This window comes from Aestuariibacter salexigens DSM 15300, assembly GCF_000429145.1.
Taxonomy (GTDB): Bacteria; Pseudomonadota; Gammaproteobacteria; order Enterobacterales; family Alteromonadaceae; genus Aestuariibacter; species Aestuariibacter salexigens.
Genome location: NZ_AUBH01000002.1, coordinates 1 through 57,671 on the forward strand (window position 1 = coordinate 1; position 57,671 = coordinate 57,671).

The 57,671-nt window shown below is 49.0% G+C and carries 55 protein-coding genes, 2 rRNA genes and 1 other annotated feature (1 of these 58 running past the window's edge); of the genes, 29 read left to right on the top strand and 28 right to left on the bottom strand.

Annotation, left to right across the window (positions count from 1 at the left end; genetic code table 11):
- Together G441_RS0104140 and rrf are read left to right on the top strand one after the other, a co-directional pair.
- Positions 1–329: ribosomal RNA gene (locus G441_RS0104140) — 23S ribosomal RNA — on the top strand; the annotation flags it as partial.
- Between the two features lie 119 nt (positions 330–448).
- Positions 449–564: ribosomal RNA gene (gene rrf / locus G441_RS0104145) — 5S ribosomal RNA — on the top strand.
- 442 nt (positions 565–1,006) lie between these two features.
- Here the strand turns inward: rrf and G441_RS17840 are convergent.
- On the bottom strand, positions 1,007–1,462 hold the full coding sequence (locus G441_RS17840) for a hypothetical protein (RefSeq protein ID WP_051275325.1): 456 nt from the start codon (positions 1,460–1,462) through the stop codon (positions 1,007–1,009).
- A gap of 208 nt (positions 1,463–1,670) precedes the next feature.
- On the opposite strand from G441_RS17840, the gene G441_RS0104160 reads away from it, so the two are divergent.
- The 11 genes from G441_RS0104160 to G441_RS0104210 all read left to right on the top strand — a co-directional run bounded on the left by G441_RS0104160 (position 1,671) and on the right by G441_RS0104210 (position 11,325).
- On the top strand, positions 1,671–2,291 hold the full coding sequence (locus tag G441_RS0104160) for an HvfA family oxazolone/thioamide-modified RiPP metallophore (RefSeq protein WP_026375185.1): 621 nt from the start codon (positions 1,671–1,673) through the stop codon (positions 2,289–2,291).
- An 83-nt stretch (positions 2,292–2,374) separates the two neighbouring features.
- Positions 2,375–3,223, top strand: coding sequence for an HvfB family MNIO-type RiPP peptide maturase (locus tag G441_RS0104165; RefSeq protein WP_034474436.1), 849 nt, complete (start codon positions 2,375–2,377; stop codon positions 3,221–3,223).
- Positions 3,220–3,957, top strand: a complete 738-nt coding sequence (locus G441_RS0104170; RefSeq protein ID WP_026375187.1) for an HvfC family RiPP maturation protein — start codon at positions 3,220–3,222, stop codon at positions 3,955–3,957. The genes G441_RS0104165 and G441_RS0104170 overlap by 4 nt, the downstream gene beginning before the upstream one ends.
- 67 nt (positions 3,958–4,024) lie before the next feature.
- Positions 4,025–4,153 (top strand): hypothetical protein, encoded by a 129-nt coding sequence (locus tag G441_RS19995; RefSeq protein ID WP_276201937.1) that lies wholly within the window; start codon positions 4,025–4,027, stop codon positions 4,151–4,153.
- Between the two features lie 34 nt (positions 4,154–4,187).
- On the top strand, positions 4,188–4,724 hold the full coding sequence (gene apt / locus G441_RS0104180; protein ID WP_026375188.1) for an adenine phosphoribosyltransferase: 537 nt from the start codon (positions 4,188–4,190) through the stop codon (positions 4,722–4,724).
- A 5-nt stretch (positions 4,725–4,729) separates the two neighbouring features.
- Positions 4,730–6,907, top strand: a complete 2,178-nt coding sequence (gene dnaX / locus G441_RS0104185) for a DNA polymerase III subunit gamma/tau (RefSeq protein ID WP_026375189.1) — start codon at positions 4,730–4,732, stop codon at positions 6,905–6,907.
- Between the two features lie 46 nt (positions 6,908–6,953).
- Positions 6,954–7,280: a YbaB/EbfC family nucleoid-associated protein gene (locus G441_RS0104190; protein WP_026375190.1), complete on the top strand. Its 327-nt coding sequence runs from the start codon at positions 6,954–6,956 to the stop codon at positions 7,278–7,280.
- Between the two features lie 23 nt (positions 7,281–7,303).
- Positions 7,304–7,903, top strand: coding sequence for a recombination mediator RecR (gene recR / locus G441_RS0104195; protein WP_026375191.1), 600 nt, complete (start codon positions 7,304–7,306; stop codon positions 7,901–7,903).
- A gap of 118 nt (positions 7,904–8,021) precedes the next feature.
- Complete coding sequence (htpG, locus tag G441_RS0104200; RefSeq protein WP_026375192.1) at positions 8,022–9,944, top strand: molecular chaperone HtpG; 1,923 nt, start codon at positions 8,022–8,024, stop codon at positions 9,942–9,944.
- A 241-nt stretch (positions 9,945–10,185) separates the two neighbouring features.
- On the top strand, positions 10,186–10,830 hold the full coding sequence (adk, locus tag G441_RS0104205) for an adenylate kinase (protein WP_026375193.1): 645 nt from the start codon (positions 10,186–10,188) through the stop codon (positions 10,828–10,830).
- Between the two features lie 105 nt (positions 10,831–10,935).
- A complete protein-coding gene (locus tag G441_RS0104210; protein WP_026375194.1) occupies positions 10,936–11,325 on the top strand; it encodes an MAPEG family protein in 390 nt (129 codons plus the stop codon).
- A 13-nt stretch (positions 11,326–11,338) separates the two neighbouring features.
- Here the strand turns inward: G441_RS0104210 and G441_RS0104215 are convergent, their stop codons facing one another.
- The 5 genes from G441_RS0104215 to G441_RS0104235 all read right to left on the bottom strand — a co-directional run bounded on the left by G441_RS0104215 (position 11,339) and on the right by G441_RS0104235 (position 15,659).
- Positions 11,339–11,593 (bottom strand): hypothetical protein, encoded by a 255-nt coding sequence (locus G441_RS0104215; protein ID WP_026375195.1) that lies wholly within the window; start codon positions 11,591–11,593, stop codon positions 11,339–11,341.
- Between the two features lie 157 nt (positions 11,594–11,750).
- Positions 11,751–12,197 carry an Hsp20 family protein gene (locus tag G441_RS0104220; RefSeq protein ID WP_026375196.1) on the bottom strand — a complete coding sequence of 149 codons (447 nt, stop codon included), beginning with the start codon at positions 12,195–12,197 and terminating at the stop codon, positions 11,751–11,753.
- 171 nt (positions 12,198–12,368) lie between these two features.
- Entirely contained in the window at positions 12,369–13,001 is a 633-nt protein-coding gene (lepB, locus tag G441_RS0104225) for a signal peptidase I (RefSeq protein WP_034474437.1), read from the bottom strand.
- Between the two features lie 214 nt (positions 13,002–13,215).
- Positions 13,216–13,692, bottom strand: coding sequence for a MarR family winged helix-turn-helix transcriptional regulator (locus tag G441_RS0104230; protein ID WP_026375198.1), 477 nt, complete (start codon positions 13,690–13,692; stop codon positions 13,216–13,218).
- A gap of 38 nt (positions 13,693–13,730) precedes the next feature.
- Positions 13,731–15,659 (bottom strand): BCCT family transporter, encoded by a 1,929-nt coding sequence (locus tag G441_RS0104235; protein WP_240485080.1) that lies wholly within the window; start codon positions 15,657–15,659, stop codon positions 13,731–13,733.
- Between the two features lie 321 nt (positions 15,660–15,980).
- On the opposite strand from G441_RS0104235, the gene G441_RS0104240 reads away from it, so the two are divergent.
- The 3 genes from G441_RS0104240 to G441_RS17845 all read left to right on the top strand — a co-directional run bounded on the left by G441_RS0104240 (position 15,981) and on the right by G441_RS17845 (position 21,468).
- On the top strand, positions 15,981–18,629 hold the full coding sequence (locus tag G441_RS0104240) for a TonB-dependent receptor (RefSeq protein WP_026375200.1): 2,649 nt from the start codon (positions 15,981–15,983) through the stop codon (positions 18,627–18,629).
- Positions 18,630–18,722: 93 nt separating this feature from the next.
- Entirely contained in the window at positions 18,723–20,672 is a 1,950-nt protein-coding gene (locus G441_RS0104245) for a tetratricopeptide repeat-containing sulfotransferase family protein (protein ID WP_026375201.1), read from the top strand.
- Positions 20,673–20,745: 73 nt separating this feature from the next.
- The gene (locus tag G441_RS17845) at positions 20,746–21,468 is read left to right on the top strand and encodes a substrate-binding periplasmic protein (RefSeq protein ID WP_169726043.1); all 723 of its coding nucleotides are present in this window, start codon (positions 20,746–20,748) and stop codon (positions 21,466–21,468) included.
- Here the strand turns inward: G441_RS17845 and hisIE are convergent.
- Genes hisIE through hisG form a run of 8 tightly spaced genes read right to left on the bottom strand, consistent with a single transcriptional unit; the run spans position 21,465 to position 28,568 of the window.
- Positions 21,465–22,082 (bottom strand): bifunctional phosphoribosyl-AMP cyclohydrolase/phosphoribosyl-ATP diphosphatase HisIE, encoded by a 618-nt coding sequence (hisIE, locus tag G441_RS0104255; RefSeq protein WP_026375202.1) that lies wholly within the window; start codon positions 22,080–22,082, stop codon positions 21,465–21,467. The two genes, G441_RS17845 and hisIE, sit on opposite strands and share 4 nt — an antisense overlap.
- A gap of 17 nt (positions 22,083–22,099) precedes the next feature.
- The gene (gene hisF / locus G441_RS0104260) at positions 22,100–22,873 is read right to left on the bottom strand and encodes an imidazole glycerol phosphate synthase subunit HisF (RefSeq protein WP_026375203.1); all 774 of its coding nucleotides are present in this window, start codon (positions 22,871–22,873) and stop codon (positions 22,100–22,102) included.
- Positions 22,855–23,592 (bottom strand): 1-(5-phosphoribosyl)-5-[(5-phosphoribosylamino)methylideneamino]imidazole-4-carboxamide isomerase, encoded by a 738-nt coding sequence (hisA, locus tag G441_RS0104265; protein WP_026375204.1) that lies wholly within the window; start codon positions 23,590–23,592, stop codon positions 22,855–22,857. Before hisA ends, hisF begins: the two co-directional genes overlap by 19 nt.
- Complete coding sequence (gene hisH / locus G441_RS0104270) at positions 23,592–24,194, bottom strand: imidazole glycerol phosphate synthase subunit HisH (RefSeq protein ID WP_026375205.1); 603 nt, start codon at positions 24,192–24,194, stop codon at positions 23,592–23,594. The genes hisA and hisH overlap by 1 nt, the downstream gene beginning before the upstream one ends.
- Positions 24,194–25,279 (bottom strand): bifunctional histidinol-phosphatase/imidazoleglycerol-phosphate dehydratase HisB, encoded by a 1,086-nt coding sequence (gene hisB / locus G441_RS0104275; RefSeq protein WP_026375206.1) that lies wholly within the window; start codon positions 25,277–25,279, stop codon positions 24,194–24,196. The genes hisH and hisB overlap by 1 nt, the downstream gene beginning before the upstream one ends.
- On the bottom strand, positions 25,276–26,358 hold the full coding sequence (hisC, locus tag G441_RS0104280) for a histidinol-phosphate transaminase (RefSeq protein WP_034474439.1): 1,083 nt from the start codon (positions 26,356–26,358) through the stop codon (positions 25,276–25,278). The genes hisB and hisC overlap by 4 nt, the downstream gene beginning before the upstream one ends.
- On the bottom strand, positions 26,355–27,665 hold the full coding sequence (hisD, locus tag G441_RS0104285) for a histidinol dehydrogenase (RefSeq protein ID WP_026375208.1): 1,311 nt from the start codon (positions 27,663–27,665) through the stop codon (positions 26,355–26,357). The genes hisC and hisD overlap by 4 nt, the downstream gene beginning before the upstream one ends.
- Before the next feature lie 3 nt (positions 27,666–27,668).
- Positions 27,669–28,568, bottom strand: a complete 900-nt coding sequence (hisG, locus tag G441_RS0104290) for an ATP phosphoribosyltransferase (protein ID WP_026375209.1) — start codon at positions 28,566–28,568, stop codon at positions 27,669–27,671.
- A 39-nt stretch (positions 28,569–28,607) separates the two neighbouring features.
- Positions 28,608–28,728, bottom strand: a sequence feature (His leader region).
- Between the two features lie 227 nt (positions 28,729–28,955).
- Between hisG and G441_RS0104295 the strand changes: the two genes are divergently transcribed.
- The 4 genes from G441_RS0104295 (at position 28,956) to G441_RS0104310 (ending at position 31,489) form a co-directional block, all read left to right on the top strand.
- The gene (locus G441_RS0104295; RefSeq protein WP_026375210.1) at positions 28,956–29,264 is read left to right on the top strand and encodes a hypothetical protein; all 309 of its coding nucleotides are present in this window, start codon (positions 28,956–28,958) and stop codon (positions 29,262–29,264) included.
- Positions 29,265–29,389: 125 nt separating this feature from the next.
- On the top strand, positions 29,390–29,602 hold the full coding sequence (locus G441_RS0104300; protein ID WP_026375211.1) for a hypothetical protein: 213 nt from the start codon (positions 29,390–29,392) through the stop codon (positions 29,600–29,602).
- Positions 29,603–30,014: 412 nt separating this feature from the next.
- Entirely contained in the window at positions 30,015–30,782 is a 768-nt protein-coding gene (locus G441_RS19140) for a GNAT family N-acetyltransferase (RefSeq protein ID WP_084407267.1), read from the top strand.
- Between the two features lie 179 nt (positions 30,783–30,961).
- Positions 30,962–31,489 carry a GrpB family protein gene (locus G441_RS0104310; protein WP_026375213.1) on the top strand — a complete coding sequence of 176 codons (528 nt, stop codon included), beginning with the start codon at positions 30,962–30,964 and terminating at the stop codon, positions 31,487–31,489.
- Between the two features lie 22 nt (positions 31,490–31,511).
- On the opposite strand, the gene G441_RS19885 is transcribed toward G441_RS0104310, so the two are convergent.
- From G441_RS19885 to G441_RS0104325, 4 genes are all read right to left on the bottom strand, one after another.
- Positions 31,512–31,742, bottom strand: a complete 231-nt coding sequence (locus G441_RS19885) for a GDCCVxC domain-containing (seleno)protein (RefSeq protein WP_084407268.1) — start codon at positions 31,740–31,742, stop codon at positions 31,512–31,514.
- A gap of 284 nt (positions 31,743–32,026) precedes the next feature.
- On the bottom strand, positions 32,027–32,404 hold the full coding sequence (locus G441_RS0104315; protein ID WP_026375214.1) for a response regulator: 378 nt from the start codon (positions 32,402–32,404) through the stop codon (positions 32,027–32,029).
- Entirely contained in the window at positions 32,382–33,926 is a 1,545-nt protein-coding gene (locus G441_RS19145; protein WP_051275327.1) for a sensor histidine kinase, read from the bottom strand. The genes G441_RS0104315 and G441_RS19145 overlap by 23 nt, the downstream gene beginning before the upstream one ends.
- Before the next feature lie 133 nt (positions 33,927–34,059).
- Positions 34,060–34,545, bottom strand: a complete 486-nt coding sequence (locus tag G441_RS0104325) for a GNAT family N-acetyltransferase (RefSeq protein WP_026375215.1) — start codon at positions 34,543–34,545, stop codon at positions 34,060–34,062.
- A 114-nt stretch (positions 34,546–34,659) separates the two neighbouring features.
- Here G441_RS0104325 and G441_RS0104330 point away from each other — a divergent pair, with 114 nt between their 5' ends.
- The gene (locus G441_RS0104330; protein ID WP_034474531.1) at positions 34,660–36,264 is read left to right on the top strand and encodes an HD family phosphohydrolase; all 1,605 of its coding nucleotides are present in this window, start codon (positions 34,660–34,662) and stop codon (positions 36,262–36,264) included.
- A gap of 13 nt (positions 36,265–36,277) precedes the next feature.
- Here G441_RS0104330 and G441_RS0104335 read toward each other — a convergent pair whose 3' ends face one another.
- Genes G441_RS0104335 through G441_RS0104355 form a run of 5 tightly spaced genes read right to left on the bottom strand, consistent with a single transcriptional unit; the run spans position 36,278 to position 44,922 of the window.
- Positions 36,278–37,009, bottom strand: coding sequence for a hypothetical protein (locus tag G441_RS0104335; RefSeq protein ID WP_240485081.1), 732 nt, complete (start codon positions 37,007–37,009; stop codon positions 36,278–36,280).
- Positions 37,009–39,261, bottom strand: coding sequence for a CHASE2 domain-containing protein (locus G441_RS0104340; protein ID WP_156896270.1), 2,253 nt, complete (start codon positions 39,259–39,261; stop codon positions 37,009–37,011). Before G441_RS0104340 ends, G441_RS0104335 begins: the two co-directional genes overlap by 1 nt.
- Before the next feature lie 21 nt (positions 39,262–39,282).
- Complete coding sequence (locus tag G441_RS19150) at positions 39,283–42,441, bottom strand: Ig-like domain-containing protein (protein ID WP_026375219.1); 3,159 nt, start codon at positions 42,439–42,441, stop codon at positions 39,283–39,285.
- On the bottom strand, positions 42,438–43,604 hold the full coding sequence (locus G441_RS0104350) for a FecR family protein (RefSeq protein ID WP_026375220.1): 1,167 nt from the start codon (positions 43,602–43,604) through the stop codon (positions 42,438–42,440). Before G441_RS0104350 ends, G441_RS19150 begins: the two co-directional genes overlap by 4 nt.
- Positions 43,594–44,922 carry a porin family protein gene (locus G441_RS0104355; RefSeq protein WP_026375221.1) on the bottom strand — a complete coding sequence of 443 codons (1,329 nt, stop codon included), beginning with the start codon at positions 44,920–44,922 and terminating at the stop codon, positions 43,594–43,596. Before G441_RS0104355 ends, G441_RS0104350 begins: the two co-directional genes overlap by 11 nt.
- A gap of 151 nt (positions 44,923–45,073) precedes the next feature.
- On the opposite strand from G441_RS0104355, the gene G441_RS0104360 reads away from it, so the two are divergent.
- Both G441_RS0104360 and G441_RS0104365 read left to right on the top strand, forming a co-directional pair.
- The gene (locus tag G441_RS0104360; RefSeq protein ID WP_026375222.1) at positions 45,074–45,988 is read left to right on the top strand and encodes a pirin family protein; all 915 of its coding nucleotides are present in this window, start codon (positions 45,074–45,076) and stop codon (positions 45,986–45,988) included.
- 67 nt (positions 45,989–46,055) lie between these two features.
- On the top strand, positions 46,056–46,649 hold the full coding sequence (locus G441_RS0104365) for an HAD family hydrolase (RefSeq protein ID WP_026375223.1): 594 nt from the start codon (positions 46,056–46,058) through the stop codon (positions 46,647–46,649).
- Here G441_RS0104365 and G441_RS0104370 read toward each other — a convergent pair.
- Positions 46,646–47,896 (bottom strand): saccharopine dehydrogenase family protein, encoded by a 1,251-nt coding sequence (locus tag G441_RS0104370; protein WP_026375224.1) that lies wholly within the window; start codon positions 47,894–47,896, stop codon positions 46,646–46,648. The two genes, G441_RS0104365 and G441_RS0104370, sit on opposite strands and share 4 nt — an antisense overlap.
- A gap of 99 nt (positions 47,897–47,995) precedes the next feature.
- Between G441_RS0104370 and G441_RS0104375 the strand changes: the two genes are divergently transcribed.
- On the top strand, positions 47,996–49,099 hold the full coding sequence (locus G441_RS0104375) for a DUF2855 family protein (RefSeq protein ID WP_026375225.1): 1,104 nt from the start codon (positions 47,996–47,998) through the stop codon (positions 49,097–49,099).
- A gap of 17 nt (positions 49,100–49,116) precedes the next feature.
- Here G441_RS0104375 and G441_RS0104380 read toward each other — a convergent pair whose 3' ends face one another.
- Complete coding sequence (locus tag G441_RS0104380; RefSeq protein WP_026375226.1) at positions 49,117–49,617, bottom strand: DUF2244 domain-containing protein; 501 nt, start codon at positions 49,615–49,617, stop codon at positions 49,117–49,119.
- Between the two features lie 127 nt (positions 49,618–49,744).
- Between G441_RS0104380 and G441_RS0104385 the strand changes: the two genes are divergently transcribed.
- The gene (locus G441_RS0104385; protein WP_034474443.1) at positions 49,745–50,407 is read left to right on the top strand and encodes a YceH family protein; all 663 of its coding nucleotides are present in this window, start codon (positions 49,745–49,747) and stop codon (positions 50,405–50,407) included.
- Positions 50,408–50,410: 3 nt separating this feature from the next.
- On the opposite strand, the gene G441_RS0104390 is transcribed toward G441_RS0104385, so the two are convergent.
- The gene (locus tag G441_RS0104390; RefSeq protein WP_034474446.1) at positions 50,411–50,818 is read right to left on the bottom strand and encodes an ACT domain-containing protein; all 408 of its coding nucleotides are present in this window, start codon (positions 50,816–50,818) and stop codon (positions 50,411–50,413) included.
- Between the two features lie 67 nt (positions 50,819–50,885).
- On the opposite strand from G441_RS0104390, the gene G441_RS0104395 reads away from it, so the two are divergent.
- Both G441_RS0104395 and G441_RS0104400 read left to right on the top strand, forming a co-directional pair.
- Positions 50,886–51,800 carry a LysR family transcriptional regulator gene (locus tag G441_RS0104395; protein ID WP_026375229.1) on the top strand — a complete coding sequence of 305 codons (915 nt, stop codon included), beginning with the start codon at positions 50,886–50,888 and terminating at the stop codon, positions 51,798–51,800.
- Positions 51,801–51,884: 84 nt separating this feature from the next.
- Positions 51,885–52,577 carry a pirin family protein gene (locus G441_RS0104400; RefSeq protein WP_026375230.1) on the top strand — a complete coding sequence of 231 codons (693 nt, stop codon included), beginning with the start codon at positions 51,885–51,887 and terminating at the stop codon, positions 52,575–52,577.
- A gap of 64 nt (positions 52,578–52,641) precedes the next feature.
- Here the strand turns inward: G441_RS0104400 and G441_RS0104405 are convergent, their stop codons facing one another.
- Complete coding sequence (locus tag G441_RS0104405; RefSeq protein WP_026375231.1) at positions 52,642–53,544, bottom strand: dienelactone hydrolase family protein; 903 nt, start codon at positions 53,542–53,544, stop codon at positions 52,642–52,644.
- A gap of 120 nt (positions 53,545–53,664) precedes the next feature.
- Between G441_RS0104405 and G441_RS0104410 the strand changes: the two genes are divergently transcribed.
- Both G441_RS0104410 and G441_RS0104415 read left to right on the top strand, forming a co-directional pair.
- Complete coding sequence (locus tag G441_RS0104410) at positions 53,665–53,880, top strand: hypothetical protein (protein ID WP_026375232.1); 216 nt, start codon at positions 53,665–53,667, stop codon at positions 53,878–53,880.
- 2 nt (positions 53,881–53,882) lie between these two features.
- The gene (locus G441_RS0104415; RefSeq protein ID WP_026375233.1) at positions 53,883–55,211 is read left to right on the top strand and encodes an alpha-amylase family glycosyl hydrolase; all 1,329 of its coding nucleotides are present in this window, start codon (positions 53,883–53,885) and stop codon (positions 55,209–55,211) included.
- On the opposite strand, the gene G441_RS0104420 is transcribed toward G441_RS0104415, so the two are convergent.
- Positions 55,184–57,671: the 3' portion of an efflux RND transporter permease subunit gene (locus G441_RS0104420; RefSeq protein ID WP_026375234.1), read on the bottom strand. 653 nt of this gene lie beyond the right edge of the window; the window shows 2,488 of its 3,141 coding nt (coding positions 654–3,141); its start codon lies off the right edge, out of view; it ends in the stop codon at positions 55,184–55,186. The two genes, G441_RS0104415 and G441_RS0104420, sit on opposite strands and share 28 nt — an antisense overlap.

A 57,671-nucleotide genomic window follows, 5' to 3' on the forward strand; every position in this document is an offset into this window, starting at 1 on the left:
GAGCTGGGTTTAGAACGTCGTGAGACAGTTCGGTCCCTATCTGGTGTGGGCGTTGGATGATTGATGGGAGCTGCTCCTAGTACGAGAGGACCGGAGTGGACGAACCGCTGGTGTTCGGGTTGTGATGCCAATCGCATTGCCCGGTAGCTATGTTCGGAACGGATAACCGCTGAAAGCATCTAAGCGGGAAGCCGGCCCAAAGATGAGTCATCCCGTGACCTTTAAGGTCTCTGAAGGGTTGTTGAAGACGACGACGTTGATAGGCAGGGTGTGGAAGCGTTGTAAGGCGTTAAGCTAACCTGTACTAATTGCCCGTGCGGCTTAACCATACAACGCCAAAATGGTTTTGGTGTTGTGTGAGCAACATGACAAGCTAATAAGACGATAGAGTGGATACTCTAGACGATTGAGCTGATATCAGAATTCCAAATAGTTAAACCAGTTTATGCCTGACGGCAATAGCGACACGGTACCACCTGACTCCATTCCGAACTCAGAAGTGAAACGTGTTAGCGGCGATGGTAGTGTGGGGTTTCCCCATGTGAGAGTAGCACACCGTCAGGCTCCTATTCGAAAACAAAGAACCCAGCGAAAGCTGGGTTTTTTGTTTTTGGTTAGCAACTTACGTTGCTATCCTCATGCCAAACCAAATCCATGGATAGACAAAGAGAGAAGTGCTCTGCGTAACTTCACTTTTTTAAACCCTCCATGGTGCCTGGTTACAGCTCGGCCATCCACGGCCTCGCGTTCATCGCTTTCGGCGTGCCACTGGCACTCCTCATGCTTCTTCGAAGCACCGCTCTTCACCCCCATGTAGAGGGCACTTTCATAAACGGGTAAGTAGATGCCGGAGAGTTGCTGCGCAACTTCCGGCATGACCGAAGGGGTAGGCAACCTTCGGTATGACGAGGTTTGCAATGCACCTGCCGGTATGACAAAAGCTCGTCATGCTCGCGTGCTCTTGGCGGGCATCTTTGTTCTTAGGCAATAATCGGTTTGTGAGGTCTTACAGATCTTTTGGCAAAAATGGTACGGAGTGTAAGTGACTGATAATCGCATCATGGTCGATGCTCACATTAAACGTATCTAACCATGCCAATGCCGAACTCAAGTCATCAAAGAACTCGTGCGTTGTTCCGGCTTCTGTATAGCAGTTCTGCAATTGGCTCTTGATGGTAGATTTAATATCCGAATCACATATAACGATTGCTAATGCTTGTAGGCCGAGTTTCTGTCTAATTTTTGATTGAGACAAAAAAATATCAAAAGTAGAAGGAGGCATAATCGCTTCGCCGGCTAGGCAGCTAATCTGTGCCCAAGGGTTTGTCATGTCGACTTGCTTCATGACCTCGGCTAATTCACGACAACCATTTTTCATGGCTTCATCATTCCAGGGACCCCTTGCGGCGAATGTAATCACCTGGCCGCAAGTCGTAGATAAAAATTGTCCGTGTTCGCGCATCGGTAATGCTTACTTCGTAATATAATTTAACCCAACGATATATTTATAGAGTATACATCATTAATTAATAACGTATCTTATCTTGCTAAGTGTGGTATTGAACGCAATTTCTAAAAAGTTTTAAAATTTTGTGAAATATTTAATTCAGAGTCTAGTTCTTACATACTGACAGGTCAGAACATTTGTTCATCTATAAAGGAATCAGTTTATGAAACAGGTTAAGAAATCTACCATCGCTACTGCACTGGGTGCAGTTGTTATTGGTTCGCTCGGCGCAGCGAATGTGAATGCTACCGAAAGTCCGTTTGGCATAGAAACGCTGGAGTCTGGTTATATGATGATCGCCGCTGAAGGTAAATGTGGTGGCGATAAGGCTAAAAAGGAAGGCAAATGCGGAGGCGACAAAGCCAAGAAAGAAGGCAAATGTGGCGAAGGCAAATGCGGTGGTGACAAAGCCAAGAAAGAAGGTAAGTGTGGCGAAGGCAAGTGCGGTGGCGACAAGGCCATGAAAGAGGGCAAGTGCGGCGAGGGCAAATGCGGCGGCGCTAAGGCCATGAAGGAAGGTAAATGTGGCGAAGGCAAATGTGGTGGCGACAAAGCCAAAGCACATGCGAAAGCCATGAAAGAAGGTAAGTGTGGCGAAGGTAAATGCGGCGGTGACAAAGCGCAGGGTAAAGCACACGCTTACGGTCATGACAAAGCCAAAAAAGAAGGCAAATGTGGAGAGGGTAAGTGCGGAGGCGATAAAGCCAAAGCACATGCTAAAGGCCATGATAAAGCCAAGAAAGAAGGTAAGTGCGGTGAAGGAAAATGTGGCGGTATGGCGTAAGCCTGCACCCGCTAGCGGGGCCGGCAATGCCGGCCTTTTGTTTTTAGTGATGAATGTTCGATTCACATAGGGCTTATTCACATATGCCACAATTGTTATCCGGAGTGGGCTTGGGATTACGCCGGGAGATGCTTGGTGAACTCTTGCCTGATATTCCACAACAGGTCGACTTTTGGGAAGTTGCACCTGAGAACTGGATCCCTTTGGGAGGCAGGTTTCAAAAGCAATTATCTACGTTTACCCAGCAGTGTAACTTCGTTACCCATGGCCTCTCGCTTTCAATCGGCAGTCCTGCTCCACTTGATGTTAAATTCGTGAAAGAAATCAAAGATTTTTTAGAGCAGCACAATATTCTCTATTACAGTGAACATCTCAGCTATTGTTCTGGTGAAGGTCATATGTATGACCTTATGCCTATCCCTTTCACAGAAGATGCTATCAGTCACGTATCAGACAGAATAAAGCAGGTTCAGGATATTCTTGAGCGTCCCCTGGTGATCGAAAACGTATCTTATTATGCGGCTCCAGGTCAGCAGATGTCAGAACTTGAGTTTACCCTGGGTGTACTGGAAAAAGCTGACTGTCTAATGCTCCTCGATGTGAATAATGTGTATGTCAATTCGATAAACCACGGGTACGACCCGAAAGAGTTTTTACGCGCTATTCCAAGTAACAAAATAGTCTATGGACACATCGCCGGGCATTTTGACGAAGACGATGATCTGAAAGTCGACACCCATGGTGCGGATGTGATTGAGCCGGTATGGAAACTCCTGGAGAAGGCATACTCGATCCATGGTGTGTTCCCAACACTGCTTGAACGCGACTTTAATATTCCCCCTTTGCCTGATTTGCTTCGTGAGGTAGAGCGCATCAAGCAGATACAACAAGCTTATTTACCCACAAGTAATCGCGATCGTCAGGCATCATGAGTTCTTTTTCCCATACCCAACAGGCGTTCATGCGTCATATTCGAGATCCCGAACGTCATCAATTTGATGGGGGCATAGAGGAGCGTCGATTAAAGATTTATCGTGAACTGTTTTTCAACAATATTCTTGGATTTTTACAAAACGGCTTTCCTGTGCTGCACGAGGTGATTGGTGAACAGAATATGCAGCGGTTGGCCAGAGGGTTTTTTGCAGAGCACGATTGCCGTTCGCCTTATTTCGTAGAAATCAGTAAAGAATTTGTAGAATACCTCGCCAACGAATATGAACGACAAGACCAAGACCCAGTCTTTCTAGCAGAACTCGCACACTACGAGTGGATGGAGTTAGACGTGAGTACACGTAAAGATTCTATTGACGACAGAGTGTGGCGTGAACAACAAGTGAATTGTGTGAGCTTTTCGCCACTCGCATCATTAGTTAGTTATCCATTCCCCGTGCATCAAATACGTGCAGACTTTATGCCTGAAGAGCCCGCTGAACCTACCTATCTCGTGATATTCAGACAAACGGATGACGAGGTTAAGTTCATCGTTGTTACGCCTGCGACGGCATTGTTACTGAATATTGTTGAACAGTATCCAAGTATAACCGTGAGTTCACTGATAGAGCATATGTCCCAGGCAATGCCTCAAATATCTGCGGAGCAGCTTACAAAAAGCCTGGGCGATACTATGACTCAACTGTTGTCCCAGCAGATTTTATTGCCCGACTAGGGCTGTTATTTCAGCCCTCATTGGATTACCATTTGCGACCTGATTTTGACACTCAGTGGAACTCATAATGGCAGACGATCAGAACTTCAAAGAAGTTTACAACGTATGGTATTTCCTCGGTGCAGTCGCTACGCTAGTCGCGCTCCCGCTTATGCACGTTATCCTTGGTTGGTTGACTTTCTTTTTCGGCGTGTAAACCGCATCTAAGCTCACGATATTTAAGGATTGCTGTGTCTTCTGATTATATTAAGTCGGTAATTAAGACTATCCCGGATTATCCTAAGCCAGGCATCTTATTCAGAGATGTTACGTCGGTGCTGGAAGATCACGATGCCTACACCGAAGTATTAAAGAAGATGGTAGAGCGCTTTGCTCCCATGAACTTCGATAAGGTTGCTGGCACCGAAGCCAGAGGGTTCCTGTTTGGTGCCCCGTTAGCTATCGAGCTTGGTGTAGGGTTTATACCCGTCAGGAAACCCAATAAGCTGCCCAGGGAAACGATAAGCGAGACTTACGAGCTTGAATATGGCATGGATACGTTGGAAATACACAAAGACGCAGTAAAAGAAGGTGAGAAGGTGTTGATGATCGACGATCTTCTCGCAACCGGAGGAACCATGGTTGCCACTGCTAATTTGATCAGACGTCTCGGTGGTATCGTTGAACACGCAGGGTTTGTTATCACCCTGCCTGATATTGGTGGTGAGCAGAAGCTCAACGAAATAGGTGTGGATTGTTTCGCAATCTGCGCATTTGAAGGTCACTAACACGGATGAGTTATCAGGTCCTGGCACGCAAGTGGCGTCCAAATACATTCGCTGAATTGGTTGGACAAGAACACGTCGTCGCCGCTATCTCTAACGCACTTGATAACAATCGATTACACCATGCTTATCTTTTTACCGGCACCCGTGGAGTGGGTAAAACAACCATTGCGCGAATATTTGCCAAAAGCCTGAATTGTGAAACCGGAATGAGCGCCACGCCCTGTGGGCAATGTGGTACCTGCCAGGAAATAGAACAGGGCAATTACGTTGATTTGCTTGAAATTGACGCCGCTTCCCGGACCAAGGTCGAAGACACCCGTGAGCTGCTTGATAACGTTCAGTACAAGCCGACGCGAGGACAATATAAAGTCTATCTGATAGACGAAGTGCATATGTTGTCCAAGCATAGCTTCAATGCCCTGCTCAAAACGCTTGAAGAGCCACCGCCACATGTGAAATTCCTACTGGCGACGACGGATCCTCAAAAGCTGCCTATCACGATATTGTCACGTTGTCTGCAGTTTAACCTTAAAGCTCTTTCCAGAGAGCAAATCAGCTCACAGCTAGAGCACGTTCTTGGTCACGAGAATATTGTCTTTGAGCAAAACGCACTGGCGCAATTAGCGAGAGCTGCACAAGGAAGTATGCGGGATGCGCTGTCACTGACAGATCAGGCTATTGCGCAAGGCAACAATGTCGTCAGCCTGCAGGTCGTCACTGACATGCTGGGGCTGATGGACAAAGGTCAGGTCATTAAGTTACTTCACGCCGTAGTAAGCGGCGAGCAGACAAAGGTGTTCGAGATAGTAGAACAACTGGCTGCACTGGCGCCTGACTTCCAGCACGTGTTAGCGGAAATGCAAAGTCTCCTGCACCAAATTGCGCTGACGCAGTTTGTACCAGATGCCTGCAAGCTCGAGACGATACATGCAAAAGCGATTTACACCTTAAGTAAAAGTGTCGCGCCTGAACTGGTACAGTTGCTTTATCAGATTGCTTTGCAGGGACGAAAAGACCTGCCACATGCCGCTGATCCTCGCAGCGGATTTGATATGACCCTGTTACGTATGCTGGCGTTTAAGCCGGACGGCGTAAGCTTACCGCCACAAGAGTTGACAGCAGCGTCGCCTCGGTCAACGTCAGTATCTTCGCAAGGCGATGATGTCTATACTTCGTCACCGCCAGCGGATGAACAACAAAGTGAACCAGCAACCGATGATCACTCCCACTACGACGTGCAGGCATTGGAAGATGAGCAACAGCATATAATCGACGAGTCCCAGCAGTGGCGCAACGAGCCACCTATGTCTGAGCCTGACTATGCCGCAGCACAGCCGCAGCCAGAATCTCAACCTGAGACAGTAAGCGAAACATCGACGGAACAGAACAGACTCAGCGCACTTGAGCAAATGCTGGCGCTCAAACAAAAGCTCAAATCAGGCACTGATAATGTGGAGGACGCCTCCCCGTCAAAAAAGCCTGATGCCGATGCTCAACCGGATGATGTGGCCGACACACAACCGGTAAAGCCACTCGCAGCCGAGCCCGCGCTTAACGCGCAGACTCAACCCAATGTAGAATCCAATGAACTCGCTCCAGCGCAGGTATCCGGCGACGAAGATCTGCCTCCCTGGCTAACCGAACCGCTTCCTGAATCAGACCGGTACATTCCCCCAGAAAGAAATGAGCAATCGTTTGAGCAGCCGGTTCAGGTTGATTCTCATGCGCATTTGAATGATAGCGTCACCACGATAGTGGACAAAGAAGTGCCGGCATTTCTGCAATCCGGCGACAAGGTGGTTAACGCGAGGCAGCTGGATAAATGGGCGGATATGATAGAGCACATGTCGGTAGAGGCATTAACCAAGCAGCTCGCCTTACATTCAAGCATGTCTATGAATGGCAATACGGTTGAGTTACTGCTCAGTCAGGATAAAGGCCATCTTGATACCGAGCCGGCCCGCGCGCAACTGGCGCATGCGTTGAGTAAGGCGCTAGACCGGAATATAACGCTAGACGTACGTCTTGGTGAGCCTGCCAATACGCCTTACGCATTGCAGCGTGAAATTGAGCGTGTACGTCAGGAATATGCGGTGAGCGTCGTCAATGAAGATGCCACAATCGGAAAACTGCGTGACATGTTTGCCGCTGAAGTAATACAGGACTCGATAAAACCACGTTAGGTGGGTTTTCGTATCAGAACCAATCAACTTATGAGAGAGAAACGTTATGTTTAAAGGCGGAATGGGTAACATCATGAAGCAGGCGCAACAAATGCAGGAGCGCATGCAGAAATCTCAGGAAGAACTGGCCAGCATCGAAGTGACCGGAGAGGCTGGCGCAGGTATGGTTAAGGTAACGATGACCTGTAATCACAATGTGCGCCGTGTAGAAATTGACCCATCTTTGATGGACGATGACAAAGATATGGTGGAGGATCTTGTCGCAGCAGCCTGTAATGACGCGGTGCGTCGTGTGCAGGAAACCAGCAAAGAAAAAATGGCTGAAATCACCGGTGGAATGCCTCTTCCTCCTGGCTTTAAGATGCCGTTCTAAGACGCTAGCGATCGCCCTTAAAGATGAAAACCACACCTCTTATCAATCAATTGGTTGACGCGTTCAAAGTCCTGCCTGGAGTAGGGAATAAAAGCGCACAACGTATGGCGTATCACCTACTTGAGAGAAATCGGGAGGGGGGTATCCAGCTAAGTCAGGTGCTGCATGATGCTATGCAGCACGTCAAACACTGTTCTCAGTGTCGAACGTTTACTGAGGCTAGCCTGTGCGATATTTGTGCATCACCGACCCGAGCTGACTCCGCGCAGATATGCATTGTTGAATCTCCACAGGATGTACTGGCCATCGAGCAAACTGCTGAATATAAGGGGTTATACTTCGTACTGATGGGACACCTGTCACCCATAGATGGCGTTGGACCGGCAGAGCTAGGGTTGGATAAGCTCAATGAGCTAATGAGCAAGGATACGGTCAAAGAAGTGATCCTTGCGACCAACCCAACAGTGGAAGGTGAAGCGACCGCACACTACATCGCGCAGATGTGCAAAAGCCAGGGCGTTAGAGCAACTCGCATCGCACACGGCGTACCGGTGGGGGGCGAGCTTGAATATATTGATGGTAATACGCTAAGCCGCGCATTATCTGGTCGCTTAGACGTGTAACGTCGCTCACATTTGATTTATCCTCACAGTTTTTATGGTTAGCCGCTTGAAAAGTGGCTAACTGCCCCTACTTCCTACCTCAACGAACTCTCAACCGTAATTCAGGAGACACTTGTTTATGGCTGACGCCGTCCACCAAGAAACTCATGGTTTTCAGACCGAAGTAAAACAACTGCTTCATCTGATGATCCACTCGCTATATTCAAATAAAGAAATCTTTCTTCGTGAACTCGTATCCAATGCGGCAGACGCTGCAGATAAGCTGCGTTTCAAAGCGCTGTCTGATGACAGCCTGTATGAAAATGATGGCGATCTGCATGTTAAGATCAGCGTGGATGAAGATAAAGGAACCGTCACGATTAGCGATAACGGAATCGGTATGACCCGAGACGAGGTCATCGAAAATCTCGGTACCATCGCAAAATCAGGAACCAAGGACTTCTTCAGCAAGCTGTCTGGCGACCAGGCCAAAGATTCTCAGTTGATTGGTCAGTTTGGTGTGGGTTTCTACTCGGCTTTTATCGTTGCTGACAAAGTCACCGTGCGCACTCGTGCAGCCGGGCACGCAGCCGATCGCGGCGTTGAGTGGGTGTCTGAGGGAGAAGGCGAATTCACCGTCGCAGACATTACTAAAGAGACGCGCGGTACAGAGATCACCCTGCATTTACGCGAAGATGAAAAAGAGTTTGCTAATAGCTGGCGCTTAAAATCTATCGTCAACAAATACTCTGAACATATCAGTATTCCAGTGCAAATGTGGAAGGACGAAGTGCCAGAAAGAGATGGCCCTGATGGTGAAAAAATTCCTGCCCAGCCGGGTGAATGGGAAACCGTCAACAAAGCAACGGCACTGTGGACTCGTGATAAGTCAGACGTCACAGACGAAGAATACAACGAATTTTACAAGCATATTTCACACGACTTTGGTGATCCATTAACCTGGTCTCACAACAAGGTTGAAGGTAAAACCGAGTACACCAGCCTGTTGTATATCCCGGCCAAAGCGCCGTTTGATATGTGGAATCGCGAGCAGAAGCACGGTTTGAAACTCTATGTACAGCGCGTCTTTATCATGGATGACGCAGAGCAGTTTATGCCTGTTTATCTGCGTTTTGTGAAAGGCTTGCTGGATTCAAATGATTTACCACTAAATGTGTCTCGTGAGATTTTGCAAGATAATAAAATCACCCAGGCAATGCGTCAGGGCTGTACTAAGAAAGTACTGCAAATGCTGGAACGCATGGCCAAAAATGACGCAGAAAAGTACCAGTCATTCTGGAACGAGTTCGGTAATGTCATGAAAGAAGGTCCTGCTGAGGACTTTGCGAACAAAGAGAAAATTGCAGGCCTGCTGCGCTTTGCTTCAACGCACAATGACAGTGATGTGCAAAATGTGTCACTGGCAGATTACATTGAACGCATGCAGGAAAAGCAGGACAAAATCTACTATGTCACGGCCGATTCATATCAGGCTGCCAAGAACAGCCCACACCTTGAGATCTTCCGTAAGAAAGGTATCGAGGTACTGCTGATGTTCGACCGCATTGACGAATGGCTGATGTCTCACCTGACTGAATTTGACGAAAAGTCATTCCAGTCAATTTCAAAGGGCGACCTGGATCTGGGCGAGCTCGATGATGAAGACACCAAGAAAGCACAGGAAGAAGCTGAAAAGCAGGTTGAAGGTCTTATCGATAGAGTGAAGGCTGCTTTAGGTGATCAGGTAGCAGACGTTAAGTTCACCCATCGACTTACAGATTCGCCGGCCTGTATTGTCGCTGATGAACACGGTATGACCACGCAGATGGTCAAGCTTATGCAAGCGGCAGGGCAACCAGTACCTGAAGTGAAATATCACTTTGAAATGAATCCGGAGCATCAGTTGGTTAAATTGATGGCTGACGTGCAGGATGAAACGCAGTTTGGCAAGTGGGCACAGGTACTGTTTGACCAGGCTGCGTTGTCAGAGCAGGGTAGTCTGAAAGACCCAGCCAGCTTTGTTCAAAAGCTAAACAGTTTGTTACTCGACTTGGCTAAATAAGCCAGTATAGAGGCAACTAAGGTTTAAAAACGGGCGTTAATGCCCGTTTTTTTTATGGAGTCTCTGAAATACCTAATTAGGTAATCTATTTTGCTTTCAAGAGTGGCAACTGCGATTTACAAGATCTCCACCATTAGTCTTAAAAGTGCTATTTTCGCCTCTTGCAGCCTTGTTTAGTCGAATTTTAGCGTGTAACCTGCCGCTAGCTTTGAAAATCATAAGAAATATTGGAGGACGCTGCATGCGTATCATTCTGTTAGGTGCTCCGGGAGCGGGTAAAGGCACCCAGGCACAATTTCTGATGGGACGTTATGGGATCCCGCAGATTTCAACCGGCGATATGCTTCGAGCTGCTATTAAAGCGGGCACAGAGTTAGGCTTGGCGGCAAAACAGGTCATGGACGCGGGTAAACTGGTGTCAGATGATCTGATCATAGGACTGGTCAAAGAGCGCATTGCGCAAAGTGATTGCGCGAATGGTTTCCTGTTAGATGGGTTTCCACGTACCATTCCTCAGGCCGATGCAATGAAAGATGCGGGCATTGAAATAGACCACGTAATCGAGTTTGATGTTGCCGATGACGTTATCGTTGAGCGCATGGGCGGTCGTCGTGTTCACCCCGGTTCTGGGCGTGTTTATCACGTTGTGTACAATCCACCGAAGCAGGAAGGAAAGGACGACCAAACTGGTGAAGAGCTGATCATTCGCGATGACGATAAAGAGGAAACCGTGCGTAAGCGTCTCGCGATTTATCATGAGCAGACCAAACCTCTGGTGAATTATTACAGTGCTGAGGCCGATGCTGGACACTGTGCTTACCATAAACTGGACGGTACACAGCCTGTTGCTGATGTAAGCGCTAAACTGGCCGATATGCTTGGTTAGTTCGTTCTCAACGTATATTGATAGAAAGCCCGCCGGTTCAGGCGGGCTTTTTTTATGCGTGGCATTGATTTATGCTGATCTAAACTCGACTAATAAATGTTCATTATGCTCGTACCTGTTACCGCATTTTACGCCGCACTGCTTTGTCTATGTTATCTGTATTTGAGTATGCTGGTGATAGCCTATCGTCGTCAGCACAAGGTCAGTCTGGGATATGGCGAAGACAAGCATCTGGAACAGGTTATTCGCTGTCATGGCAATTTCGCTGAGTATGTGCCAATCACGCTTTTTCTCTTACTTGTCGCTGAGCTGAATAAAGGCGCGCCCGTCTTTCTGCATCTGGCAGGTGCGAGCTTGTTGTTTGGTCGGGTGTTACATGCCTATGGCCTGCGCCATCATCATGGCGCAAGCTGGCAGCGAGTATGGGGAACCCTTCTTACCTTTTTCGCGATGTTAGGACTGTCGGCGCTGGTGCTTATCGAGTTTTATCTCTAACGCAATGCGTTAGTTAGGCTGCTAACAGCTGGTCTTGTTGAACCTGCTCTCTTACCGCGTGTAATATCAGGCGCTGTCGTTTATCCAACAACATTTCCTGAGTGGCGCGTGTGGAAGCACTATTGAATAGGGTAGTGAGACGATTGAACTCAGCGACAGTGCGTTGACCGAGCGCTGCTACGCGATATCGTATGCTAAGAGACTGAGCGCTCATTACCGGCTGTTTTGGAAGTAATGCGTGTCCCGCAAAAAATCTGTCGTAGTTCATTGTCACCGTACCTCTACTCTCGATGTGTATTTCTTTATCGGCACAACGGTAGTGAGACTTTAGGGATAACGCGCTTACGCCCTTTTAAAAAAAGAAAAACGGCGCCATGAGGCGCCGCTATTCGGGAACACAACACTTTTTTAGGACGACAGACCGGTTAGTTATTCTCTATCAGGTTACTGCCGATCTCGATACGGCGAGGCTTCTTCGCCTCTGGGATGACACGTTCCAGGTCGATATGTAACAGCCCGTTTTGCATGTCGGCGGTTAACACTTTGACGTTGTCACCAAGCTGGAACTTACGCTCAAAATTGCGTTCAGAAATGCCTTTGTGCAGGAATTTTCTGTCTTGCTCATTGTCTTCTTTTGACTCTTTCGCGCCAGTGATGGTTAACGTGTTTTCTTGCACTTCGATAGAAATATCATCAGTGCCGAATCCCGCCACGGCCATAGTAATTCGGTATTTGTCTTCACCCATAAGCTCGATATTGTAGGGTGGATAGCTTGCCTGCTTCTCATTTCGTGTTGCTGCATCTACAAGTGCAGCCAAATGATCAGAGCCAATGAATGAACGGTAAAGTGGAGATAGATCGATAGTACGCATGGTCATATCCTTTTTTTAAGCAATATGTTTTTTAAAATTGCCCCGCTTCGCGGCGGCGTGTCTGTCGACCCTTTCGGCGCCGACAACATAGAAGTGGGGTGATGCAATTTTTTTTCAAGTAAAAAAATTAAAAAATTTTTATCCCACTGTTTTATATGAATTATTTTGGGTTTAAATCAATGGGACATTAAACCTGTCGGCTCGCGGTAAGTAATAATTGTCGGCATCGAGTGAGACCAGCACCCTGAGTGCTTTGCCCTGCAATTCTGATGCAGGAACAAACCCATAAACTCGCGAGTCAGCGCTGTTGTTTCGGTTATCGCCCAGCACCAGATAGTGCGCGTCCGGCACGACCGTTTCTGCAAAAGATGACATGGGTTTTGGTGCAGGTATCCATTGCACTGGATGTTTCACGCCAGCCAGAGATTCGCTCCACGTGAAAGACAAGTCAGACTCTTGATAAGAGAGTGGGGCGCCGTTCAGATAAAGCCTGTTGTCATGCATAGCAACGCGATCGCCGGGCAATCCAATGACTCTTTTTACCATTCGAGACTCTGCAGCGCTGCTGTTGAACACCACAATATCGCCGCGCTGCGGCGAATCGATATCTATCAAGCTGATATCCGTAAATGGCACCTCTAGCCTATAGGCCATTTTATTCACCAGAATTCTGTCGCCCTCAACAATAGTGGGCAACATTGAGCCAGTCGGCACTACGTACCAGTCAGCAAAGCTGCTGCGCATCATAAACAGTAAACACAATACTGTGATAAAGCCGAGGTTTTCTTTGATTAGGTTTAACATGAGGACTATCTGCACCAAATAAAACAGATATGAGTGTAGTGAATTGCAAAAGAAGAAGTTGCGTCAAGCTGTAAGGGAGTGTTTCAAAGACACCCGCCTGCGCGGGTGCGACGAATAGATGGACGCGGGTGCGACGTCAGCCAACGTCATGCCGGCCGACTAGTAACGTCATGCCGGCCCAATCATAACGTCATGCTGGCGCCCGAGCCGGCATCTAGGCTTTTTCTTCCAGCGTGCCAATCTCCAACAGCGGCGATGCATCAATATCTTCTGCATCCATCATGCTGGCGATACGCTGCATGGTCGCCACCATCTGACTCTGCTCCCATTCTTCCAGCTGTGCGAAGCGATTGGTAAAGTGTTCCTGCAGAGGTAATGGGGCGTTTTCCAATATCTCCTGACCGGATTGAGTCAAAAACAATCCAACCCGTCGTTTGTCCTCAGTGCTGCGGATACGCTGCACAAGCTCTTTTTTCTCCAGCCTGTCGAGGATGCTGGTAACCGTTGCTGGACTTAACGTGATATTTTGCGCCACCTGCCTGACCATAATGCCAGGTTGCCTGTCGATATTTTGCATAACCAGAAGCTGTGGACCGGTTAAACCGACATTTTTGCTCAGTTGCTTTGAGCGTAGGTCGATTGCTCGGATCACTCTGCGCAGTGCGACAAGTAATTCTTCATCTTTTTGCATGCTGCATGTTCACTGACATAAACATTAAGGCCTGTAATTTACCTCAGTAAATGGAGGAAGTGTAAGTGTTTTTGGTATTGGTCAATAATGTCATTCAGTACCGCCAGCTTTGACCAACCCATAATGTCGTAATCTTGTCCACCCTCATGCAAATGCACTTCTGCACGGTAATAGACGACCTCTTCATCGTAATCTTGGCAGGCATACTCTGGCTGGTTGTGCCGCGCTAAATACACACCATAGACGAATGGCTGTGCATCACCCTGCTCAATGGTTATCTGCAAGCCATGCTTCACAGAGGAAACCTCTGCGTTGATACCTGTTTTTTCCAGTTCGCTGCGCACCGATTGCATGGCTTCACGCACTGTTTCATTAACAAAGCTTTCAACTCGTTGTTTGTTAGGGAAGTCCACAATCGTTCGCAACCTCTCCTGCCAGTCCGCAGAAGCTTCATGAGGGTGAGTAGGCACCACGTTCATTTGCAGGCTTTCACGTTTGAACTTGTCCACCCTAAGTGCCTTGATCAATCCCAGCATTGCAGCTATCAATATCAGAGCAAATGGCAGCGCAGCAGCAATGGTCATGGTTTGTAATGCGCTAAGTCCACCAGCCAGAAGCAGAGCCGCAGCGACGATGCCCACACCGGATGCCCAATAGATTCGCTGCCAGACGGGCGTATCATTTTTGCCGTAAGAACACAGCATATCGACGACCATGGCGCCTGAATCACAAGACGTGACAAAGAAAATGACCACCATAATGATGGCCAGGAATGTCAGGACACTGGCGAAGGGAAATTCCTGCAGAAAAACAAACAGCGCCACTGAGGTATTTTGGCTTACCATCTCACCAAGCTCCACGAGACCTTGCTCGAATACCATTTGGATGGCTGAGTTGCCGAACACTGTCATCCAGAATAGGGTGAATGCGGTCGGCACCAATAACACGCCGAGAACAAATTCACGAATGGTTCTACCGCGGCTAATTCGTGCGATAAACAACCCCACAAACGGAGCCCAGGCAATCCACCAGCCCCAGTAAAATATGGTCCAGCCACCAATCCAGTCGGTTTTCTGATAGGCGAATAGATTAAAGGTATTGCGTACAATGTCAGACAGATAGGCACCGGTATTTTGTAAAAATGCTTTTAACAGAAATACAGTGGGCCCTAAGACTAAAATAAAGACCAGCAATGCTATCGCCAGGACCATATTGGTTTCAGACAACCGACGTATGCCCTTATCCAGACCAGAGACAACAGACACAATGGCAAAACCGATGATAATACACATCAAAATAATCTGATTGGTCGTAGTCACGCCGATATTAAACAGGTAGTCAAAGCCAGCATTAATCTGAGATGCGCCAAGCCCTAATGACGTCGCGACGCCGAAAATGGTGCTCGTCACTGCAAAGATATCGACGACATGTCCAGCCCAACCATGGATGCGATCGCCAATAAGCGGGTACAACGCGCTGCGCAGCGTTAAGGGTAAACCGTGACGAAAACTGAAGTAAGCAAGAACCAGTGCTACAACGGCATAGATTGCCCAGGCATGCAGTCCCCAGTGAAAAAACGTCATTTTCATCGCTTCTCGCACCGCTTCTACTGTACCTGATTCGGCGGTTGGCGGGGAAAGGTAATGCATGATGGGTTCAGCCACACCGAAAAACATCAGCCCAATTCCCATGCCCGCAGCGAATAGCATAGAGAGCCAGGTCATGGTCGAGTAATCCGGAGAAGCATGATCTGGTCCAAGGCGAATATCGCCATACCTGGACATTCCCAGAAAGGTAACCAGCAACAAAATCACCGCAACGGTCAGTACATAGAACCAACTGCCGTTATCGACAATCGCGCTCTGCGTGGCGTTAAACAACGTATCGGCAAGATTAGGTGACACCAGCGCGAACGTGACTAACACCAGAATCAGAACTGACGAGCTGATAAAAACGTGTGGATTCAAATGTGTTTTCTTCTCTGTCACGGGGACTCAACCACCTTGCAAACTGATGCGCAAACGATAGCAGAAACTCACAGAAGTTGAAGCAATAAAGAAGAGTGAAAATAGTTAGAAGGCAATATAAAAATTGATCTGAAAGTGAATGATTGGGGTAACTGATATTCGTGATTATATATAAAAACAGAGACTTAAGTATTAATGCACTTTTTTGTCAGTATGTAATACTAGTTAGAGAGCAATAAATAATAACGAATAAAATAATGAAAAACTGTTCTATTCAATGAATAAGCAAATTAACACTCAACACTGAGGAAATACTGCCCCATGAAGATGAACAAAGTAAGCTGTGCAGTACTTGCAGCCTTAACTGCTGTGAGCGTACAGGCGCAGGAAGACGATCAAAAAGCCAAAAAAATAGAAACGATTGAAGTGACGGCGACAAAACGTGCCGAATCGATACAGGACATTCCTGTTGCGGTCACTGCACTTAATGGACAGGCGCTGGAAAATTTAGGTGTTGATAACTTCCAGGACTATGTTGAATACCTCCCTAATGTCGTGTTCCAGGGCACAGGACCTGGCCAGAATGAAATTTACATTCGTGGCGCTGCAACCACGCAAACCAACATTGCGGTATCCAGCGTGCAAGCGTTGCAGCCTGCTGTGGCCTTCTATTTGGATGAACAGCCGGTCTCTATGCAAGGGCGTAATCTTGACATCTATGCAACGGATATGGAGCGGGTTGAGGTGCTACCTGGTCCACAAGGCACATTGTTTGGCGCGAGCTCTCAAGCCGGTACGGTTCGACTCATCACTAAGAAACCAGACTTTGCCGGTTTCGCTGCCGGATTTGACACCAGTGTGAGTTTCACCAAAGGCGGTGAGATGAGTAATTCGGTAGAAGGTTATTTCAATTTCGTGCCTTCAGATGATTTAGCCATTCGTATTGCCGCTTATAACGAAAGGCAGGGCGGTTGGATCGACAACGTCCTGAATGAGCCGGGCAACGGCGGCTATATTGGCAGTGCTGTGGTGATTGACCGCATTTCCGGCGGGGTATTGAGTGACCCGGCCAACACGCCTGTGGTACCGCCAAAAAACGACAGTCTGGTTGAGGATGATTTTAATGACGCAACCTATTCTGGGGTGCGCGTTGGGGCAAAGTACCGGATCAATGCAGATTGGGACTTATTAGTTCAGCATACTCAGCAAACGTTGGACACAGAAGGTGTGTTTGCCTACGACCCTAATCTCGAAGGTGAGTCATCAACCAACCGCTTTATTCCCGAAGATAACGACGATGAGTTTGGATTAACAACCTGGACCCTTGAAGGGCGTCTGGAGCAGTTGGATATCGTCTATACCGGTGGTTATTTAGACAGAGATATCGACTCCACCATCGATTACACCGGTTATACCAACGGCGGACTGTTTGCCGCGTATTATGTGTGTAATCACTACGAGGCGGCGACCCCGGCAGATGAACGTTGTTTGGATCCAACCAAATTTTACAAGGAATCCACACAAACTAGCCGTGTGACCCACGAATTAAGATTCAATACAGATCCGAACAAAGACTGGCGTGTCACCGCAGGTATATTCTATGACGATCAGGAAGTGGCCACTGTTGGTAAATTTAATATTGGGAATACCGACTTAGGCTTCTTTAACAATCTGCAACGCACGCTGGTTGGTACGGAAGGTATCAACAGCGACGGCGGCCCATTTGAGTCGGAAATCAGCTTTGTTAACGACGTGACCCATACCATTGAGCAAATTGCCGTATTCGGTCAGTTGGAATATGACCTCACCGATACGTTAACAGCGAGTTTCGGCGCTCGTTGGTATGAGATTGACGATACGTTCAAAGGCTCGACCACCACAGTGGACGTGAGCCGACGTATTAAAGCTTTTGCCACCTTAGATCCGGACGAATTGATTGCGGTCGGTGAAGACCCTGCATTAGTGCAACAGGCCGTGAACAGTGGTCAACTTGAAGTGGGATTGTTGGATGACAATGGCACATTGACCGTTGATGACACTATCCTTAAGTTCTCGCTGGATTGGAAAGTTAACGACGACGTATTACTGTTTACTACCTATTCAGAAGGCTTCCGTCCGCCGGTTACCAACCGCGTCGGCGGTGGACTGGCGACCAATCAGCAGGGCGCATTCGATGGCTTCCGTATCCCAGTATATTCACTGACCGATACGCTGGATAACTATGAGCTGGGTATGAAAGGTGACTTTTTTGACGGCATTCTGCGTGTCAATGCAACGGCCTTCTATTCTGAAATCACCGACTTGCAGACGTCCCGCTTTGACCCCACCAACATCAGCTTCCTGGTATTCACTGATAATGTGGGTGATGCAGAGATCAAAGGCTTGGATGCCGACTTAACCTGGCTGGCAACAGACGACCTGGTGATCAATGCGGCCATGAGTTTCCTCGACACCGAGCTAACCAGCATCAATCCTGAATTGGTAGGTATTTCGCCTGGAGTAGGCTCTGAGTTACCTTTCTCAGCCGACTTCTCGGGTAATATCAGAGCGCGTTACTTCTACGAGCTGCCCGATGGCATGACTGGCTTCGTTAACGGCTCAGTGACGTACACCGGTGACCGATTGTCCGGTATGGTAATGGATGCCTTTGTGATGGAAGAGGCAACCAGCCTGATTTATGGCACAGGCAGCGGCTTACCGATACAGCAGGAAGCAGCCGTATATGACGGTGTCACCTACACAGATACCAATGGACAAACGTTCCGCGGTGGTCGCTATGTTCAGGAAAGCTACATGATTGCCAGCGTTGCATTTGGTGTGCAGAAAAATGAGTGGAAAGCAGAGCTGTTTATCGACAATTTGTTTGATGAATCTGCGGTGCTTTACATTGATACGCAGCAGTTTACGCCAAAAGTCGTAACAAACCGGCCTCGTACTATAGGTTTAAGATTGTCATATGACTTTTATTAAGTTGTAAGCACCGAGCGTGAGGGGCAAGCCATTGGGCTTGCCCTTTTTCGTTGATGGTTTAACAATACACGTCCACTTTTCATTGCAAATACAATGTCAGAACAACAACAGCTAACCTATATCAAGCAACTTATCCAGCAGTCGCAGCTGGCTCAGGCCATGCAGCAAGCCTCAGCGTTGGTGTCAACGTGCAGTGCGGAAATTCGGGTTGAGGCGCTATACATGCTCGCCGTAGCTCAGCGCCTGTCAATGCGTTACGAAGAGGCACTACTCACCATTGAATCAGTGCTGGAGCACTCACCTAATCATGCCAGGGCGTATCAGGAGAGAGGTTACTGTGAGCAGGCACTGAACCGCACGTTGCCGGCAGCCAGTGCATTTTACCGGGCAACGCAAATCAACCCGGCATTATTGTCTGCCTGGCGGGCCTTATTGCCACTGTATGAATCCCTGTCCAATCAGCCAGCAGTAAAGATAGCCACGGAGCAGGTGGAGTATCTGCATTCACTCCCGAAACAGGTGCTCGGCGCGCTGGATCTCATGTATGAAGGCAAATTATCGCTCGCTGATAAGGTCTGTCGTCAATATCTGCAACAACAAAAACATCAGCGGGATGCGATGCTATGCCTGGCTCAGATTGGCATTCAGATGAAAGTGTACAGTGAGGCAGAATTTATTTTAGAAAGCTGCGTGGAGCTACATACAGACTTTTTTGCTGCCTCACTTGAGTTGATTAAACTGTATGCCAAACAGGCTAAGTTTGCCGATGCACTCACGCTAATCGAGCGTTCGTTAGACAAATTTAACCATCATCCACAACTCGTCGTTGCCAGAGCCAGTGCGTTGGTTGGTGTAGGAGAGCTGAACGAAGCGATTGCGATTTATCAGCAAGTACTCAAAAAAGATGACAAGCAGTATGCCATTAACCTGCTGCTTGGCCACGCTTATAAAGCCAAAGGCGAGTTTACTGAGGCCATCACCCAATATCAGCATGCTTATCAAAATCGCCACGATCTTGGCGATGCGTTCTGGTCTCTGGCGAATACCAAAACATACCGTTTTACCGAACAAGAAGTCGCTCACATGCAGGAGCAGGTTTACGCTCCCGATGTTGCTATTGACGACCGTATTCATTTCGCTTTTGCATTGGGGAAAGCACTGGAAGATCGCCAGCAATACGATGAGTCGTTTCGTTATTATGCACAGGGCAATGCCCTGAAATCATCCGTATCTGGCTATGACATTGCCCGCACTGAAGCCTATATTGACGGTATTATCGAGCACTTTACCCCCGCACTTTTTGAGCATCATGGCGGGGCAGGGTGTAGCGATGATGCGCCTATTTTTATTGTCGGACTTCCGCGCGCGGGTTCAACGTTGCTGGAGCAGATCCTGGCGTCCCATTCACAGGTTGATGGCACCATGGAGTTGCATAATATCCTGAGTTTAGCCGCCCGACTGCAAAAAAGAGGATATCCACAAGGCATGGCAGAGCTGCCAAGTGATTATTTACGCCGCTTCGGTGAGCAGTTTATCGAGCAAACTCAGGTCTATCGACAGGGGGCTGCGTATTTTATTGATAAAATGCCGAATAACTTTATGCATGTTGGTCTGATCAAACTGATCCTGCCGAACGCTAAAGTCATCGATGCAAGAAGAGAGCCCATGGCATGTTGCTTCAGTGGTTTCAAACAGCTCTTTGGAGAGGGGCAGGAGTTTACTTACAGCCTGAATGCGATAGGGCGTTACTACCAAGCCTATGTCAAACTAATGAAGCACTGGGACAAGGTACTGCCGGGCTTTGTGCTTCGAGTACAACATGAGGATGTGATTGACGATCTGGAGGGGCAGGTAAGGCGCATATTGGACTATTGTGGTTTACCCTTCGAGCAATCCTGCCTGTATTATTACAACACGGAGCGCACCATCAAGACGCCCAGTTCAGAACAAGTCAGGCAGCCGATATTCCGCTCTGCTATGCAACAGTGGCAGCACTTCGATGACCACCTTACCGAGCTTAAATCGGCCCTTAAGACAGGATAATGTTGCCTCTACGTTGTAATCTTGCGCGCCTCCCGATAGGATGAAACCTCTTCGTATTAAAAGGGCTGATGAGTTGTTACAGTCTGCACGCCATTACAAGTACTTGTTTCGAATCATTGCCTGCTGTGCCTTGCTGGTAATTAGCAGCAGTGGTAATGCAGCCCAGCCACTGATTGTTTACACCGAGCCCTCTCCGCCATTTCAAACACTTGAAAACGGAGTGGTGACTGGCATTGCAACAGATAGAGTGCGCGCGTTGTTGCAGCGTGCCGGGGTTGAAGCGGAATTTGAGATCTATCCCTGGGCGAGGGCAGTGAAAAAGTTCGAAGATACGGGTAGTGCGCTTTTGTTTGGCGTGGCCCGAACGCCTCAGCGCGAAGACTTGTATCACTGGATTGCCAAGGTGGCGCGCTACGAACTGAGTCTGGTGGGCTTAGCCAATCGAGACGACATTGTTATCGACGATTGGGATGCGCTTAAAAATTTCAGCATAGCAGTACAGCGTCGCGACATCAGCTACCAATGGCTGAAATCTAAAGGACTCGAGGAAAATAAACATCTTCTGGTGTGCCCAGATATCCAGTGCTCCTGGCGCTATGTGATGTCAGGCCATGTCGACATGATCCTTGAAGACACCAACCTGATTGAGCCTACTGCAACTGAATTTGGTTACGATCCTGCTAAGCTGCGAGCTGTTCGCGACGTGCCAGACCTTGCCGTTGATGCCTATCTTGTCGCACACAAATCAATGCCCATCGAGCTGATTAAAAAATTACAAAACGCCGCCGAAGACTAGCGGTGGCGCTCTCGCAACACCTCAATAACATCGTGTAGTGACAGACCGCTGGCCTGAAGCAGCACAATCAGGTGATAGAGCAAGTCCGCAGATTCGTTTTTTAATTCATCCAGGTCCCGTACAGTCGCAGCGAGCGCAGTCTCCACGCCTTCTTCACCGACTTTCTGGGCCATTCTTTTGATCCCGGATGCGTACAGCTTGGCGGTGTAGCTGGATGCAGGATCGGCATCCTTTCTGGCTACCAATAGCCGTTCGAGATCGGCGATAAACGTCATGTCAGCAATCGCCCCATCAAACCAGCAGCTTTCCTTACCGGTATGACAGGTAGGACCTTGTGGATGGGCCAGAATAAGCAGACTGTCTGCATCACAATCCGCACTAACGCTCGCCAGTGTAAGGGTATTGCCAGAGGTTTCGCCTTTGGTCCACAGGCGCTGTTTAGAGCGGCTAAAAAAGGTCACATTACCCGTTTGCAGCGTATGTGCCAGCGCTTCCTCATTCATATAGCCCTGCATCAGGACTTTACCGCTAGTGGCATCCTGAACAACGGCAGGTAATAGTCCCTGCATCTTTTGCCAGGCAAGTTCAGCCAGATTGCTGCTGTCTATTTTCATGGTGTTCTCATACTACGTTATTGACGGATGCTTATACCTTGTCCAAGCAGCCAGTGCTTAAGCTCGGGGATCGCAATCACTGCTTTGTGAAAGACAGATGCCGCCAGCGCGCCATCTACATCAGCCTGCGTAAACACGTCAGCGAAGTGCTGCATCTCGCCTGCGCCTCCGGAAGCGATCAGTGGTACCTGACAGAGTTTGCGAATGTTTTGCAGTTGTACGATATCGTAACCGCTGCGTACGCCATCCTGATTCATGCAGTTAAGCACAATTTCACCGGCTCCGCGTTGCTGTACTTCTTGCACCCAATCTGCCGTTTGCCAGCTCGTTACCTGGGTACGCGCTTCATCTCCGGTGAACTGATGGACCTGATATGCGCCGGTCTTTTCATCAAAAAAGCTGTCAATCCCGACGACCACACACTGCTGACCAAAGGTATCGTGAAGCTCGGTAATGAGCCTGGGGTTGAGAAGGGCAGGTGAGTTTACCGATATTTTGTCGGCGCCCATTTCCAGGATTTTGCCAGCATCTTCAACCGTTTTTATACCACCTGCGACACAAAAAGGAATGTCGATCACCTCAGCGATACGGCTGACCCAACTCTTGTCGACGGTGCGCTGGTCGCTGGACGCGGTGATGTCGTAGAAGACCAGCTCGTCTGCTCCTTCCTGCGCATAGCGCTCGGCAAGCGGGACAATATCGCCGACAATCTCGTGGTTGCGAAACTTTACGCCTTTAACAACCACGCCATCGCGTACGTCAAGACATGGAATTATGCGTCTTGCCAGCATTGAATCGCCTCCTTTACTGTAAACTTGCCTTCCAGTAATGCACGACCCAGGATCACGCCCTGTACGCCGCTCGGTTTCAATCGCGCGATATCTGCAAGACTACCAATGCCGCCAGATGCCTGCCATTGAACACTCGGGAATTGCGCAACCATCTGTTCATATAGCGCCTCATTGGCACCTTGTAAGGTACCGTCACGACTGATATCGGTGCACAGAACATGGCATGCACCGAACGATAGAAACGTTTCGAGCAATGACTCAAGTGCCACGCCCGAGTTTTCCTGCCAGCCATGGGTCGCGATGAACTTATTGCCGTTATCATCAATATTGACATCCAGAGCCAGAACAACGCTTTCGGCGCCGTAGTTGGTCATCCACTGTTGCACCAACTCTGGCTTTTTCACTGCCAGCGAACCGATAACAACACGTCTGACACCAATATCAAGAAGCTGGCTTACATCCCGTTCATCACGGATCCCGCCACCCGCCTGAAACTGCATACGACCGGTATCGACCATTTTTTTGATCAATGTCAGCTGTCTTTTGTTGGTATCTTTGGCGCCGGTCAGGTCGACGATATGTAACCAGGTTGCGCCATCGTCGGCATACTGGTGGACCACTTCCACGGGGTCCAATTGATACGCAGTCTTCTTGTCATAATCGCCCTGATACAGACGTACTACCTGACCATCAATTAAATCAATTGCTGGGATGATCATTACAGCCTCATAAAGTTTTCAAGCAGTTGTGCACCGGCATCACCGGAGCGCTCCGGGTGAAACTGCACGCCAAAAAAATTATCGTTGCGCAATGCCGCTGAAAACGGCATACCATAGTCGCAGGTCGCCAGCGTATGTTGGTAAGGTGTGACGCAAAAGCTATGTACAAAGTAAAAATAGGTACCCGCGTCAATGCCGCGGAACAGTGTTTCATGCTCTTTTGGCACCACGGTATTCCAGCCCATATGCGGCAAACGTAAGTCACCTACCTGCATGCGCTCGACAACGCCTGGCATCAAGTTCAGGCACGTGGTATGCCCACCAGGCCCTTCCATCGATTCACTCACCATTAACTGCATGCCAAGGCAGATTCCAAGCGTCGGCTGAGTCAGCGCCTGAATACAGGTGTTTAAACCCTTGGCCGAGATCGATGCCATCGCAGCATTGGCGCTGCCCACGCCTGGTAAAAACACTTTATCTGCGGCCTGTATTCGTGCAGGCTGGTCACTCACCGTCACAGTGGCGCCCAAACGCTGTAATGCAAAGCGCACAGATGAGATATTGGCGCAACCGGTGTTAACGATCACGATGTCCTGTGCCATCACAGTGCTCCTTTACTGCTGGGTAGTGCATCGCCCTGTTTACTGATGGCCTGACGTAATGCGCGGCCAAACACTTTAAACAAACTTTCTACCTGATGGTGAGCATTGCCTTCTGTGGTGGAAAGGTGCAGTGACAGGCCCATCGCCTGCGCCAGCGAGTAAAAGAAATGCGGCACCATTTCGGTTGCCATTTCACCCACCGAATCGCGGCTAAACTCTGCATCAAATTTAAGATAAGGACGATTGGAGATATCCATAATGCACTCTGCGCGGCATTCATCCATCGGCAGCGCGAAGCCAAACCGGCCTATTCCGCGTTTATCACCAAGCGCCTTTTTTAGCGCCTCACCAAGCGCCAGCGCGGTGTCCTCGACGCTGTGATGATCGTCGATGTGCAAGTCACCCTCGACGCTAAGTTGTAGCTCAAACCCGGCGTGCGTCGCTATTTGGTCAAGCATATGGTCGAAAAAGCCGATGCCAGTGTGGATAGCTGACTTAGCTGAGCTATCCAGATCGACGAACACCCGAATGTCGGTTTCTGACGTTTTGCGTGTCACTTGCGCGGTTCGCGAGCGGGCCAGCAATTGACTCTCGATGGCGGTCCAGTTCAAAGTCTCCCTGTCATAGCGTAAGCCACGAATGCCCATGCTCTGCGCCAGCTGCATATCAGTCTCACGATCGCCAATCACATATGAGCGGGTAAAATCGACTTTGCCATCACTCAGATAAGATTGCACCAGCCCCAGCTTGGGTTTGCGGCAGCTACAGTTATCAGCGTCAAAGTGGGGACAAATCAGTACGTCATCGAACGTGATCCCCTGGCTTTCAAATACGCCCATCATTTTGTTATGAGGCACGTCAAAATCGGCCTGCGGGAAACTGTCTGTGCCCAGTCCGTCCTGATTACTGACCATGACCAGTTTAAAACCAGCCTGCTGCAATTTTAATAGGACAGGAATGACATAGGGTTCAAATACCAGCTTTTCCAGGCTATCCAGCTGTTTGTCGATAGGTGGCTCTTCAACCAGCGTGCCGTCGCGGTCAATAAAAAGTATTGGGTATTGGGTGCCGGCATCCAGGCTCATGCAGATATCCCCTGTTGTTGGAAAAATGTGGTGAGCAGAGCGACGAAACGCTGATTCTGCTCGTCATTGCCTACGGTCACACGCAGACAGTCGTGCAAATTATACTGTTTTGACTGGTCTCGGATCAGCATACCCTGTTCAACAAGGTAGGCCATCAATTCCATACGCTGCTCACAGCGAAACAGAATGAAGTTTGCATTGTCATCGCCAACCAGCGTGATGCTGGGAAATTTGTCTAGCGATGACTTCAGCCATGCTTTTTGCTGATTAAGCTCACTGACCTGTGAGCGCATCTGCGCAACGCCCTGCTCAGACAGCGCCTGACAAGCGATTTGTGCGACAGGCTCAGGTACCGGATAAGGCGCAATAACCTTAAGCAGTGCCTGAATAATATCGCTGGATGCTAACGTGAATCCGCAGCGCAGCCCTGCCAGAGCATAGGCTTTTGACAACGTGCGCAATATCACCAGGTTGTCATATTGAGCTAACATCGGCGCCGTACTGAACTGTTCATCGAACTCAATGTAGGCTTCATCCACCACCACCAGTGCTGAATCGGCAAACCCTTCAAGAATGGCAGTAAGCTGCTGCGGGGCGATACGGGTGCCAGTCGGGTTATTAGGTGAACAAACAAATACGACATTGACCTTTCCTACCCATTTCAGCATGGCGTCGACATCAAGGGAAAAATCCTCGCATAGCGGCGCTTTTTCGATGCCGATATTGCATGTTTCAGCGCTGATGGCATACATACCGTAGGTGGGTGGTGTGATGAGAATGGCATCTTTGCCGGGCGTACAAAAAGTCCGGATCAGCAACTCAATGCCCTCATCGGCACCGCGAGTACAGATAACCTGATCATAACGAACGCCAGCATATTCTGCATAGCCCTTGATCAGACTGGCAGGCTGACAATCAGGATAACGGTTAAAACGGCTATGATCGATATCATAGGCGTTTGCAAAGGGCGATTCATTAGCGTTTAGCCAATCCTGGCCGCCAGAAAACAGGCGTCTGGCCGACTCATAGGGCTTTAGTGCTTTTAAATTATCACACAGGAGTTTATCGACAATGCTCATCGCTGCTCTCCTTGTAATGCCGACAAGCGTATTGCGACTGCTTCACGGTGCGCATCAAGGCCTTCTGCATCAGCCAACGTCATAATCGCGGGCCCAATTGCCTTAAGTCCTGACTGACTGAGCTCCTGAACCGTAAAACGGCGCATAAAATCCATCAGTCCCAGACTTGAATAATTGCGTGCGTAGCCGTAGGTCGGTAGCACGTGGTTTGTGCCGCTGGCGTAGTCCCCGGCAGATTCTGGTGACCATGGACCCAGGAAGATGGAGCCGGCGTTGGTGAGAGTGGGTAACAACGCCCGCGCATCATCCGTCTGCACTATCAGGTGCTCTGGTGCGTAGCGATTGCTGACCTCAACACTCTGATTAAGGGAAGAGGTAAGAATGTAGCGACTGTGGGATATGGCTTTTGCGGCAATCTCTTTTCGAGACAACCTGGCAAGCTGCCGCGAAACCGCCTCCTGAGTCTTTTCGATTGTCGCGCGATCATGGCATACCAGCACCGCCTGTGAGTCGGGCCCGTGTTCCGCCTGAGAGAGTAAATCTGAGGCGATAAACTCAGGGTTAGCCTGTTGATCGGCAATGACCAGCACTTCGGATGGACCCGCAGGCATATCAATAGCCGGACCGCCCGGAAGTTGGCTGACCTGCTGTTTTGCCTCAGTCACGAAGCTGTTACCGGGACCGTAAATTTTATCGACCTTGTCTATGCTTTGTGTGCCTAACGCCAATGCAGCAATCGCCTGCGCCCCACCACACAGGTAGATTTCTTCAATTCCACATAGCCGGGCTGCATAGCGGATTTCTGCGGCGATAGTGCCATCAGGGCCCGGAGGCGTGCACAGTACCCGGCGTCTGCACCCTGCAACCTGGGCGGTGACACCCAGCATCAGTACGGTTGAAGGCAGAGGCGCACTTCCGCCGGGGATGTATAGTCCCACAGCATCGATAGGCGCATGTTTCAGTTCACAGGTAACGCCGGGAGCCGTCTCAATCCGGATATCCTGCGGCATCTGTGCCGAGTGAAAGGTTTTTATCGTCGAGTAAGCTAACTCAATAGCGGCTTTTACTTCACTGCTCAGTTCGCCTGAAGCTGCACTCAGAGCGTCGTTGGACAATTTTAGCTCGTTGAGCACGACGCCATCGAATTTTGCTGTCAATGCCTTAACTGCATCGTCACCGTTGTCTTTCACCTGCTGGATAATGTCGCTCACAGCGCCGCGAAGAGCCATATTGTCTGCCATTGCGGGACGGGACAAAAGCGCGTCACGCTGCATGTCGTTTAATTCAGACCAAATACTGAGCGTCATGATTTACCCCATCATCTTCTCAATAGGCATAACGAGTATGGAGCTGCAGCCAAGGGCTTTCAGCTTTTCCATGGTTTCCCAAAACAGTGTTTCGGTGCTGACCACGTGGATCGCGACCACGTCCTCGTTTCCTGCAAGCGGCAATACAGTTGGGTTTTCTGCACCGGGTAACAGGCTTTTGACTTGTTCCAGATAAAGTTTCGGAGCATGCAGCATGATGTACTTGCTTTCTTTTGCCTGCATGACGCCGTCAATGCGCGGCAACAAACGGTTGATTAATTGCTGTTTATCATCCGAAAGCTCGCCCGGACGCTGAATAAGCACAGCTTTGGAACGGAAAATAACATCTTCTTCCTGCAGGCCGTTGGCTTCCAGTGTTGCGCCTGTTGATACCAGGTCACATATGGCATCGGCGACGCCTGCGCGCGGCGCGACTTCTACTGAACCTGTGAGCATCACCGCGGAAGCATTTACACTATGCTGCTTGAAAAAACGCTCCAGCAGGTAAGGGTAAGTCGTCGCGACTTTCTTACCGGCCAATGACTGCACACCTTGATAATCAAATTCGGTGGGGACTGCAATAGACAGACGGCAGCCGCCATAATCAAGGCGGCGCAATGTGGTATATTCAAATGCTTTGCCTGACGCCTGTCGTTCCAGCATTTTTTCTTCGAGTTCGTTCTCGCCAATGAAGCCCATGTCAACCACGCCATCCATCACTAAACCTGGTATATCGTCGTCTCTGACTCTGAGCAGGTCGATAGGCTGGTTGGTGGAATGGGCTATCAGCAAGCGATCCCGGATCTGTAATTTGATACCGATATCCTTGAGTAACTGGATACTGTCTTCACTCAGTCTGCCGCTTTTTTGAACGGCAATCCGCAGTCGCCTGCTATCTGTCATGATGTTGTCCTCAAATTCTGTAAAAATTTTCTGGCCCATAACGAAAAACCCCCGGAAGGTCCTTCCGGGGGTGTAGATTCTTTACTCTGCGCCGCTGGAAGGAAATCAATAACCTTCCAGCACCAACCTGAAAGGTTATGCCATATGATGGTGATGATGTGTTTGAGCGCAGTAGTTGTTCATGTTTTGGTAAACGAGCCTTTTCTGAAAACGCGTAAACGGTAGCCAATTGCACCGGCGAATGCAACAGCTAATATCGTAAAGTGATGTATTAACTATAGCTGAAAGGAATATAGATAGACAAAAAGGTGAAAAAATAACCAATTGGGCGTAAAGTGTTAGAGCGTACTGTCGATATTTACAGTGAGAATTAACAAGAGTGTTAGTATGTCTAGCGATTTGATTTTTCCTATTCTGCCCCGCGAGGGTAAAGTGCCCATTCAGGGAGAAAAGGAAGATGTCCAGCAGGTGAGTAAAGAAGCCAAGCTGCGAAAGCTAAATGATGAGGAGAAAGAGCTGCATGCAGAAGAGATGGAGGTGCGTAAAAAGCAGCAAAAAGAACACCAGCATGACGATACCAAAGGCGAACAAAATCCCCATTCAAATGGCGATGCAGAGTCAACTGAACAGCCGGATGAAGAGCCACAGTTAGACGATAACGGCAAGCCCATCAAACATCTGGATATCTATATCTAATAACTGGCTAGTTGACTATTTTTCTGGCGCTTAGGGTCCATTTGGAAATTTATTGATGCACTTCAATGACATTCCCACACAACAGACTATGCTTAAAAGAGCAATGCTTTTGCAAGGATAGCAGTATGTACACAACGACCATTTCAGATATCGAACTGCTGCCAATCCAGAGCCAGATTGAATGCCTTGGCGAGGATGGGCTGGAGCCGTCATTCGAACGCTGCAACAAGCTTCATCATCTCCTCGACCGGGAGTTTGCTCATAACCGAATCAATGTGAGTGAATACATCACGCTGTCGATGCAGGTACTGAGTAAAAAGACTTATTATAAAATGTAGTGGCTTAGATCAAATCTGGCATGCTTTGCAAAAAGTTCCAACTGAATCTGACAGACAGAAAAAGACAATAAGCGGAAGTCCGTCATTTCTGCTTTCTCTTCTCGGATTTATGTAGCCAATTATTCGTCGTAAATCATCGATTCTGTGATCACTTTTACGTATTACTGATACTGAGTAGACTGAAATCAGCAATAGCTTTGAGCGAGTTGCAGGCGACTAGTCTGAACTCTGCGAGGACCTGTATTGTGTCATGTTGCTGCCGTTCAAGTTTTGAAGTTTTTATGGCATATCTGTAATTCTAGCGTACGCTATTTCTAATTTATGGAAAGCCAGTCGATGCCATCGGCCTGAATTTTGTTTGACATCAATATCAAACATCCGTTGCTTTTTCCTAAATATCTTGGAGCTAATTATGCAAACCGACCCTGTTCAGCTTTTCATTCAAGCCTGGAAGACAATGACGGAGAGGCTGCCATCGCCTTTATATGAGGTAAGAGAGAACTTCACTTGTTGCCTTACAGATACGCCAAACATGTTCTATAACCTTTGGATTCAGAGTAAACCCTGCACAACACGCGACAGTTTCGATGGTTTGCTGGGGGCAGCGGGCGCTCGCAGTAAGGAGCATGCCCATCCGACTGGCGGAATAATATGTCCTCAGTGGTGTCCCGCCGACTGGGAGCATCAGATAAAAGCGTACGGGCTTGCTAATCTAGTACCTATGATATCCATGGAGACCGATGAGCTGCTTCCTCCGCGCAGGCCTTCGGCTGAACTGGATATTCTACGAGTTATCGATGATAAAGGAGCGCGTGAACTTGCGGTGCTTAACGCACATGCTTATCACATGCCCGTCGAGCTGTTCGATTGCATCTCTACAAAAGAATTTTGGCCGAGCGATAGCTGTGCGTTTGTCGGTTATCTAGACGGGCAACCTGTTTCGTGTGCTGCTGCACTACCAGTGCTGGGTACTGTTTACATCGCGTTGGTCGCAACCACTGAAGAAGCCAGAGGTAAAGGTTTTGCTGAAACCGTAATGCGCCAAGCTATTGCGACCGGACAGCAGATAATGGGCACCAATCGAACCACATTACATGCATCGCTGTTGGGCCACCCCGTTTACGAAGCAATGGGTTACTCGTCGTCCACACATCTTACACTGATTGGGCCTGAGAGCTGACCTTATATGAAATCGTAAACTTCCATTTTTTACTTTCGTCCACGTTCCTACTCATTGGCGGCTATCTCGGCTTTAGACAAGCAACAGAAATTCAATGGGTAGTTTGATACTCTGATTTGACATGGCGCTTTCCCCACAAAGAAGACTCACATAGATTTAGGAAATCCTAGGATATTCATTTGGAAAATCGAAAGATTGAAGTACTTGATTACGATCGCACTTGGCAAAATAATTTTCTCGCTGAGAAGGAAATCTTGTTTTCGATCCTTAAAGGGTTGGTAGTAAGGATTGAGCATATTGGGAGCACCGCGATTCCTGGCCTCCCTGCAAAACCTATCATTGATATTCTTATCGAAATGGACCGAATCGAAGTGCTCGATAGTATGGCCGGGGATTTCCGAAAATGTGGTTACGCAGTTAAAGGTGAAAATGGCATCCCAGGTCGACGCTACTATCAGAAAGGCAGCAATGTGCGCACTCATCACGTACATGCTTTTCAATCAGGCTCACATAATCTGATAAGACACATGGCCTTTAAGGAGTACCTCACCGCTCACCCTGATATAGCGCGAAACTACGCAGTTATTAAAAAGCAGGCAGCGTTAGATTGTGATGATGACAATAAGTTGTATATGTCGCTAAAAAACGACTTTATTACAAAACACGAACCAATCGCTATCGAGTGGTACGGTGAAAGGGTCAGTTAGCAATTTCGCAACAGAATGCCCTCTAACAACAACATTTACCTTCTTGAATTGGCGGACACTTAACTGTTCCGTAACTGCAAAAGACGCAGCAATCACCCGTAAGAGGCTTCAAAACCTTACTACAACCTTTGCAGTCATAAAAGAACTGACAAGCATCCGTAGGCATGACTTCTGTTGCTTCATGTCTACATTCTGGGCAAGTTATTTTGGACTCACGAATTACTTCGCTATTTGACAAAAAAAATTTGCTCATCGGGAACACACGATTTGTAAATTTTAGACCGTAAATAATGAAAATTGCGAGCTTCCGCTTTTAGCGAAATTCATTACACTGAGCACCATCGAAATCCGACCGTCTGCAATACGTACCAAGGAGACCCTGATATGCATCAGGATGACGAGCGGTTGTGAGTACTAGAGAGACTTATCAGATTGGGTAATGTTCTTTCACTGAAAGTGTCAAGTTAAGTGTGACTTATCCGCGTAATGACTTTCTTTGACGTCACAGCGACATTCAGTGGGGCCTCTTATACTGCTTCATTTCTGTGAATTGAGTGTATCTTTAACGAAATCAACACATTCATGTATCTCTTTCAATTTAACGGGTTTATGTAATATCTTGGTTATTCCAAACTTCTCGTAACTTTTGTCATCAATCAATTCATGATAGCCGGTTACCAGGATGGTGACAGCGCTGTAGTTTATTTCTTTTAACCTCTTTGCAAGCGCCAATCCATCCATCTTTGGCATCTTGCCGTCTGTAAAAATCAAATCAAAGGCACTCCTACTGCAATGTTCGAGAGCCTCTACACCGTTAGATGCTGAGAACACCGCACAATCGTCATAATGGTATTTCAAGTCCATTTCGAAAAGCTCAACGATTGTTGGATCATCATCTACCAGCAGGATTTTCATCTATATTTTTGACCTTTAAAACAAAACTGACGGAGTCATCTGATTGAACAAAGTATAATTCGGACTGAATTTCTTCTGCTAACCTCTTCGAGAGTGACAAACCAAGGCCGGTTCCTTCACCAACGTCTTTTGTCGTAAATAGCGGCTCAAAAATGCGTTCCTGGATGTTGTGATCTATCAAGGGACCATTATTTGTAAAGATCAAATCTATTCCATTCCCATTCGCTTCTATGCTGATGGTTAACGTTCTGTCTCCGTCATTTTCCTGAAGTGCATGTATGGCATTTGATAAGAGATTATTAACAATTTGGAAGACATTGAGCTCGATTGTATTTACGGTGTTGGGTGAACTGTTTTCATATGCTTCTATTAAATGAATGTCATTTAGCTTAATTCTTTGCTCATACAGTTGAACAGATTTTTTTAACACCTCGCAAATATTGACGTTGCCAACTTTGCCTGACTCTTTTCGTGATAGCCTTTTTAAATTCTTAATTATGTCACTAATTCTCGCGACGGTAGTGTCGATGTTATGCAGGCACTTCCTTCCGATTTTATCTTCAGGGTCAATAGAGTTTTCTAACATCTCAGCGCTGCCGCTTATTATTTGCAGGGGGCTGTTAATTTCGTGAGCTATCCCGCCAGCAAGTTCTCCTAAAATAATTAATTTTGAATTATTTATCGCATCTAGTTTTAAAAGTTCTCTTTGCGTGACATCTGTGAAGTAAACGAGAAGAAAACTAATTTCAGGCTTTTTGAAGTTTATCACCCTGAAGTATTTATTAAGCGCTTTGCTATACACGGGATCTTCAATAACTTGCTCGTTATTATTGAAAGCGCGTATCGCAGAATCGAAGTGTCCGTTCTCTACAACATCAGGAAATAGGTTTAATACTGATTCACCGACGATCTGCTCTTCGCCATCTACGCCTGCCTCTGAAGCAGCTTTGCCGAACACAATACTGCTGTGGAAGTCCACAATTTTGCCGTCATCAATTATAGGTTCGTATTTAAGAATAGACCCAGTGCACCCCTCCACTAATGTTTCTAAAAGATTCTTTTGTTCCATGATGAGAGCGGTTCTCTCTTGAATTTTTTCTTCTAATTGAGAGTTAAGTATTTTTAGCTCCTCAATAAGTTTAAGGTGCTCTGTAGGTGATGGTAGCTTAATCAGCCTCGGTAATAACTTGAACAACATGAATGCTGTCACGACGCTTACAATAGCAGTCGCGACTTTAACGAACATTGCTAAAACGTATGCGCTGTTCCAGTAATTGTATGCTGAGATTAAATGAGTGATGCCACACAACTGTATGAAAAGAAAGAATAAAATAAGTAGTTTTTTTGAATCGCTATTCAGATCTGGTCGATTCTGTTGAAAAATATAAATTGCTACAGGTATTGAGGTGTATGCGATAAAAATGAGTATCTCAGAGGCAACAATGGGAAAAAGCAGTTCAGGTTTCCACAGTATACAATGACCATGGGGCATGAAAGATGAAGTATCAATGCCAAAAAACATGAAACCTCCTTATTTCTAATGTATTGATATTTATGAGAAGTAACTCCTTTGCCCATTAAAATAACAAAGTGAGTAATGGGTGGTTTTCTTGTACACGTACACAGTATCGTACAAGAAAGTCATCACCGCCAAATCATATGAGGCTCAGTTCCCAGAACATGGCAGTACCCATTTTGGGGTCCAGCTCATACCCGGCAAACCCGTAATTTCTGTAAGCTTGCTGTGCTGTGGTATTACCCTCTAATACCTCGAGAGTGATTTTGCAGCAACCCTTATGACGAGCGAACTCTTCTATTCCGTTTAGTAACAGTCGACTTAACCCTTTGCCGCGGTGCGATTCGCGCACCATGAAGTCGTGAATATTCAGAACAGGTTTACATTTAAACGTGGAAAACCCAAAGAAGCAGTTGCTCAAGGCTACTGGATTGCCGTTCTCTAAAACAAAAAATGACACCGCGTTAGGCTGTTGCTGAAGCGCGTCTATTAAATTTTCTCGTGAATAGGTCGATAAGGGCGCGCCGCCGCCTTGCTCATCTCTGGCATATTCATCCAGCAAGGTAATGAGCCAGTCTGCGTGCTGGGTGTGGGTATAATCAGCCCGAATAACTTCAAACGCCATCTCATAATCTCTTTGTGTAAAAAACAGACTTGGATTGTAACGATAAAAACAGCTCTGGTCTGCAAGCCTGTACTATCATTAAGTAGATTGCATATCCCACATGGAGCAAACGGTTTGCAGGTTTCCAGTATCTTGAATGAATTTCTCAATGTCAGTATTGCACTGTCGCGAGAGAAAAATACCAGTCAGCTTTTGGAACATATTTTACTCTCAGCCAAAAAGCTCTCTCATGCCGATGGGGGAACCATTTATTCACTGAACGATAACAAAGAGCTGGTGTTTGATACCTTGTATAACGACACGTTAAACATGCATATCGGCGGGTCGTCCTCTACCGCTATCGAATTTTCACCAATCCCTATTTATATCGATGGTGAAATAAATATGAGCAGCGCTGTATCTCATTCTGCAGCTACGGGGCAACTGATCAATATTGACGATCTTTACGAGGACAGTCAGTACAGTACCTCGCGCGCCAAGGACATTGATAAACGATATAACTATCGGACTCAGTCGGTACTAACGGTGCCGATGAAAAATCACGAGAATGAAATCAATGGCGTATTGCAACTGATTAATGCCACGGACAGTGACGGAAATACTGTTCCATTCAGTGACGACGTTGTCAGGTCTGTAGAAGCGTTAGCCTCTCTGGCATCTGTGGCGCTGACAAATCGCCAGCTCATTGATGCGATGGAAGAGCTGTTCCAGGCATTCACGCGCCTGATTGCGAAAGCGATTGACGAAAAGTCCCCCTACACTGGCGGGCACTGCCGACGGGTTCCTGAACTGACCATGATGATCGCAGAAGCGGTGCACCGGCATGATGAGGGACCATTAGCCAGTTTTACTATGTCTGATGCGGACCGAAAAGAACTCGATTTGGCCGGATGGATCCACGATTGTGGAAAAGTGGCGACGCCAGAATACGTCATGGATAAGTCGAAAAAATTAGAGACGGTATTCGACCGCATTGAGCTGGTCAAAACCCGCTTTGAGCTCGCTAAGCGAGATGCTGAAATTGCTGCGCTTAAAGCGCAGCTTAGTGCAAGTAATGACGCTGAGCGCGACGCTATACAGACACAGCTGGATAGCCAATTAGAGCAACTATCCAAGGCCTGTGATTTTGTTGAGAAAGCCAATACCGGCGGCGAATCTATGCATGAAGATGATCAAATGCAGCTTGTCACGATAAGTGAGCTGGCCTCAGTCACGGTGGGAGGAGAGACCACACCCCTGTTAACCGAAGAAGAAATTTATAATCTTAAAACAGCCCGAGGGACGTTAAACCCGGAAGAGCGTCAAATCATTAATCGGCATATGGATATCACCGTCGAAATGCTCGAAGCATTACCCTTTCCTAAACATCTTCGGCGTGTGCCTGAATTCGCTGGTGGACACCATGAAAAAATGGATGGTACAGGCTATCCGAAAGGGCTCACTCGCGATCAGATGTCATTGCCAGCCAGAATGATGGCGATTGCCGATATATTTGAGGCACTGACTGCCGCCGACCGGCCGTATAAGGATGCCAAAAAGGTCAGCGAATGTCTGCGTATCATGGGCTTTATGTGCAGAGACGATCATATCGATCCAGACTTATTTGAAATTTTTGTCAAACAGCGTGTTTACTGGCAATACGCTGAACAGTTTTGTAAGCCCGAACAGATGGATGACTTACCTATCGAAAAAATACCGGGTCTTGAACATTGCGCGTAGACATGGAGCGCATTTAATACAGACCAAGCTCTGCGGCTTTGATGGTGTCGACAGAATCAAACTGAATTAAACACCCTGCGCGGATCATGGTTAGCCACGCTTTGCGCAGCGCGTCAGGGCGCTTCCCCGTCCAGAACGATGCGGTATTTTCAATATAATCAACGACTGGCTCAACATGCCCGTCACGATATAGTTGCCGAACCAGTGAGAAATCAGGCCCAAACGCTCCTAATAGCGCTGAATTTGCTGTTTCAAGAGATGCGAACAGCGCTTTGAAGGCAGCCTCTTCATTTCCCAGCCTATATGCTAACCATGCTCGGGCAATACCAACAGCATGGGTTTCGGTGCTGAAATTGTCGAATACATCACCGGCGATTTGTTGCTCTACACTCATGGCATCAGCATGCTCGAAGAGTAGGTCGATGTTGGCGGCTACATCATTGAGAGGATCAAATTGCGCGCTGTAGAAAAGGTGCCGGGTTAAACTTGCAATCGTCCGGTAGGCGTTTGCACCGTTTTTAACGGTTAATTCATAATTTTGTCGCGTCTGTTCATATGAACGCCGGTCTTTGGCTTCTAGTGCTATAAATCGCTGCTCTACGTAACCCAGATATGCTGGGTCTTTGCAACCCAGTGCATAGTCTGCCTGGGCTGCTGTATGATAAAAAGCCAACAAGCTAGATGCTAAATAGATAAGGTTTTTCACTTTCGACAGCATTCTCAATACAACAGAGTTAATGAACATCACTTCTGCGTATGGGTGTAGCTGCCATCCCAATCCCTCGGTGGCGGATTAGTAGCAAACAGGTGGCAGCGCTTAGTGACCAAGGGCAGGAGATCGGGATAGGGGAATCTCCCATCCAATTTAATTTCCAGAATGGCTGCCCTGGCGGGGCCAAATTCGCGGTCAAAGTAGCGTTGCATAGTAGCGTTATATTTTTCTGTTACAGGCTTGAGTGCCGCCTGTCGGCTTGGCGGTACAGGTGCATAAATATTGACTGGCTGCGTTTTACCCTTGACTTTGACCTTATCAACAATCAGGTAATCATACTCAGGGGCGAGCGCAGCCGTGGCCTCGCCGAGTAAAATGCTCACGCCATAAAACTTTGTAAGACTTTCCAGTCTTGAGCCTAAATTCACCGCATCACCCAACACGGTGTAAGCTCGCCTGAAGTTCGAACCCATATCACCTACGTTCATTTCACCGCTATTTATACCGATTCCGACTTCCACATAGGGCTGACGTGCTTTGAAAAACTGTTCGTTCAATGCCTCTATTGCGTCGAGCATGGCAAATGCACCGTCTATGGCATGCCTGGCGTGATGCTTATCTTCCAACGGTGCACCCCAGAATGCCATCACCATGTCACCGACGTATTTATCGATGGTGCCGCCGTTGGCAAGGATGGCTTCAGTGATTGGAGAGAAATATTGATTTAACCAATCTTTCAACTGCTGCGCACTGAGCTCTTCCGATATGCTTGTGAAACTTCGTATGTCACTGAAAAGCACTGTCAGCTCTTTGCGTTCACCGCGCAGTGACACCGCCTCGGGCTCAGCCAGCATCTTGTCAATATGCGCAGGTGGTACATATTGATCAAACATGAACTTGATGCGCGTACGTGTCGCACTTTCCGAGATAAATCCCCGGGCAATAAAGTAAGTTGTCACAACCAATGAAAAAAACAGTATGGGGATGACAGCAACGTCAAGATAGGCGTAAGACCATAACAGCGCACTCAGCAGTAACGTCGACAGGATAAGCGCTGCGCTGACGGCAATGGTCAGCCAAGAGCCCAGCCGCGGAAGGATAATAATAACCAATAACCCGAAAACAAGTAGTAGTAGCGCAACGGCGCCGTCTTCCCAGTCAGGCTTGTAAGGCAGGGCATGTTCAGACATCAGTGCATCAAACACAGTGGCGTGGACTTCGACACCCGGATAATTGATGCCGACAGGTGTCACTTGCAAATCACCCAGTCCGGTCGCCGTGGCACCAACAAACACGATCGATTGGTCAAACTGTGAAGCGTTAACCTTGCCATTGAGAATAGTCGAGGCAGAGGTATAAGGGTAGGGGCCACTGGGCGCAGAAGGTGAGGCTAATGTTTGCACGCCTGTGGGCCCCTGATAAGGCACCAGCATCTGGCCATATTTATCGGTATGCACATAGCGATGACCAATATTAATTCCTTCAATCAACCTGACGCCCGACGATTCATGCCATAAAGGCGTTATGTCATCAATGAGGCTATACACCCGATAAGCCTCGAGGGCGAGCGAGGGTACCAAGCCATTATCAATGCGCAACAACAACGGCGTACGACGTATCGAACCATCTTCATCCGGCAGAGAGTTCATAAAGCCCTGACCCGTGGCTGCATCCACCAGCACGGGTGTTGGGCTAACAAATCCGGAAAATTCTGGAATAAACGAAAACACACCCTCGTCCCCGGCAACAGTGCGTTGAATAACCGAGGGAAAGGCATTTTTTCTCAATGGGCTATGTAATAGCTGGGTCGCCAGTACCACGTCTTTATTTTTTATGGCATCAGCGAACTGCCTGTCATAATCGTATGGGTAACTGAGTTGTCTGATACGGGCCTCACCTCCAGAGATCTCGCCGGTCAGTGAATCCAGTACATCAGCCACCGGATTAGCCTGAGGCTCTGCAAAAAGTACATCAAACACAATGACCGCTGCGCCAGCCTCGCTCAGCGCATTGACAAGCTGTGCAAAACGATCGCGGTCCCATGGCATGCGACCGACTTCCTGCAGGCTCTTTTCATCAATGGCGACGATCTGGATATTGGCACTGCTACCAGGCCATGGTGGCAAAAGCCTTAATTTGCTGTCATACACCAAGGCTTCCAGGCGGTGTTTAAGTACAGCCGAAATGCCAGACTCATTGAGCTGCCACAGCACACAAATGACCATGGTAAAGAACACAACGACGTGCGAACGATAGTGTTTAAGCTGGCGATACAGAGCGTTCAAATTATATGATGTTGTCCACAGTTAAGGCTGAACCGTTACCATCACAGTTGCCACGCTGTCACGGCCGGCCGCGTTGATTATGCGGTAAATAAACCTGTCCTGACCGCTATAACCCGCTTCCGGGATGTATGAGAAGCTACCATCATAACGCAATGTCGCACTGCCGTGATCTGGACTAACGTACAGTTCTGTTCGCCACTGGGGCAAGCGTCCGCGATTAGCAAATTGCATCCGGATCAGTTGCGCATCGACGGTAGCCAGCCATATATCGTCATTATCATTGCTGATTGCCAGCCCCGCGGCGGAAAAATCGGTGCCTACCGGAAAATCAATATACCGTACGAACTGACTATTGGATGAAAACTCAGCAAGGCGTCGCTGATCGCTACTGACAAAATATAAATGGCCGGTACGGTTGTTGTACCCCATATCACCGCGCACCATGCTAAAGCGGTTGGCAATGCTAAATGTACTCAGCGTGTCACCGGTTCTTGGATCGATTTGTGCGACCGTGTTTGGCATATCAGAGGCTAGGCCGCTTTGAATAACAAACAGGGTGTCAGTCACACTGTTATAAACGCCACCCACCACCTCACTGCTGCCAAAATTGGTATCAAGCCTAGCCAGTAAACGACCAGACTGGCTCTCAAATGCGCTCACTACCACCGTATTAGATTCACCGTTGAATAGCAGTATTGTGCCCTGTGGCACGGTCGTATCGACCAAGGTGAATGCCTCTGGCGCTATATGTATATCTGCATTATCGCCGGCAAGCTCTGGGAGCGTAATTGTATTTACGATCTCACCGTCCAGAGTGAACTCATATAGCATCTCGGAGAACTCACTGTAGGTAAACAAGCGCTGGCGATACTGGTCAAACCCGACGGCAACAAAGTCGGTGACGCTAGAAGGCTGGATGATAGAGGTTGCTTCTAGTCTGTCCCCAACCGTGCCTGTATCTGCATCGCTGTCATTGGCTAGAATCTCATCTCCTGACGCGGAGTATGACTGGTCGGTCTGTACACTGATCTGATCATCATTTGCCACGGGACGGGATTTATCACTTAAACCGTATTTACTGCCAGGGATATCCATGAATAAATTTTGTAAAGGTGCCATCAGGATTGCATCTGGATACAATCCAACTTGTCCAATATTGCACGTAACACCTGCGGGAAGGCCTGTACAAAATTCATTTTGTCCAATGAAGGCGTTAAAGTTAAGGGAGTTTTCAAATGGCTGATCAGGAAAGACAGCCTCAATGACATTCCCACTGTCTGGATAAAGACGGAGCTCAAACAAAGCGTCACCGACTTCAGTAAAGACAAGGGATGAATCTTCAGGTGTTCTGGATTGGGCAATTACGGGAGAATCACCAGTTCCAGACCAGCGCTGCACAAATGCATAGCTACCAGCAGCGCCGGGTGAATTGCCGCTAGAAGCGGACTCCTGATAGCGCCCCACCATCGAACAAACTGTTTCACCCAATCGCGTGCAATCGCCAATGCTATATCGGCCAGTGCCAATCCGGTTACCCGGTGCAGTTTCCCCCAAACCGATGTAAAGTAGCTCGCCGCTGATGCTAAGTGACTCGGCAAACAGCATTTGTGGAATAGATTCAATGGAAATATTTACTCTCGCCGTTGCAGATAGCCCATTCTCATCATTAATCTGATAATCAAATAAGTCTGAGCCTTTAAATCCGCTATCAGGTTCATACAGGAAACTGCCGTCAGGCTGCAGCGTCAGGATGCCGTGCGACGGTGCCAGGACCGGCGTAGTGACAACACTGATAGCATTGCTGTCAACGGACACATCATTGGCAAGTAAACCTTGCTCAACACCAATGTCCAGATTGGTTGATTCGCCGATATCATACCTGTCACCCACTGCGATGGGCGCTCTTCCAGCAGAGGTGACGGTAACGGTTACCGTACCGGTGTCCTGTGCAACACCATCGCTGACAATGTAGTCAAAACTATCAATGCCACTGAAGGTCGACTCAGGGGTGTACGTGATGGTGCCGTCTGATTCTATAGATACCTGACCAGACGCCGCCGAGGCATCTAGTACACTCAACGCATCGCCATCGACGTCAATATCGTTACTCAGCACGTCAATGTTCACCGATTGCGTGCTGGGAGTGCTGGCTTCATCATCCACTGCCTGCGGTGGGTCGTTAACGGCAACAATCGTAACGTTTATCTGTGATGATGCACTGCCGCCGTTACCATCGCTAATGCTGTAATTAATGGTTGCCGTACCATTTACGTCAGCCGGTGGCGTGAACGTAATGCTATCTTGCGTCACACTCACCGACCCTATATCGGTGGTTGCGTCGGTGATGGATAAGGTATCGCCATCCGCATCCGTATCATTAATCAGCGGCAGTATGGTGACGGCTACATCCTCATCGGTCGTCGCTTCATCCGCGGTTGCCACTGGCGCTGAATTCACCGGAGGAGAAGTTGAGCCGGGCAGTACCATTTCTGGATTCGATGTGCTCTCGCCCGAGCCGTCAACACCGCGCACCAAAAGATAGTAGGTGGTGGCTGGATCCAGTCCGCTAAACTGCTGACTGTTCTGCTCAACGGCCAGTAACGCTTGTCCTTCAGCAAGCTCAGTATAGGTAAAACGGGACACGCCTGGCTGTGCTGCAAGATAGAGATTGTAGCGCAGTAGTTGTGGATGAAGCTCCCAGTTCACATCGATCGCATCGCCCGCTGACGAACGTGTGGCCATCAGTCCTGCAATCACAGGCGGCTGCCATTCAATGGACAGCTGCGCCACCTCTGTGGTATTGCCGAGTCCATCAGTTACCCATAATGACAGCGCCACGTTACCCGGCTGCGCGCCATAATCAGCCGGATTGATGCCATCTACCGAGGCCGAAAACCTGTCGCCGCAAGAACTACAGATACTGAGCGTCTGTGCACTGTTTGCAATGGTCAGGTAAACACTGCGCAGGCCATTGCCATCAGTCACTTCTACGGACACGCTGATATTGGATGTGAACAGTGTCTGCGCTCCAGCGGAGCTCAGTTGACCCTGTGACTGTTCAGACACGGGGGGCAGGGTAGGCGGTTCATCGACTGCGCCATCTGAACCGCCACAAGCCGTCATCAGACAACATAAGCTGGTAGCCGTGAGGGCGCGGGTAAGCATGTTAGCCACACTCATTGCTGTTCTCTCAAAAGAAATTGTCCGCCTGCGGCGATGTCAGGCGAGCGGATTTCAAACAGCTCAAAATTTCCTGCTACCGCACTGGCGCTATCAATTAATAACGCTCTGATAAACCCATCGGCAAGCTCATTGTTGTGACTGGCGAAGTTAACAGTGACATCCAATTCATTGGACTTCACTACGCCATTAAACGCGGCAAACCATTCACCACCGGGATCGTCGAAAGATAGGTAACCTGTTGGGATCCGGGCGCTGTCAAAGTCCAGTGTGACTGACATAGCAAAGTTCTCCACACTGCCCAGACTGCTGGAAACAGTTGCATTCTCGACGGCATCAAATTGTGCCTGCCCCTGCCTGCCGGCGAACCGATCGTCAGGCTCAAGGTAGCGCGTCGCATCCCGGTCGGTATCGATACCTGCTTCGCCTGTGACCAACAGCGCTGGGACCATGGACTCAGGCGCTTTGCCGGTGGCGATTGTATAGGCCAGCGTGTAGTCAGTGTCAAAAGCCGTCATCAGCTCGTCGCCTGGAAGCGGGCTATGCCCTGAAGAAAAGGCCAAAGGGTTAGCAAGTAAAAATTGCACATCGTAGTCTTTAGTGACTACGGCAAAGCGATAAGCCTGACCGTCGCCAAGTGAAAAGGGGGCAACACCTGATGCGCCAACGTCGACATCGATAATGCCTTGCCATGCCGCGAGATAAAGATCTCCCTCGACCAGTTCAGCCTCATAATGGGTGCCACGCACACCAATACTTGCTAATGGGGTATCGAGTCGATAATTGTCTTTGCCAGTTTGCAACTTGCCGGTCACGGTACGCAGGCCGCCACTGATCAGGCGCATCAGTACGCTGCCCTGTAATGAGTCCGGGTCAAACTCATAGTTGGCAATCGCCAGCTCTGTTTCGGCCTGCAACGATAACAAACCGCCATCCGCCATACGTAGCTGTGCAGCGCTTTGTACGCCTGTGAGCACATTGTCTTCTAAAAACACCGGATCGCGACGCTGTAATTCTCGACTGGCATCCGCCTGTGAGGCGATAACGTCGCCTCGCGCAATAATGGCTTTTCCCGCATCAGGTGACTGCGCGACCGCTGTAAAGCAGGATATTGCGAGACAAAATACGCCAAGAATACAGCGCGTAATAACTCTAGAATTCATAACGGACTCCTATCCACACCCGACTGCGCTGATAATCGTATAGGGCAATATCACTGTCGTTGGACACGTAGTTGAGTTCGCCCAGTGCCTGCCATTTACGGCTTAGCTGATAGCGTAAGTGCCACCCGAGTCGCAGGAATGTATCGTCGCGAGGGGCCTGAAAAATAGGGTTAATATTGTCGTAGTCGGCTTGCAATACATCAACGTAGAGTCGGCTCAACCAACTTGTATCAACGTTGCGCTGCCACTCATATCCAACGCAGACAATCTCCCGACTGACCACATCACTGATATTGACTTTACCCTCATCAACACTGGCAAAAAGCTGTGCGCGGTGCAAACTACTATCGCGTTGATATTCTGCAAAAACAGACAGCATCGCGATGTCTTTATCCAGCGCGTCGGTCTGCTTGTAGCGCTCCTGTGCAACGGTGACATCGGCGCCGATGGCGGTATGTGAATTAATCGGTCTGGAGACCCCTGTCAGTATCCCGGTGATGGAAAGATAGCTGTCACCGTCAAGCCACATAGGCCGGTAAAAACCGCCGATATGCCAGTTGAACGACTCCAGGTCGGTGCTGTAATTGAGCGCGATGCGCCCGGTTGTGCGATCAAGTGCCAGATCATCACTAAACCCTGTGTGATGTATGGATGCTGAGGCAGTCCATGAGGAGCGTTGGTCCAGAGGGCGGACGTACTGTGTGCCAATGATCAGGTCAGAATAGGAGGAAGAAAACTTCTGACTGCTTTCAAACAGCAGGACCTGACCAAAATCGGGCAAAATGATGGTTGAATCATTAATACCGCTATTAGGGTTGCTATCACTGCCAACGCTTAACTGTAGGGCATGTTGCCAGCGGTCACGCTGAGTCGCCAGGCGAGTATCTATCGCGCCAAGATAGTCATTGACTGCCGAATCTAGGTCATCATCAAGCCTGCCTTGCTGCAGGATCAACAACTCCTGCCTAGCGGCTTCAATATTGCCCATATGAAAATACGCGTTTGCCAGCGCAAAACGGGCCTGTGTCGATGACGGGTTGGCAAATAGTACCCGTTCGAAGGCAAATGCGGCGGTATGCCAGTCTTCTACCTCGCTCGCGGCTAGACCAAGCGCGAAATCAAACTCAGGATCGCCCTCGAGTTGGGATAGCTCAGACAGTGCTAGCCGGTAGGCCTGTTGCGTCTGCTGCTGGTTTAGTAATTGAATAACCTGCTTTGCGGTATCTTCCTGTGCGATGCTTGGCGCTAGGCATAAAACATATGCCCCAGCTACGGATAATAGGGTTCTTGCCCAGTGAGTGAAGTGTCGCTGCAACATCCTGTGCACTGTCTTATCGGAAGTGTTTAGGTTTTAGTATAGACAGCAATTTTAAGGGGCAACGGAATATTTATTCTCTGCAACTTATGTAAGCAAGCACGGTGTCTCGCTGCTATGCTCAGTGCTCGTTGCTTACAATGAGGGAGTTGCCATGAGCACGTTAGTTCGACGAGAGGGAAGTGATAATCAATGTAAGGACGGCGCATGTGACGCAGTTAGGTGGGTGGTGACGCCGAAACAGCGGGATCTTGGTGGCTTTTCCGTACGGCGATTGTTGCCTGCCAAAGAAAAACGTATGGTCGGGCCATGGCTGTTCTTTGATCACATGGGGCCTGCAGCTTTCCCGGCAGGAGAGGGGATTAATGTCAGGCCTCACCCGCATATTAACCTTGCGACCGTGACTTATTTATTCGAAGGTGAAATCCTGCATCGTGATTCGCTGGGAAGCTATCAGCCTATACGTCCCGGCGATATTAATTTGATGGTGGCAGGCTCTGGGATCGTTCACTCCGAGCGGGAAAGACCTGAAGTGACCGCGCAGCCGCACAGTTTGCACGGCTTACAGTTATGGTTAGCCCTACCAGAAGAAGACGAAGAGGTTGCACCGGCATTTTACCATTACCCTGATAACGATATTCCTGCCTTGAACATTGATGGGGTGCCAGTTCGTGTCATGATTGGCTCGGCGTACGGGGTCACCTCACCGGTCAAAACCTTTGCGGAAACATTGTACATAGAAGCTACCTTAGCAGCGGGGCAGCGTCTGATTTTGCCGAGGTGTGAGGAACGTGCACTGTATGTGGCATCCGGACAGATTGATATAGAAGGCACACAGGTCGGCCAATACTCCATGGCGATCTTAAACAGTCGTGAGGGCGTCACTATTGAAGCGACGCAGCCATCGAGGGTCGCGTTGATAGGTGGTCAGGCGATGACGCCGCGGCACATGTACTGGAATTTTGCCTCCTCACGAAAGTCTCGAATTGAACAGGCCAAGCAGGATTGGCAGGCAGGCCACTTTGCCAACGTGCCCGGCGATGAAGAGGAATTTATCCCCTTACCCTGACAGGTAGGGTGACCTTTTCATTAAAAACGTCCGTAGCAAGTGCGTGTTGGTATGATGAGAACGCAGTGTGAAGATTGACGCATTTATTTTTGATCTGGACGGTACCCTGGTCGATTCGAACCTTGATTTTGCTGCCATGAAACAGTATCTCGGCTGTCCACGGGATGTCGATCTGCTCAACTTTATTGACAATATTGCGGATAATAATGAACGTCAAGCAGCCTATGATTACGTCGTCCAGCAGGAACTGATTGACGCTGAACAATCACGTTGGATACCCGGTGCCGCTGATTTTATCGGCGTGTTAAATGCGCAAAACTATCCTGTTGCCATTGTCACCCGAAACTGCGAGCAGGCCGCTCGCATCAAGGTGATGCAAAATGACGTTCCTGTTAAGACTATCATCACCCGCGAACATGCCCCTGCGAAACCCGATCCGGCAGGTTTATTAATGATGGCAGAAGCCTGGCAGCTGCGACCTGATAATATCCTGTATGTCGGTGATTATCTTTATGACTTGCAGGCAGCAAGTAATGCGGGGATGCGCAGCGCCCTGTATGTGGCAGAGTCTATCCCCGATTACGCCCATCGTGCAGACCGAGTATTCAACCAGTATGTCGAACTGTTTGACCTCCTCGACAGGGAGCCTGCGCTGACCTAGTCGTGCAGAATGTCGAAGGTCAGCCCGGCCTTATCCTGTAAGCGGGTGATCAGGGTTTCGCCAAACACGCTGGCAGGTGTCCAAAACCCGCCCTTAACCTGATCCTTGGCAATATCCTGTGCAAGACACAGTGCTGATTCGGCAAGCATTTTTGCGGTTGAGCCATAGCCGGGATCGCGATCGCCGGTCACCTTGGCTTTCAGCAGCTTGCCTTTTTGCGTTGTGCCGTAAAAACGCAGGTCATAGAAGCCCTTTTCCTGCTGACTTTCACTCGGGCCCTCGCCAGGCTTGGGCATGATGTAATTTTCCAGCAGCCAGCGCGTCGGTGGCAGCGCGGCGCCGAGCATAAAGGCGCCAAGTCCAAGAGACATCATCCAGCCTCGCGCTGCGCCCTGCATATCCTTACCGGTGAACATGGCTTCATCATACTGGAAGCGTTCACCGTACTCTTTCTCGAGCAGTGCATTGGTGCGGTGCACGATGCGGGTATTGATAGCTGCCATCACAAAAGGTGCGATCCACCTACCGGTGATATCTTCAAATTTGGCCTTTTTAAGGTTTTCCTGATAGGTCGCAAAACCATGATCAGCGGGACACAATGCGTAGGGATTGGCCAGCAAACGTCGTAAATTTTTATCTTCTGCAGCCTGCTTCGCGACATTCATCAGGCTGGCGACCGTACCGCCTGACGCGCCGCCACGTATTGCTTTGACGCGCATGCGCACGTGCTGACAGGGCTCACCTTCACTTTGCAAAGCATATTGTTGCAAATGATACACGCCAAGATCGGAGGGAATGGAATCAAATCCGCAACAGTTCACAATGCGGGCGCCGCTTTGCCTCGCGGAATCTTCATATTTATCCAGCATCGCTCGGATCCACTGCGGCTCACCAGTGAGATCAACATAGTCTGTTCCCAATTCGCAGCAGACCTCTACCAATGGCTCGCCATACAAAGCATAGGGGCCGACGGTACTGATTACGACTTTGGTCTGCTCACACATCTCTTTCAGCGCAGCCTTGTCAGCCGCATCCGCGACCATGACGGGCAGCTCAAGGGCATCACCGCCAAGCTTAATTTGCAAATCCCGCAGCTTTTGCTTGGAACGTCCGGCAATGGCCCATGATACCTTGCCGCTATTACCGTACTCATTCCACATATAGCGGGTGAGAATCTGACCGACAAAACTGGTTGCACCATAGACAACAACATCAAAGTGTTGAGATTGGGATTGGCTCTCAGGCATGAATAGGGCCTCGTTATGTAGCGTAATACACAAATATGATGCACTAAGGGTATGCAATTCACTACTATTTGTACAACCAGACAATCAAATGGAAGGCGTATGACTCAGCGTTACACGATGACGTGCATTGAAATAGACAAACAGGATTTAAACCACACGCAGGTTATTCAGCAGCAGTGCGACGAAAGTGCGCTGCAACCGGGCGAGGTGCTGTTGGCAGTCAAGGGATTCGGATTTTCGGCTAATAACATCACCTACGCGGCATTTGGTGAGCGGATGGGATATTGGGGCTTTTTTCCTGCTAGCGAAGGCTATGGCCGCATGCCCATGTGGGGTTTTGCTTCGGTACAGGCGTCTTGTCACGATGATATTGCAACGGGGCGGCTAATTTACGGGTATTTCCCACTGGCCACCCATCTGGTTGTTAAAGCCGATCATATCAGTCGCTCGGGCTTTGTAGACGTTGCGGAACAGCGTAAAAGCATCGCGCCGGCATATGATTTTTATCAATTCTGTGACACCGATCCCGGATACGATCCGTCACAGGAAGCATGGCAGGCCAACTTCAGGCCGTTGTTTATCACGTCATTTCTACTTGATGACTATGTGGCAGAGCATATTGGCAATATGGCCGCCGATATTTATTTGACCAGTGCTTCCAGTAAGACCGCTTACGGCACCGCATTTCAGTTGCTTAATCAGCGGGATAAGCGACAGGCAGAATATCGGGTCATTGGGCTGACATCACCGCAAAACGTCGCCTTTACTGAATCACTGGGATGTTATGATGAGGTGAAAAGCTACCCACAAGTTGACGATGTGACATCCTCGAATCCTCCCTGGATCCTCGATTTTGCGGGTAATAAGGCATTGCTGGTTGACCTTCAGCAACGCTTGTCTGCTCAATTGCAACAATGTCTGTTTATTGGTGCAACGGATGTCGGCTCACTGGCCAGCAAAGACAACAGAGACGTGAAAGGTGAAGTGTTCTTTGCGCCTGCGCAATATAAGAAGCGTGCCGAGCAGTGGGGCGCTGACGAGTTAATGAAAAAATTTGGTCTGGCATGGATGCAGCTTGCCACACAGATTAAAGGCACGATGCAGGTCGAAAATGTACAGGGAAGTGACAAGATCATTGCCCTGTATCAACGTGCGCTGGCAGGCAATATGGATAACACGGTATTGCCGTGGGTGACCTTTTAGACTTGCAGAGTCTGCGATCAGTGGTGTCGCCACCACTGGTCGCTACAAACCGGGATACCCACCTGTTTAAGCAAAGCCCGGGTCTTTAATCTGTCTTCACGATTCAGAAACTCACCAATGATCACCTGCTGTCTGGGATTCACCAGAGTCAGGGCGGGGATCTCAAATACCGTATTGGCTTCAATCACGTCCAGGTGGGTCACGTGTCTATCCATCTTGATACGCGTATGTGGTCGGTAGACGCCGGTTTCTATCGAAATGTTGCTGTCATCGATAGCGATGATTTGTTGCTGATAGGTGGCGTAGGACACCCGATACATGAGTAACGCAAGCAGACCAACTTCAAATCCTGCAAACGGTAACACGACCCATGCACCAACGAACGACCAGGCAATTGCAATAGAAAAGACAAAAAACGCCATAGCGCTTATCAGCCATTTTGTCTGTTTCCAGCTTGCTGACCGGTTGGGCATTAAGGTAATAACCGCGCCGTCAGAGCGCTGTTGTAATGAAACCAACGCCTAGCTCCTCTACTTCGATGTAATAAATACCTTAAAGCATGTCGCCAAGATCAGGCCAGTAAGTCTTAACAAACGGCTATTTCGGGTTACTATCTATGTTAGTACCCTTCCATTGGAATGACTTATGCTGAGTTTAACGCCCTTAGAAGCACGCATTATCGGCGTCATGCTAGAAAAAGAAATCACTACCCCTGACCAATACCCACTGTCTTTGAACGGCCTCACCACGGGGTGTAACCAGAAAAGCAACCGCGAACCGGTCATGTCACTGACTGAGGCTGAGGTGCAGGATGCCGTGGTCAGCCTCAAGGCGAAGCGAGTGATGACAGAACAAAGCGGGTTTGGCAGTCGTGTTGTGAAGTATAAGCATCGTTTCTGCAATACCGAATTTGGTGATTTGCAACTGTCTGAACAGCAATTGGCACTGATTTGCGTGCTGTTACTACGAGGACCTCAGACTCCGGGTGAACTGCGCACGCGAACACAGAGGCTTGCCGAATTTGCCAGCGTTGACGAGGTTGAACAGGTGTTACAGTCACTGTATGAACACAATGGTGACTGTCTGGTCGTTAAACTGGAACGGGAACCTGGCAAACGAGAGTCCCGTTATCAGCAATGTTTTGCACCCACTGATACCAATGTGCAAGAAATAGCAACAGAGCAGGGCGAGACACAGCACGTCACGTCAGATGCGGAAGCGCGTATACAGCAACTTGAGGAAACGGTGGCCCGGCTTGTTGAGCAGGTTGATGAGCTACAACAGCAGCTTAACGAGCTTTTGGAATAACCGCTATCGGTTGGCCATCATGCCTTGTAACGCGGACATCGCCTGATGGCGGCTGTCCCATCCAACCAGAATATGGTCATGATAAAAACCCGCCAGCATGTTGGCACTGATTTCATGCTTCGCCAGCTCACCCGCTACAGCAGCAGTCAGCCCTACGGCATCAAGGCTGGAATGGACATTCAGGGTTATCGCCGCATAAGGACCTTGATAAGTTAACTCCCTGTCCTCAGCGATGTGCAGAGGAATGATTAACGTCATGCCTTCTACTTCATTGATGGTTGCCAGCGGCTGCAGATCGGCAACCTGATCAACCCGCACAGCTTCCAGGCAGCAATAGACATAGGGCTGGGCATGCAGATCAGGCTGCATGCTGCTAATCAACTGATCTAATGCTTTGATCGCTTGACTCATTTTGAAACTCACCTAATCTGTGGTCCATTGTTATCGATAGCCTAACGTGCGAAGCAAGGAGCAGTCTATGTTAAAAGCAACGCTGGAGCAGTGGCGCATGTTTAAAGCCGTGGTCGACGCCGGTGGTTTTAATCAGGCTGCTGAGGTGGTGCACAAAAGCCAGTCGAGCATTCACCATGCTGTAAATAAACTGGAGCGTTCGTTAGGCGTGTCGTTATTAACCCTTGAAGGACGACGGGTAAAGTTGACGGGTGCTGGCGAGATGATGCTGCGCCGCGCGGCCTATCTTCTGGAAGAAGCTGAGCGCGTCGAACAAGTGGCCCACAGCCTTGGGCAAGGGACCGAAACGCAGCTGCGCATTGCGGTTGATGAAGTCTTTCCGCCAAGCATGCTTTACTCAGTACTGGATGCGACATCAAAAGAGTATCCATTATTGCGAATCGAGCTTATGGAGTCAGTACTCAGCGGTGCCAATGCGCTGCTGGACGATAATAAAGTGGATATCGCCATTTCACCCTTTAGTTACCCCAGTGGATTCAGTGAAGACTTGTGTAATATTGAGTTTATCGCCGTCAGCCATCCTGACCATCCCTTGCAGAGCATGGGCGATGGGCTGGACATGGAAGATCTTAAGCAGCACCGTCAAATCGTTGTACGCGATTCAGCACTGCGCAACAAGATGGATGCCGGCTGGTTGGGCGCCTACCAACGCTGGACTGTTAGTCACCTGCGAACCTCCATCGATATGATCGTAAATGGCCTGGGATTCGCCTGGTTGCCCGTCAGTACAATTGGAGAATTTCTCACGTCTGGTCAGCTCATCCCCATTCCTCTGGCGCAGGGCGCCGTACGCAATGCAACGCTATATTTGAATTTCAAAGATGGTGACCTGCTTGGCCCTGCAGCACGCGCGTTTATTGGTGAGTTACGCTTGCAGACGTTGCAGATTGAATCTGCGGATTGTTATATTTGTTCTAAATAGTAGAATTAAAATGGCGTTATTATCTATTTTATATTCTCTTAATGTGGACGTATGATTCTTCTATAACCTTTTGGGGAGATGATTATGGATTACATTCGCAAAGCTAATGAACGTGGTGTAGTTAACATGGGTTGGCTGCAAAGCAATCACAGTTTTTCTTTTGGCAGTTATTATGACCCTCAGCATATGGGTGTGTCTGTGCTACGCGTGATCAATGATGATGTGGTACAGCCGGGCGCAGGCTTTGGTACCCATGGTCACCGTGATGTGGAAATTATCTCGTACGTGATAGATGGCGCACTTGAGCATAAAGACAGCACGGGTAACGAGTATGTGGTACCCGCCGGTGAGGTGCAGCGCATGAGTGCAGGGCGTGGAGTCATGCATTCTGAATACAATGCGTCGCAGACGGAGCCGGTTAACTTTCTGCAAATCTGGATCCACCCAAATGTTAAAGGCATAGAGCCTGAGTATGAGCAGAAGCGCATTGAGCAGGATGGACCATTAACACCGATTGTCACACCAAACGGTGATAAAGGAGCGCTGCGTATCAACCAGGATGCCAGTATGTACCGGCTTGAATTAGAAAAAGGCGAAGCGTATAGGTTGCAAACGCCCGACAGACAGGGATACCTGCACCTCGTGCATGGTAGTGCTGAAATCAACGGTGATGTGTTTAACGCCGGGGATGCGATTGCACCTCAGGTAGGTAAGGCACTTGACGTAAACGCCACAGAAAAGCTCGAAGCGTTGTGGTTTGATTTGCCGAAAGGTTAGGGGACGCCGGCCTAAAGCCGGCATAACGTCTGGCTATGTCGTCTCCGCGCAGGCGGAGACCTCTCTACGCACTTGCCGCGCCATTTAAATGCAAATTAAAGAACGCCAGTGTGCGTTGCCAGGCTAGTTCAGCCGCATCCGGATCGTAGCGTCCGGTTGAATCATTATGAAAGCCGTGTCTGGCGCCGGGATACATATGCATGGTGTAATCAACACCTGCTTGCTTTAAGTCTTCCTCATATTCAGGCCAGGTGTCGTTAACACGCTTGTCTAATTCGCCAAGTTGAACCAATAACGGGCTCTTGATGTTGGCGCGCAGCTCTTTTGCTGCCGGTGTGCCGTAAAAAGGCACGCCAGCATCGATAGTGTCAGGTGCCACTGCGGCAAGCCAGTTGACCATGTAGCCACCGAAACAGAAGCCCACCGCGCCGAGCTTATCCGTTGTGGCACTGTGACTTTTCAGGTATTTCGCTGCAGCCAGAAAATCCTGTTCGATTTTACTGCGCTCCAGACTGCGTTGCATGGTGCGCCCTGCATCATCATTGCCGGGATAGCCGCCCAGAGGATGCAGCGCATCGGGGGCAAACGCAACGAAGCCGGCTTTGGCCAGACGACGTGCCACGTCTTTAATATAGGGGTTTAATCCACGATTTTCGTGCACAACCAGCACGCTGGCCGCGGGCGCCTTCATCTCCCGTGGCTGCACCCAGTATCCTCGTCCTTCGCCATGGCCGTTTGGAGACGAGAACGTCTCATAGGTGGCGATAATGTCCGGATCGTTAAACGAGATTTGCTCTGCTTTGGCGTAGTTAGGTGTCAACGCACCGGTCAGCACGCTCAGACTGTAACCCGCTGCGACCAGCGTAGACAGTCTCTGCATAAATTCACGCCGGTCCATTCCGCCGTGGGCGTAGTCGTCATACCAGTCAAAGGCTTCGGCCGGAATAGGTGTGTTGTTTGTGCTCATCTTGGTTCCTTGGCGAAGTGAAAGTTGCAAACCTGTATCACTTAAACACTGTTTTGGTGGTGAAAGATCAGGTTTTTTCATCAGCTCAGATGCTAAGCTGTACAGTACGGAACATTTTTTGTGCAGCGCATTATGCTCGGTTCGGCTTCACCATCACAGCAGCAAATCGTATTGGCAATGGTCATTGGTTCACTCATTGTTGCGGTGTCCATCGCATTGGTGTTTTTTCTCTCTCTGCCGTGGTGGGCTATTGCGGTTGCAGCCTTCATTGCCAGTGTTGTTGAGTACATGCTTATTATTCGACCGATGCAGCTGACGCGCAAAAATAGGAATTGAACGTGGTATCTTCTCAGCACGCACAACCATTCACACCTGAGCCTTACGTTAAATTTACCCACCCTGAATGGAGTAAAAATGCGGTCATTTATCAGGTTAATACCCGACAATATAGTCAGCAGGGGTCGTTTGCTGCCGTTACTGCAGATCTGCCAAGGATAAAGGCGCTTGGCGCGGATATCGTCTGGTTGATGCCGATCCATCCCATAGGTGAAAAGCATCGAAAAGGCACGCTGGGAAGTCCTTATTCAGTCAGAGATTACATTGGCGTTAACCCAGAATTTGGCACGCTGGCTGACCTACAGGCGCTGGTTAAACGTGCTCATCAGTTGGGAATGTATGTGCTCCTGGACTGGGTCGCTAACCATACCGCGTGGGATCATCCATGGGTGACATCACATCCTGAGTGGTATGCCAAAGATCACAATGGCACCTTTCGTCCATCTCCCTGGTGGGACTGGCATGACATCATCGAGCTTGACTATGACGTGCCAGCGTTACGGAAGGAGATGATCAACGCCATGTGTTACTGGGTAGAGCAGGCCGATATTGACGGTTTTCGTTGCGATGTTGCTGGGTACGTGCCTAATGATTTCTGGCGGCAGGCGCGTGCCGCACTGATGAAGCGTAAACATGTTTTTATGCTGGCAGAGTGGGAAGCGCGTGACTTACACGAATACGCGTTTGATATGACCTACGCATGGAGCTGGAACGAAGCGATGCATGCTATTGCTCATGGCCGCGCGCACATTCATGCGATTTACAAGTATTACTCATGGAATGAGCGTGCCTATCCCCGGCAGGCATACAGGATGACGTTTGTCAGCAATCACGATAAAAACGCCTGGGACGGCACACAATATGAGCAATTCGGCGATATGCTTGAAGCCGCGATCGTACTGTCTGTGATTGGTGAGGGGATGCCGCTTATACATAACGGTCAGGAAGCGGGTGAGAGCAAACGCCTGGCTTTTTTCGAAAAAGATCTTATCGATTGGCAACCGCATTCCATTGGTGAGCTGTACCAGCATTTGATCGCTCTGAAAAAGCGCACGCCGGCACTGTGGAACGGCGAATATGGTGCGCGAATGATCCACATCCCCAATAGTCAGCCTGACGAGGTACTGAGCTTTGTGCGTCAGCAGGATGGCCAGAAAGTCCTTACTGTGCTTAATTTTTCATCCCAGCGACTGAGCGTAAGTTTCGATGACGCGCTCGCCTACGGTCAATATGCAGAAGAGTTACGGAGCACGCAGATTAGTGTTGCACAGGGCACCAGCCTGACACTGGCACCCTGGGATTATCATGTGTTTGTTGGCGACGCTGGCTGACCACTGTCGGGCTGTGAGGACAGCTCTTCACTAAGCTGACGGCTAACTGCCTGCGGCGAGCCGGTGTGTCGGGTTAGCAGACGATAGGCCACTGGTACTATAAATAACGTGAAAAATGTCGCCGCAAACACGCCTGCAAGTATCACTGTTCCTATTACTTCACGGGTTTCTGCCCCGGCACCGCTGGATAATACCAATGGAATAGCGCCGGCAATTGTGGTCAGTCCGGTCATCACAATCGGGCGGAAGCGTGTTTCTGCCGCTTCAACCAGTGCGTCATTGAATGCCTTACCCTGATCCCGTAATTGGTTCGCAAACTCGACAATCAGAATGCCATTCTTGGCCGCCAGACCAACCAGCATTATCAAACCAATTTGCGAATAGATATTCAGGGAAAACCCGGTCAGATAAAGACCCAGCAGACCGCCTCCCATGGCCAGCGGCACGGTGAGCATGATCACGAATGGGTGAATGTAGCTTTCGAACTGGGCGGCCAGGACCAGGAATACGACCGCCAGACCTAACACGAACACAAAAATTATCGAGCTGCCAGAATTCACAAAGTCTCGGCTTTGGCCTTTGTAGTCAATAATCGCTGTTTCGGGCAGTTTCTCTCTGACCACTTGCTCTAGATGCTGCAACGCTGCGCCCAAGGTAAAATCAGGCGTTAGATTAGCCTCTAGCGTAATAGCACGAACGCGGTTATAGCGAGACAGCGTTTCTGCTGCGCCGTATTCATCGATACTGATCAGGTTGGATAAAGGAATGAGCTGTCCGGTGCGCTCGGAACGCACGTAAATGTTTTTAATGTCATCGAACGATCGCTGTGCGTCGCGTTCACCTTCTACTATAACGTCATATTCCTCACCACGATCGAGGAAAGTGGTAACATTGCGGCCCCCCATCATGGTTTCCAGCGTACGCCCTATCTCCTGAATGGTGACACCGAGAGCGGCAGCACGGTCGTAGTTGACCACAAAATCCAATTGCGGACGGGTCTCTTTATAGTCGGAATCCAGCCCTTCTAATCCGGGATTGTTGGCGTTGAGTTCCTCAAATACGATATCGCGCCACTGGGCTAATTCTTCGTAAGTGGCACCGCCAATAACAAATTGTACTGGCTTGCCAGTGCCGCCGCCCAGCCCCTGACGCATTACCGGGAAGGCGCGCACACCGGGTAGCTCAGACAGCGACTGACGCACTTCGGCCATAATCTCAAAGGCATTGCGTCGCTGTGACCAGTCCTCGAGTATTACAATCACAATGCCGCCGCTAAAGTTCTCGATGCTGCCCCAGGCCCGTGGCGCGCGCACCAGCAGACGTTTAACCTCGCCGTTGTCGACGTATTTCATCATCCGGCTCTCTATTTCATCCATGTAGGTTTGCATGTATTCAAAACTAGAACCTTCAGGACCGTTAACCAGTACAAAAAAGGCGCCGCGGTCTTCCTGAGGGGTAAATTCCTGTTTTACATTGGGGTAAAGCCACGCAGTACCAGCCACTAACGATACGAAGACAAGACCAACGGAGACGGGCGCATTGAGTAACGTACGCAAGGCTCTCATATAGCCATTGCGCAGCCAGTTGACAGCGCTGGAGGTAACACGCACCGGCAAAGCAGGGCGTTCGTCTGACTGTTTAAGCAGTTTTGAAGCCAGCATAGAGGATAAGGTCAGCGCAATAAGCGATGAAAATGCCACTGCGGCAGCAATGGTCAGAGCAAATTCGGTAAATAAGCGGCCTATATCTCCCTCGAGAAAAGTAATGGGCACAAACACCGATATCAGTACCAGCGTAGTCGCGACGACCGCAAAACCGACCTGACGGCTTCCTCTGAACGCGGCAACCAGTGGTGTTTCCTTATAGGTCTGTAAACGCCGGGTGATGTTCTCCAGCACAACAATGGCGTCATCAACAACGAGCCCAATTGCCAGCACCAACGCCAGTAAGGTAAGCAAGTTGATAGAAAAGCCCAGCAGATAGACCATGATAAACGTCGCAATCACAGACACCGGTACCGTCATGGCGGGAATAAGCATGGCACGCACGCTGCCCAGGAACAGGTAGATCACCAGCACAACGCAGCCAATCGCGATAAATAGTGTCGTGTACACCTCGTCGATGGCGGCCTCGATAAACACGGAGGCATCGTAGCTTTGTTCGATGGACATGCCTTCGGGCAGTCCCTCATTAAGACGCTTGGATAGTGCCTTAACATTGCGGGCAACCTCAATGGTATTGGCTGTTGACTGCTTGATGACGCCAATGCCGACCATGGGAATGCCATTGCCACGGAAGAAGGTGCGATCTTCCTCAAGGCCCAATTCGACCCTGGCAACATCCCCCAGTCGAACCAAATATCCATCGGCGCCTTCAGCCAGCACCAGTGCTGAAAACTTTCCCGGGTCGGTAAAATTTCTATCAACGCGGGCTTTGAACAGGCGCTGCTCTGACTCGAGG

Bases quoted from the DNA above. Each gene is read 5' to 3' on its own strand.
- G441_RS17840 (WP_051275325.1), bottom strand. From the start codon at position 1,462: ATGCGCGAACACGGACAATTTTTATCTACGACTTGCGGCCAGGTGATT.
- G441_RS0104160 (WP_026375185.1), top strand. From the start codon at position 1,671: ATGAAACAGGTTAAGAAATCTACCATCGCTACTGCACTGGGTGCAGTT.
- G441_RS0104165 (WP_034474436.1), top strand. From the start codon at position 2,375: ATGCCACAATTGTTATCCGGAGTGGGCTTGGGATTACGCCGGGAGATG.
- G441_RS0104170 (WP_026375187.1), top strand. From the start codon at position 3,220: ATGAGTTCTTTTTCCCATACCCAACAGGCGTTCATGCGTCATATTCGA.
- G441_RS19995 (WP_276201937.1), top strand. From the start codon at position 4,025: ATGGCAGACGATCAGAACTTCAAAGAAGTTTACAACGTATGGTATTTC.
- dnaX (WP_026375189.1), top strand. From the start codon at position 4,730: ATGAGTTATCAGGTCCTGGCACGCAAGTGGCGTCCAAATACATTCGCT.
- G441_RS0104190 (WP_026375190.1), top strand. From the start codon at position 6,954: ATGTTTAAAGGCGGAATGGGTAACATCATGAAGCAGGCGCAACAAATG.
- recR (WP_026375191.1), top strand. From the start codon at position 7,304: ATGAAAACCACACCTCTTATCAATCAATTGGTTGACGCGTTCAAAGTC.
- htpG (WP_026375192.1), top strand. From the start codon at position 8,022: ATGGCTGACGCCGTCCACCAAGAAACTCATGGTTTTCAGACCGAAGTA.
- adk (WP_026375193.1), top strand. From the start codon at position 10,186: ATGCGTATCATTCTGTTAGGTGCTCCGGGAGCGGGTAAAGGCACCCAG.
- G441_RS0104210 (WP_026375194.1), top strand. From the start codon at position 10,936: ATGCTCGTACCTGTTACCGCATTTTACGCCGCACTGCTTTGTCTATGT.
- G441_RS0104215 (WP_026375195.1), bottom strand. From the start codon at position 11,593: ATGAACTACGACAGATTTTTTGCGGGACACGCATTACTTCCAAAACAG.
- G441_RS0104220 (WP_026375196.1), bottom strand. From the start codon at position 12,197: ATGCGTACTATCGATCTATCTCCACTTTACCGTTCATTCATTGGCTCT.
- lepB (WP_034474437.1), bottom strand. From the start codon at position 13,001: ATGTTAAACCTAATCAAAGAAAACCTCGGCTTTATCACAGTATTGTGT.
- G441_RS0104230 (WP_026375198.1), bottom strand. From the start codon at position 13,692: ATGCAAAAAGATGAAGAATTACTTGTCGCACTGCGCAGAGTGATCCGA.
- G441_RS0104240 (WP_026375200.1), top strand. From the start codon at position 15,981: ATGAAGATGAACAAAGTAAGCTGTGCAGTACTTGCAGCCTTAACTGCT.
- G441_RS0104245 (WP_026375201.1), top strand. From the start codon at position 18,723: ATGTCAGAACAACAACAGCTAACCTATATCAAGCAACTTATCCAGCAG.
- hisIE (WP_026375202.1), bottom strand. From the start codon at position 22,082: ATGAAAATAGACAGCAGCAATCTGGCTGAACTTGCCTGGCAAAAGATG.
- hisF (WP_026375203.1), bottom strand. From the start codon at position 22,873: ATGCTGGCAAGACGCATAATTCCATGTCTTGACGTACGCGATGGCGTG.
- hisA (WP_026375204.1), bottom strand. From the start codon at position 23,592: ATGATCATCCCAGCAATTGATTTAATTGATGGTCAGGTAGTACGTCTG.
- hisH (WP_026375205.1), bottom strand. From the start codon at position 24,194: ATGGCACAGGACATCGTGATCGTTAACACCGGTTGCGCCAATATCTCA.
- hisB (WP_026375206.1), bottom strand. From the start codon at position 25,279: ATGAGCCTGGATGCCGGCACCCAATACCCAATACTTTTTATTGACCGC.
- hisC (WP_034474439.1), bottom strand. From the start codon at position 26,358: ATGAGCATTGTCGATAAACTCCTGTGTGATAATTTAAAAGCACTAAAG.
- hisD (WP_026375208.1), bottom strand. From the start codon at position 27,665: ATGACGCTCAGTATTTGGTCTGAATTAAACGACATGCAGCGTGACGCG.
- hisG (WP_026375209.1), bottom strand. From the start codon at position 28,568: ATGACAGATAGCAGGCGACTGCGGATTGCCGTTCAAAAAAGCGGCAGA.
- G441_RS0104295 (WP_026375210.1), top strand. From the start codon at position 28,956: ATGTCTAGCGATTTGATTTTTCCTATTCTGCCCCGCGAGGGTAAAGTG.
- G441_RS0104300 (WP_026375211.1), top strand. From the start codon at position 29,390: ATGTACACAACGACCATTTCAGATATCGAACTGCTGCCAATCCAGAGC.
- G441_RS19140 (WP_084407267.1), top strand. From the start codon at position 30,015: ATGCAAACCGACCCTGTTCAGCTTTTCATTCAAGCCTGGAAGACAATG.
- G441_RS19885 (WP_084407268.1), bottom strand. From the start codon at position 31,742: ATGAGCAAATTTTTTTTGTCAAATAGCGAAGTAATTCGTGAGTCCAAA.
- G441_RS0104315 (WP_026375214.1), bottom strand. From the start codon at position 32,404: ATGAAAATCCTGCTGGTAGATGATGATCCAACAATCGTTGAGCTTTTC.
- G441_RS19145 (WP_051275327.1), bottom strand. From the start codon at position 33,926: ATGTTTTTTGGCATTGATACTTCATCTTTCATGCCCCATGGTCATTGT.
- G441_RS0104325 (WP_026375215.1), bottom strand. From the start codon at position 34,545: ATGGCGTTTGAAGTTATTCGGGCTGATTATACCCACACCCAGCACGCA.
- G441_RS0104335 (WP_240485081.1), bottom strand. From the start codon at position 37,009: ATGTTCATTAACTCTGTTGTATTGAGAATGCTGTCGAAAGTGAAAAAC.
- G441_RS19150 (WP_026375219.1), bottom strand. From the start codon at position 42,441: ATGAGTGTGGCTAACATGCTTACCCGCGCCCTCACGGCTACCAGCTTA.
- G441_RS0104350 (WP_026375220.1), bottom strand. From the start codon at position 43,604: ATGAATTCTAGAGTTATTACGCGCTGTATTCTTGGCGTATTTTGTCTC.
- G441_RS0104355 (WP_026375221.1), bottom strand. From the start codon at position 44,922: ATGTTGCAGCGACACTTCACTCACTGGGCAAGAACCCTATTATCCGTA.
- G441_RS0104360 (WP_026375222.1), top strand. From the start codon at position 45,074: ATGAGCACGTTAGTTCGACGAGAGGGAAGTGATAATCAATGTAAGGAC.
- G441_RS0104370 (WP_026375224.1), bottom strand. From the start codon at position 47,896: ATGCCTGAGAGCCAATCCCAATCTCAACACTTTGATGTTGTTGTCTAT.
- G441_RS0104375 (WP_026375225.1), top strand. From the start codon at position 47,996: ATGACTCAGCGTTACACGATGACGTGCATTGAAATAGACAAACAGGAT.
- G441_RS0104385 (WP_034474443.1), top strand. From the start codon at position 49,745: ATGCTGAGTTTAACGCCCTTAGAAGCACGCATTATCGGCGTCATGCTA.
- G441_RS0104390 (WP_034474446.1), bottom strand. From the start codon at position 50,818: ATGAGTCAAGCGATCAAAGCATTAGATCAGTTGATTAGCAGCATGCAG.
- G441_RS0104395 (WP_026375229.1), top strand. From the start codon at position 50,886: ATGTTAAAAGCAACGCTGGAGCAGTGGCGCATGTTTAAAGCCGTGGTC.
- G441_RS0104400 (WP_026375230.1), top strand. From the start codon at position 51,885: ATGGATTACATTCGCAAAGCTAATGAACGTGGTGTAGTTAACATGGGT.
- G441_RS0104405 (WP_026375231.1), bottom strand. From the start codon at position 53,544: ATGAGCACAAACAACACACCTATTCCGGCCGAAGCCTTTGACTGGTAT.